The 44,684-nt window shown below is 69.5% G+C and carries 39 protein-coding genes and 1 pseudogene; 30 read left to right on the plus strand and 10 right to left on the minus strand.

Going from position 1 to position 44,684, the window contains the following annotated elements; genetic code table 11:
* The 3 genes from FPZ41_RS16960 to FPZ41_RS16970 all read left to right on the plus strand — a co-directional run.
* Nucleotides 1-1,204, plus strand: a 1,204-nt coding sequence (locus tag FPZ41_RS16960; RefSeq protein WP_152863495.1) for a site-2 protease family protein, incomplete at its 5' end; no start/stop codon positions are given.
* A 57-nt stretch (nucleotides 1,205-1,261) separates the two neighbouring features.
* On the plus strand, nucleotides 1,262-2,164 hold the full coding sequence (locus tag FPZ41_RS16965; protein ID WP_152863497.1) for a tRNA (adenine-N1)-methyltransferase: 903 nt from the start codon (nucleotides 1,262-1,264) through the stop codon (nucleotides 2,162-2,164).
* Between the two features lie 263 nt (nucleotides 2,165-2,427).
* Nucleotides 2,428-3,000: a hypothetical protein gene (locus FPZ41_RS16970; RefSeq protein ID WP_322620336.1), complete on the plus strand. Its 573-nt coding sequence runs from the start codon at nucleotides 2,428-2,430 to the stop codon at nucleotides 2,998-3,000.
* An 80-nt stretch (nucleotides 3,001-3,080) separates the two neighbouring features.
* Here the strand turns inward: FPZ41_RS16970 and FPZ41_RS16975 are convergent, their stop codons facing one another.
* On the minus strand, nucleotides 3,081-3,386 hold the full coding sequence (locus FPZ41_RS16975) for a ferredoxin (protein WP_152863501.1): 306 nt from the start codon (nucleotides 3,384-3,386) through the stop codon (nucleotides 3,081-3,083).
* Nucleotides 3,387-3,640: 254 nt separating this feature from the next.
* Between FPZ41_RS16975 and arc the strand changes: the two genes are divergently transcribed.
* The 6 genes from arc (at nucleotide 3,641) to prcA (ending at nucleotide 9,774) form a co-directional block, all read left to right on the plus strand.
* Entirely contained in the window at nucleotides 3,641-5,407 is a 1,767-nt protein-coding gene (arc, locus tag FPZ41_RS16985) for a proteasome ATPase (RefSeq protein WP_131560789.1), read from the plus strand.
* A gap of 234 nt (nucleotides 5,408-5,641) precedes the next feature.
* Complete coding sequence (gene dop, locus FPZ41_RS16990) at nucleotides 5,642-7,153, plus strand: depupylase/deamidase Dop (protein WP_407698786.1); 1,512 nt, start codon at nucleotides 5,642-5,644, stop codon at nucleotides 7,151-7,153.
* 181 nt (nucleotides 7,154-7,334) lie between these two features.
* Nucleotides 7,335-7,553 (plus strand): ubiquitin-like protein Pup, encoded by a 219-nt coding sequence (locus tag FPZ41_RS16995; protein ID WP_020128324.1) that lies wholly within the window; start codon nucleotides 7,335-7,337, stop codon nucleotides 7,551-7,553.
* 326 nt (nucleotides 7,554-7,879) lie between these two features.
* Nucleotides 7,880-8,173: an endonuclease VII domain-containing protein gene (locus FPZ41_RS50250; RefSeq protein ID WP_407698787.1), complete on the plus strand. Its 294-nt coding sequence runs from the start codon at nucleotides 7,880-7,882 to the stop codon at nucleotides 8,171-8,173.
* Nucleotides 8,125-8,970 (plus strand): proteasome subunit beta, encoded by an 846-nt coding sequence (gene prcB / locus FPZ41_RS17005; RefSeq protein WP_322620338.1) that lies wholly within the window; start codon nucleotides 8,125-8,127, stop codon nucleotides 8,968-8,970. The genes FPZ41_RS50250 and prcB overlap by 49 nt, the downstream gene beginning before the upstream one ends.
* Before the next feature lie 60 nt (nucleotides 8,971-9,030).
* Nucleotides 9,031-9,774 (plus strand): proteasome subunit alpha, encoded by a 744-nt coding sequence (prcA, locus tag FPZ41_RS17010; RefSeq protein WP_322620339.1) that lies wholly within the window; start codon nucleotides 9,031-9,033, stop codon nucleotides 9,772-9,774.
* A gap of 103 nt (nucleotides 9,775-9,877) precedes the next feature.
* Here prcA and FPZ41_RS17015 read toward each other — a convergent pair whose 3' ends face one another.
* The gene (locus FPZ41_RS17015) at nucleotides 9,878-10,891 is read right to left on the minus strand and encodes a LacI family DNA-binding transcriptional regulator (protein WP_322620340.1); all 1,014 of its coding nucleotides are present in this window, start codon (nucleotides 10,889-10,891) and stop codon (nucleotides 9,878-9,880) included.
* A 147-nt stretch (nucleotides 10,892-11,038) separates the two neighbouring features.
* On the opposite strand from FPZ41_RS17015, the gene FPZ41_RS17020 reads away from it, so the two are divergent.
* The 11 genes from FPZ41_RS17020 to FPZ41_RS17070 all read left to right on the plus strand — a co-directional run bounded on the left by FPZ41_RS17020 (nucleotide 11,039) and on the right by FPZ41_RS17070 (nucleotide 23,025).
* Nucleotides 11,039-12,298: an MFS transporter gene (locus tag FPZ41_RS17020; protein ID WP_152863506.1), complete on the plus strand. Its 1,260-nt coding sequence runs from the start codon at nucleotides 11,039-11,041 to the stop codon at nucleotides 12,296-12,298.
* A gap of 9 nt (nucleotides 12,299-12,307) precedes the next feature.
* Nucleotides 12,308-13,669, plus strand: coding sequence for a Pup--protein ligase (gene pafA, locus FPZ41_RS17025; protein WP_131560799.1), 1,362 nt, complete (start codon nucleotides 12,308-12,310; stop codon nucleotides 13,667-13,669).
* 320 nt (nucleotides 13,670-13,989) lie between these two features.
* On the plus strand, nucleotides 13,990-14,967 hold the full coding sequence (locus tag FPZ41_RS17030) for an FKBP-type peptidyl-prolyl cis-trans isomerase (RefSeq protein ID WP_152863508.1): 978 nt from the start codon (nucleotides 13,990-13,992) through the stop codon (nucleotides 14,965-14,967).
* A 56-nt stretch (nucleotides 14,968-15,023) separates the two neighbouring features.
* On the plus strand, nucleotides 15,024-15,398 hold the full coding sequence (locus FPZ41_RS17035; protein WP_131560803.1) for an FKBP-type peptidyl-prolyl cis-trans isomerase: 375 nt from the start codon (nucleotides 15,024-15,026) through the stop codon (nucleotides 15,396-15,398).
* Between the two features lie 258 nt (nucleotides 15,399-15,656).
* A complete protein-coding gene (locus FPZ41_RS17040) occupies nucleotides 15,657-16,634 on the plus strand; it encodes a helix-turn-helix transcriptional regulator (RefSeq protein WP_152863510.1) in 978 nt (325 codons plus the stop codon).
* Between the two features lie 14 nt (nucleotides 16,635-16,648).
* Nucleotides 16,649-17,707 carry a helix-turn-helix transcriptional regulator gene (locus FPZ41_RS17045; protein WP_322620341.1) on the plus strand — a complete coding sequence of 353 codons (1,059 nt, stop codon included), beginning with the start codon at nucleotides 16,649-16,651 and terminating at the stop codon, nucleotides 17,705-17,707.
* 120 nt (nucleotides 17,708-17,827) lie between these two features.
* Nucleotides 17,828-18,115, plus strand: coding sequence for a hypothetical protein (locus FPZ41_RS17050; RefSeq protein ID WP_131560859.1), 288 nt, complete (start codon nucleotides 17,828-17,830; stop codon nucleotides 18,113-18,115).
* Between the two features lie 135 nt (nucleotides 18,116-18,250).
* A complete protein-coding gene (locus FPZ41_RS17055; protein WP_152863512.1) occupies nucleotides 18,251-18,445 on the plus strand; it encodes a hypothetical protein in 195 nt (64 codons plus the stop codon).
* Between the two features lie 260 nt (nucleotides 18,446-18,705).
* On the plus strand, nucleotides 18,706-18,990 hold the full coding sequence (tatA, locus tag FPZ41_RS17060) for a Sec-independent protein translocase subunit TatA (protein ID WP_131560809.1): 285 nt from the start codon (nucleotides 18,706-18,708) through the stop codon (nucleotides 18,988-18,990).
* Nucleotides 18,991-19,037: 47 nt separating this feature from the next.
* The gene (gene tatC, locus FPZ41_RS17065; protein ID WP_152863514.1) at nucleotides 19,038-20,012 is read left to right on the plus strand and encodes a twin-arginine translocase subunit TatC; all 975 of its coding nucleotides are present in this window, start codon (nucleotides 19,038-19,040) and stop codon (nucleotides 20,010-20,012) included.
* Between the two features lie 157 nt (nucleotides 20,013-20,169).
* Entirely contained in the window at nucleotides 20,170-23,025 is a 2,856-nt protein-coding gene (locus FPZ41_RS17070; protein ID WP_152863516.1) for a DEAD/DEAH box helicase, read from the plus strand.
* Between the two features lie 173 nt (nucleotides 23,026-23,198).
* Here the strand turns inward: FPZ41_RS17070 and atzF are convergent, their stop codons facing one another.
* The 4 genes from atzF to FPZ41_RS17090 all read right to left on the minus strand — a co-directional run bounded on the left by atzF (nucleotide 23,199) and on the right by FPZ41_RS17090 (nucleotide 29,924).
* Nucleotides 23,199-24,860, minus strand: a complete 1,662-nt coding sequence (gene atzF, locus FPZ41_RS17075) for an allophanate hydrolase (RefSeq protein ID WP_152863518.1) — start codon at nucleotides 24,858-24,860, stop codon at nucleotides 23,199-23,201.
* Nucleotides 24,861-24,967: 107 nt separating this feature from the next.
* Complete coding sequence (locus FPZ41_RS17080; RefSeq protein ID WP_152863520.1) at nucleotides 24,968-28,501, minus strand: 5-oxoprolinase/urea amidolyase family protein; 3,534 nt, start codon at nucleotides 28,499-28,501, stop codon at nucleotides 24,968-24,970.
* A complete protein-coding gene (locus FPZ41_RS17085) occupies nucleotides 28,498-29,103 on the minus strand; it encodes an urea amidolyase associated protein UAAP2 (protein WP_152863522.1) in 606 nt (201 codons plus the stop codon). Before FPZ41_RS17085 ends, FPZ41_RS17080 begins: the two co-directional genes overlap by 4 nt.
* On the minus strand, nucleotides 29,100-29,924 hold the full coding sequence (locus FPZ41_RS17090) for an urea amidolyase associated protein UAAP1 (RefSeq protein WP_152863524.1): 825 nt from the start codon (nucleotides 29,922-29,924) through the stop codon (nucleotides 29,100-29,102). The genes FPZ41_RS17085 and FPZ41_RS17090 overlap by 4 nt, the downstream gene beginning before the upstream one ends.
* A 360-nt stretch (nucleotides 29,925-30,284) precedes the next feature.
* Between FPZ41_RS17090 and FPZ41_RS17095 the strand changes: the two genes are divergently transcribed.
* From FPZ41_RS17095 to FPZ41_RS17120, 6 genes are all read left to right on the plus strand, one after another.
* Nucleotides 30,285-30,911, plus strand: a complete 627-nt coding sequence (locus FPZ41_RS17095; protein WP_152863526.1) for a TetR/AcrR family transcriptional regulator — start codon at nucleotides 30,285-30,287, stop codon at nucleotides 30,909-30,911.
* Nucleotides 30,912-31,265: 354 nt separating this feature from the next.
* Nucleotides 31,266-32,882 carry an ATP-binding protein gene (locus FPZ41_RS17100; protein WP_152863528.1) on the plus strand — a complete coding sequence of 539 codons (1,617 nt, stop codon included), beginning with the start codon at nucleotides 31,266-31,268 and terminating at the stop codon, nucleotides 32,880-32,882.
* Nucleotides 32,879-33,283, plus strand: coding sequence for a roadblock/LC7 domain-containing protein (locus tag FPZ41_RS17105; protein WP_131560826.1), 405 nt, complete (start codon nucleotides 32,879-32,881; stop codon nucleotides 33,281-33,283). The genes FPZ41_RS17100 and FPZ41_RS17105 overlap by 4 nt, the downstream gene beginning before the upstream one ends.
* Nucleotides 33,280-33,711 carry a DUF742 domain-containing protein gene (locus FPZ41_RS17110; RefSeq protein ID WP_152863530.1) on the plus strand — a complete coding sequence of 144 codons (432 nt, stop codon included), beginning with the start codon at nucleotides 33,280-33,282 and terminating at the stop codon, nucleotides 33,709-33,711. The genes FPZ41_RS17105 and FPZ41_RS17110 overlap by 4 nt, the downstream gene beginning before the upstream one ends.
* Nucleotides 33,692-34,312 carry a GTP-binding protein gene (locus FPZ41_RS17115; RefSeq protein ID WP_152863532.1) on the plus strand — a complete coding sequence of 207 codons (621 nt, stop codon included), beginning with the start codon at nucleotides 33,692-33,694 and terminating at the stop codon, nucleotides 34,310-34,312. The genes FPZ41_RS17110 and FPZ41_RS17115 overlap by 20 nt, the downstream gene beginning before the upstream one ends.
* A 212-nt stretch (nucleotides 34,313-34,524) precedes the next feature.
* Complete coding sequence (locus tag FPZ41_RS17120; protein WP_322620342.1) at nucleotides 34,525-35,991, plus strand: cytochrome P450; 1,467 nt, start codon at nucleotides 34,525-34,527, stop codon at nucleotides 35,989-35,991.
* Nucleotides 35,992-36,009: 18 nt separating this feature from the next.
* Here FPZ41_RS17120 and FPZ41_RS17125 read toward each other — a convergent pair whose 3' ends face one another.
* Entirely contained in the window at nucleotides 36,010-36,951 is a 942-nt protein-coding gene (locus FPZ41_RS17125; protein ID WP_152863534.1) for an RluA family pseudouridine synthase, read from the minus strand.
* A gap of 128 nt (nucleotides 36,952-37,079) precedes the next feature.
* Between FPZ41_RS17125 and FPZ41_RS17130 the strand changes: the two are divergent.
* A pseudogene (locus tag FPZ41_RS17130) lies at nucleotides 37,080-37,661 on the plus strand (GNAT family N-acetyltransferase).
* Between the two features lie 81 nt (nucleotides 37,662-37,742).
* Here FPZ41_RS17130 and FPZ41_RS17135 read toward each other — a convergent pair.
* Complete coding sequence (locus FPZ41_RS17135; RefSeq protein ID WP_322620343.1) at nucleotides 37,743-38,753, minus strand: terpene synthase family protein; 1,011 nt, start codon at nucleotides 38,751-38,753, stop codon at nucleotides 37,743-37,745.
* Between the two features lie 350 nt (nucleotides 38,754-39,103).
* On the minus strand, nucleotides 39,104-40,660 hold the full coding sequence (locus FPZ41_RS17140; protein ID WP_152863536.1) for an amino acid permease: 1,557 nt from the start codon (nucleotides 40,658-40,660) through the stop codon (nucleotides 39,104-39,106).
* Between the two features lie 258 nt (nucleotides 40,661-40,918).
* Here FPZ41_RS17140 and FPZ41_RS17145 point away from each other — a divergent pair, with 258 nt between their 5' ends.
* The 3 genes from FPZ41_RS17145 to FPZ41_RS17155 all read left to right on the plus strand — a co-directional run bounded on the left by FPZ41_RS17145 (nucleotide 40,919) and on the right by FPZ41_RS17155 (nucleotide 43,616).
* Nucleotides 40,919-41,554 (plus strand): PadR family transcriptional regulator, encoded by a 636-nt coding sequence (locus FPZ41_RS17145; RefSeq protein ID WP_152863538.1) that lies wholly within the window; start codon nucleotides 40,919-40,921, stop codon nucleotides 41,552-41,554.
* 254 nt (nucleotides 41,555-41,808) lie between these two features.
* Nucleotides 41,809-42,840 (plus strand): ATP-binding cassette domain-containing protein, encoded by a 1,032-nt coding sequence (locus tag FPZ41_RS17150; protein WP_152863540.1) that lies wholly within the window; start codon nucleotides 41,809-41,811, stop codon nucleotides 42,838-42,840.
* Nucleotides 42,840-43,616 carry an ABC transporter permease gene (locus FPZ41_RS17155; protein WP_152863542.1) on the plus strand — a complete coding sequence of 259 codons (777 nt, stop codon included), beginning with the start codon at nucleotides 42,840-42,842 and terminating at the stop codon, nucleotides 43,614-43,616. The genes FPZ41_RS17150 and FPZ41_RS17155 overlap by 1 nt, the downstream gene beginning before the upstream one ends.
* A 102-nt stretch (nucleotides 43,617-43,718) precedes the next feature.
* On the opposite strand, the gene FPZ41_RS17160 is transcribed toward FPZ41_RS17155, so the two are convergent.
* On the minus strand, nucleotides 43,719-44,564 hold the full coding sequence (locus FPZ41_RS17160; RefSeq protein ID WP_152863544.1) for a siderophore-interacting protein: 846 nt from the start codon (nucleotides 44,562-44,564) through the stop codon (nucleotides 43,719-43,721).
* Nucleotides 44,565-44,684: the final 120 nt, after the last annotated feature.

Genomic DNA, 44,684 nt, shown 5'->3' on the forward strand with positions numbered 1-44,684 from the left:
GTCCCATGAGGATCCCGCCGCCGGTGACCGCAAACCGCCTCAGCGGCCCAAGGAGCCCGGCGGCGGGATCCTCATGGGACGCCCCTTCGGCGTGCCCGTGTACGTCGCGCCCAGCTGGTTCCTCGTGGCCGCGCTGATCACCTGGGTGTTCGGCGGCCAACTGGACCGTGTCCTGCCCGAACTCGGCAACGCCCGATACCTCGTGTCGCTGTTCTTCGCGGTGGCCTTCTACGCCTCCGTACTCGTCCACGAACTCGCCCACACCATCGCGGCACTGCGCTTCAAGCTGCCGGTGCGCCGCATCCAGCTGCAGTTCTTCGGCGGAGTCTCCGAGATCGAGAAGGAGTCCGAGACCCCGGGCCGCGAATTCGTGCTGGCCTTCGTCGGACCGCTGCTCTCGCTGGTCCTCGCCGGCGTCTTCTACGTCGCCCTCCAGACGGTCGAGCCCGGCACCGTCCCCGGCGTGCTGCTGGCCGGGCTGATGATCTCCAACCTGATCGTGGCCGCGTTCAACCTGCTGCCCGGACTGCCCCTCGACGGCGGCCGCATGCTCCGCGCCGTCGTCTGGAAGATCACCGGCAAACCGATGAGCGGCACCGTCGCCGCCGCCTGGGTCGGCCGCGCCCTCGCCGTCTCCGTACTGATCGGGCTCCCCCTGCTCACCCAGTCCGGCGCGCTCGGCACGGGCGCCGAGAACCTCGGCGGCATGGACACCGTCACCGACGCCCTGCTCGCCGCGATCCTCGCCGCCATCATCTGGACCGGCGCCGGCAACAGCCTCCGCATGGCCCGCCTGCGCGAACACCTGCCCGAGCTGCGTGCCCGCAACCTCACCCGCCGCGCGGTCCCCGTACAGACCGACACCCCGCTCTCCGAAGCGCTGCGCCGCGCCAACGACGCCGGCGCCCGCGCCCTGGTCGTCGTCGACGCCGAGGGCGAGCCCCTGTCACTGGTCCGCGAGGCCGCCATCGTCGGCGTACCCGAGCACCGCCGCCCCTGGGTCGCCGTCAGCGGCCTCGCCCAGGAACTCACCGACGGCATGCGCGTCTCCGCGGAACTCGCCGGCGAGGACCTCCTCGACGCCCTGCGCGCCGCCCCCGCCACCGAATACCTCGTGGTGGAGGATTCCGGCGAGATCTACGGCGTCCTCTCGGCGGCCGATGTGGAACGCGCCTTCGTCAAGGCGATGGCACGCCCCAGCTGAACACCGAGCACACACACCGTGGTCTTCACCCCCCTCCAGGACCGGTAGGCTGGTCACATGTCCGAACCGACCGGTGCCGCCCGCCGTCGCGGGCCCTTCAAGGTCGGGGACCAGGTACAGCTGACCGACCCCAAGGGACGCCACTACACGTTCACGCTCGAAGCGGGGAAGAACTTCCACACCCACAAGGGTTCCTTCCCACACGACGAGTTGATCGGCGCGCCCGAGGGCAGTGTTGTCCGCACCACGGGGAACGTCGCCTACCTGGCGCTGCGCCCCCTGCTCCCCGACTACGTCCTGTCCATGCCCCGCGGCGCCGCCGTGGTCTACCCCAAGGACGCGGGGCAGATCCTCGCCTTCGCCGACATCTTCCCCGGCGCCCGCGTCGTGGAAGCAGGCGTCGGCTCCGGCTCACTCAGCAGCTTCCTGCTGCGGGCCATCGGCGACCAGGGCATGCTGCACTCGTACGAGCGCCGCGCGGACTTCGCCGAGATCGCGCAGGCGAACGTGGAGCGCTACTTCGGCGGCGCGCACCCCGCCTGGCAGCTCACCGTCGGCGACCTCCAGGACAACCTGAGCGACACCGACGTCGACCGCGTCATCCTCGACATGCTCGCCCCCTGGGAATGCCTGGACGCCGTCTCCAAGGCACTCGTCCCCGGCGGCATCCTGTGCTGCTACGTGGCAACCACCACCCAACTCGCCCGGACCGTCGAGTCCATCCGCGAGATCGGCTGCTTCAACGAGCCGACCGCCTGGGAAACGATGATCCGCAACTGGCACATCGAGGGCCTCGCCGTCCGCCCCGACCACCGGATGATCGGCCACACCGGCTTCCTGCTCACCGCCCGCCGCCTCGCGGACGGCGTCGAACCGCCCATGCGCCGCCGCCGCCCCGCCAAGGGCGCCTACGGCGAGGACTACGCCGGCCCGAACGCCGACGGAGGCGCCGGACACTGAGGCGGCCCGGTGCCGCGTCCAACGCACGAGCGCCGTGGCCGAGTTCCCGGAACCGACCGGGAACTCGGCCACGGCGCTCTTCTGTTGACGAGACCAAATCCCTGTCGACAAGACGACACGGCCACGGCGCTGCGGCACTCCCGGAACCCCAACTCCATGAACACGCAACAGAAGACCGCACCCCGCCGTTCCCCCGCACTGTGACGTGTGGCACCATGCGGTCCACCCCCACCGGCACAGCCCTCACAGGAGACACATCTCTCGTGCAGCAATCCGCCGTCCCGGAACTCGCGCACACGCACACCCGCCCGATCCACTGGGTCGCCACGGCCACCGCGCTCTCCGCCGTCGTCGCCCTGTCCTCACTGCTGCAACCCGATCCGGCGACCGCGGTCCAGCCCGGCGCCGAGACACGGTCCGCCCCGGCCACCGCGAAGGCCCCGGACCCCACCGGCGTCGACTTCCCCATCGAGTGCGGGCCCACCAACGCCTTGGTGCGGAAGAAGGCCTCCGGAGACCTCGACGGCGACGGCATACCGGAGACCGTCGCCGTGGTCCGCTGCGACGCGGGCTCCGGAACCCCGCCCGACGGCGTCTACGTCCTCACCCAGGGCACCGCCACCCGGCCCCGCGTGGTCGCCACCCTGATCAACCCGAAGGACCGGTTCACCGTCCAGGACTTCGCCGTGCGTGACGCCTCGGTGACAGCCACACTGCTCGGCTACTCCTCGATCGACGTACCGAGTTGCTGCCCCGACGTGACGGACCGCGCCAAGTGGCAGTGGAAGAACGGCGCGTTCGTCCGCTCCAGGCTCCCCGAGGCCCGCAGCATGTGACGCATGCCTCCGCAGCCGCGACCGCGGCCGCCCCAGGGCTGTGAGGAAACAGACAAAGGTCACACAGGGTGCCTGTCAGGTCACTCCGCGTCGGGACCGTACACCTCGACCCTGTCCGAAACTCGACGCACATGGATGCACTCGCCGGGACACTCCTTCGCGGAGTCCACGACATCCGTGAGAAGCGTCAGCGGTACGGCTGTTGTCGCGCCCGGAGCCTGCAGCAACTCGTCGTCCGAGCCCTTCACATAGGCCAGGCCGTCGATGTCGAGCTCGAAGACCTCCGGGGCATACTGGGCGCAGATACCGTCGCCGGTGCACAGGTCCTGGTCGATCCAGACCTCCAGCGCCTCGCCGCCTGCTCCGGCCTCCTGCTGCACGGTCATCTCTCCTGCCTTTTCCTGCGCCAACCGAACCAGGACAAAGACAAGTCGGCCCAGCTCTGACGGGTGTTGAACTCTTCGACCCTACCTCCGCCCGCTTCCCAATCATGTTCGGTGGGTATTCCCCTGGCGTGAGGGAGAGCGCAAGGGTGAAGATCGGACACACCTTGACAGTCTTTGTGATCTAGGGGTTTCAATCGACACCCACCCAGGTAGGGTCTGGAAGCGTCCAGCTCCCCTTGGAGGAGGTGAGGACCGTGGCAGCCCACGACGACGACATGAACCGCGGCATCCGCCCGGGACGAGGGTCCGACGACCCGGCCGGGCAGATCGCCTACCTTGAGCAGGAGATCGCCGTCCTGCGACGCAAGCTCGCCGACTCTCCGCGACACACGAGGATTCTCGAAGAGCGGATCGTCGAGCTGCAGACCAACCTGGCCGGCGTGTCCGCCCAGAACGAGCGACTCGCGAACACGCTCCGTGAGGCCCGCGACCAGATCGTGGCCCTCAAGGAAGAGGTCGACCGGCTCGCACAGCCGCCGGCCGGCTTCGGAGTCTTCCTCACAGCGAACGAGGACGGCACCGCCGACATCTTCACCGGCGGCCGCAAACTCCGGGTGAACGTCAGCCCAAGCGTCGAGCTCGACGAGCTCCGGCGCGGCCAGGAAGTAATGCTCAACGAAGCGCTCAACGTGGTCGAGGCCATGGAGTACGAGCGGGTCGGGGACATCGTCACCCTCAAGGAGATCCTCGAGGACGGCGAGCGCGCCCTGGTGCTCGGGCACACCGACGAGGAGCGGGTGGTACGGCTCGCCGAGCCGCTGCTGGACGTCACCATCCGCCCCGGCGACGCCCTGCTGCTCGAACCGAGGTCCGGTTACGTCTACGAGGTCGTACCCAAGAGCGAGGTCGAGGAACTCGTCCTCGAAGAGGTGCCCGACATCGGCTACGAGCAGATCGGCGGCCTGGGCAACCAGATCGAAATGATCCGCGACGCCGTCGAGCTCCCCTACCTCTACCCCGACCTCTTCAAGGAGCACGAGCTGCGGCCGCCGAAGGGCGTCCTGCTGTACGGACCCCCCGGATGCGGCAAGACGCTGATCGCCAAGGCCGTGGCGAACTCGCTCGCCAAGAAGGTCGCCGAGGTGACCGGCGTGGCCGCCGGCAAGAGCTTCTTCCTCAACATCAAGGGCCCCGAGCTCCTGAACAAGTACGTCGGCGAGACCGAGCGGCAGATCCGCCTCGTCTTCCAGCGCGCACGGGAGAAGGCCAGCGAGGGCACCCCCGTCATCGTCTTCTTCGACGAGATGGAATCCCTCTTCCGCACCCGCGGCTCCGGAGTCAGCTCGGACGTCGAGAACACGATCGTCCCCCAGCTCCTCGCCGAGATCGACGGCGTGGAAGGCCTGCAGAACGTGGTCGTGATCGGCGCCTCCAACCGCGAGGACATGATCGACCCCGCCATCCTGCGCCCCGGCCGCCTCGACGTGAAGATCAAGATCGAGCGTCCGGACGCCGAAGCGGCCAAGGACATCTTCCAGAAGTACCTCACCGAGCGTCTCCCGCTGCACACCGACGACCTCGGCGAGCACGGCGGCGACAAGACGTCCACGGTCCAGAGCATGATCCAGACCGCCGTGGAACAGATGTACGCCGAATCGGAGGAAAACCGCTTCCTGGAGGTCACCTACGCCAACGGCGACAAGGAAGTCCTCTACTTCAAGGACTTCAACTCCGGCGCCATGATCGAGAACATCGTCGGCCGTGCCAAGAAGATGGCCATCAAGGACTTCCTGGAGAAAAACCAGAAAGGCCTCAGGGTCTCCCACCTCCTCCAGGCATGCGTGGACGAATTCAAGGAGAATGAAGACCTGCCCAACACGACCAACCCGGACGACTGGGCTCGGATCTCCGGAAAGAAGGGCGAACGGATCGTCTACATCCGTACGCTGATCACCGGAAAGCAGGGTGCGGACACCGGACGCTCCATCGACACGGTGGCGAACACCGGACAGTACCTGTAATAGCCAGGGCGGCTGCGGGTGCCCTTCTGGGGGTACCCGCAGCCGACTGTTTTCAGGGCACGGCTGGAGCAAGGCAATGACGCAAATGATCTCCCCACCAGCGCAGAGGCGTTCTAGGCTCTTTCGTACCGCCGAGTCGCGCAGTGCGGGGACGGGCACCGCACACGCACCGGAGCGCCAGCGGTACTTGAGCGCCGCCCCCGACCGAGGGCGCCGCCCGGCAAGGAGGGCCGCATGACCGTACGGCGAGTAATGGGCATCGAGACGGAGTACGGCATCTCCGTCCCCGGCCACCCCAATGCCAATGCCATGCTCACCTCGTCCCAGATCGTCAATGCCTACGCCGCGGCGATGCACCGGGCCCGCCGGGCCCGCTGGGACTTCGAGGAGGAGAACCCGCTACGGGACGCGCGAGGCTTCGACCTCGCCCGCGAGGCCGCCGACGCCAGCCAGCTCACCGACGAGGACATCGGCCTGGCCAACGTGATCCTCACAAACGGCGCACGACTGTACGTCGACCACGCCCACCCGGAGTACAGCGCGCCCGAGGTCACCAACCCCCGCGACGCCGTCCTGTGGGACAAGGCCGGCGAACGGATCATGGCGGAAGCCGCCGAACGCGCGGCCCAGCTCCCCGGCGCCCAGCCGATCCACCTCTACAAGAACAACACCGACAACAAGGGCGCCTCCTACGGCACGCACGAGAACTACCTGATGAAGCGGGAGACCCCCTTCTCGGACATCGTGCGCCACCTCACACCGTTCTTCGTCTCCCGCCAGGTCATCGCCGGAGCGGGCCGCGTCGGCATCGGCCAGGACGGGCACGAACACGGCTTCCAGCTCAGCCAGCGAGCGGACTACTTCGAGGTCGAGGTAGGCCTGGAGACGACGCTGAAGCGCCCCATCATCAACACACGGGACGAACCCCACGCGGACGCCGAGAAGTACCGCCGCCTCCACGTGATCATCGGCGACGCGAACCTGTCGGAGATCTCCACCTACCTCAAGCTGGGCACCACGGCCCTCGTGCTGTCCATGATCGAGGACGGCTTCATCGCCGTCGACCTCGCCGTCGACCAGCCCGTACGCACCCTCCACCAGGTCTCGCACGACCCCTCGCTCGAGCGCCTCGTCACACTCCGCAGCGGCCGCACCCTGACCGCCGTACAACTCCAGATGGAGTACTACGAGCTCTCGCGCAAATACGTCGAGGAGCGCTTCGGAGCCGACGCCGACGACCAGACCAAGGACGTCCTGACCCGCTGGGAGGACACCCTCAACCGGCTGGAGAACGACCCCATGAGCCTCTCCGGCGAACTCGACTGGGTCGCCAAGCGCGAGCTCATGGAGGGCTACCGGCGCCGCGACAGCCTCGACTGGGACGCGGCCCGGCTGCACCTCATCGACCTCCAGTACGCCGACGTACGCGCCGAGAAGGGCCTCTACAACCGCCTCGCGGCCCGCGGCAAGATCAAGCGGCTGCTCGACGAGACGGACGTGGAGCAAGCCCGTACGAAGCCCCCGGAGGACACACGCGCCTACTTCCGCGGCCGCTGCCTGGAGCAGTACGCCGACGACGTCGCGGCGGCCTCCTGGGACTCGGTGATCTTCGACCTGCCCGGCCGGGACTCCCTCCAGCGCGTTCCAACCCTGGAACCGCTTCGCGGAACGCGTAATCACGTCAAGGAGCTCCTGGACCGCTGCCGCACCGCAGAAGACCTGGTCAAGGTCCTGTCCGGCGGCTGAGCGGGTGCTTCGGCGGGGGCGGGCGTGCAGGGTGGAAAAGACGCCGTCCGGGAATCATCGAGGTGGTTCCCGGACGTTGTAGCAACTGCGGGGCCAATGTCAGACCCGGCTTGTAGGGTCTGATCAAGACCGATCGGCAGCAATGCCGACCATGTCGGGCGAACTGAGCGGGGTGAGGGTTATGGCGACCAAGGACACCGGCGGCGGACAGCAGAAGGCCACACGCTCTACCGAGGAGGTCGAGGAGCAGGCGCCTGAGGCACAGGCGAGCGAGGACCTCAAGGAGCGGCAGGAGAAGCTGAGCGACGACGTGGACTCGGTTCTGGACGAAATCGATGATGTGCTCGAGGAGAACGCAGAGGACTTCGTTCGAAGTTTCGTTCAGAAAGGTGGCGAGTAGCCTTCGAATCGAAGGTGTCGGGGGCGCTGGAGTTGACAAGCGGAGTAGGTGTGAAGCGCTGTGTGCGGTGCGGCGAGTACAAGCCGCGCACAGCCTTCGCTCGTAAGCGGTCGAACCTCGATGGCTTGCAGCGACATTGCCGGGACTGTGCGACCAACTATCACTGTCGAGCACAGGAGCCTCCAGTACTCGGTCCCGACGACAACGTGCTTGAGGGGCATAAGCGCTGTCGGGGGTGCGGGGAGGTAAAGCCGCACAGCGAGTGGCATCGAAAGAGCAGCGCTCCCGATGGTTTGGCCAGCCGCTGCAAGGCCTGCAAGGCGGCAGTGGCGCCCGCACAACATCTTCGACGCAAGTACGGTCTGACGGTGGCCGAACGTGACGAGATGATTGCCTCGCAGATGGGTCTTTGTGTGATCTGTCTGGAGGCTCCTGCTGTTCATGTGGATCACTGCCATGAGACGGGTAGGGTCCGTGGCGTACTGTGCTTCAACTGCAATTCCGGCCTCGGCCTGTTGAGGGATGACCCCGAAGCTGCGTACCGAGCTGCCGACTACCTGGAAGGAAACGCGTGGAAGCCAATCCTCGTAGCACCGGGCGTCTACCAGCTGCCTTCCTGACGCCTGGTTCGTCCTCGTTCATGGACTTCCTGGCCGAGCACCAGCCGGAGATTCTCCCGGGCAACCGGCAGCTGCCGCCCACCCAGGGCGTGATCGAGGCCCCGCACGGCACGACGATCGTTGCCGTCACCTTCCCGGGTGGTGTGGTGCTGGCCGGTGACCGTCGGGCCACCATGGGTAACGTCATTGCTCAGCGTGACATCGAGAAGGTGTTCCCGGCGGACGAGTACTCGGCCGTCGGTATCGCCGGTACGGCCGGCCTGGCCGTCGAGATGGTCAAGCTCTTCCAGCTGGAGCTGGAGCACTTCGAGAAGGTCGAGGGTGCCCAGCTGTCTCTGGAGGGCAAGGCCAACCGTCTGTCGACCATGATCCGTTCCAACCTGGGCATGGCCATGCAGGGTCTCGCCGTGGTCCCGTTGTTCGCCGGGTTCGACGTCGACCGTGAGAAGGGCCGGATCTTCTCGTACGACGTGACGGGCGGCCGTTCCGAGGAGACGGGCTTCGCGGCCACGGGCTCCGGTTCGATCTTCGCGCGCGGCGCCATGAAGAAGCTTTTCCGTGACGACCTGAGTGAGGAAGAGGCCACGACCCTGGTGGTCCAGGCCCTGTACGACGCGGCCGACGACGACTCGGCGACGGGCGGTCCCGATGTCGCCCGCCGGATCTATCCGATCGTCACCGTGATCACCGAGGACGGCTTCCGTCGGCTCACCGAGGAGGAGTCCTCCGAGATCGCCCGCTCGATCCTGGCGCGGCGCCTGGAGCAGCCCGACGGTCCGCGGGCCGCGCTGCTGTAGAGGGCTGCCGTTTCTTGTCAAGGTGATCCAGTGACTTCCACAGAAAGGGACGGATAACCGGTGTCGACGCCGTTCTATGTCTCACCCCAGCAGGCGATGGCCGACCGGGCGGAGTACGCCCGTAAGGGCATCGCGCGTGGTCGCAGCCTGGTTGTGCTGCAGTACGCCGACGGCATCGTTTTCGTCGGTGAGAACCCGTCCCGTGCGTTGCACAAGTTCAGTGAGATCTATGACCGGATCGGCTTCGCGGCGGCCGGCAAGTACAACGAGTACGAGAACCTCCGGATCGGTGGCGTCCGCTACGCCGACCTGCGGGGTTACACCTATGACCGCGACGATGTGACCGCCCGGGGTCTGGCCAACGTCTACGCGCAGACGCTGGGGACGATCTTCTCGTCCCAGGCCGAGAAGCCGTACGAGGTGGAGCTGGTGGTCGCCGAGGTGGGGGAGACCCCGGAGGGCGACCAGATCTACCGCCTGCCGCACGACGGCTCGATCGTGGACGAGCACGGCGCGGTCGCGGTCGGGGGTAATGCCGAGCAGATCAGCAGCTATCTCGACCAGCGGCACCAGGACGGTATGTCGCTCGCCGAGGCGCTGAAGCTGGCTGTTCAGGCCCTGTCGCGTGACACGAACGGCAGTGAGCGGGAGATTCCCGCCGAGCGTCTGGAGGTCGCCGTCCTCGACCGCACGCGCCCGCAGAAGCGGAAGTTCAAGCGCATCGGGGGCCGTCAGCTGTCCCGCCTGCTGGAGGCCAACGGCGCGGAGACGGCTGCGGAGGCCGAGGACTCCGACGAGGAGTAGTGGCCGCCCAGTACCCGCCGCTCGATAGTGCGCCCCGGCCGATGAGGCCGGGGCGCGCGGCGTTGGAGGGGGTGAGTGCGCTGCGCGCGAGGGTGAGCGTCATTCACGCCCTTGGGGGCGCTGTGGAGCCCCGGATCATCAGTTCCACGGGGATGTCCCCACCGTCCGGTGTACGGCCCTCCAGGACGGCGAGCAGGGCCTGCATGCCCCGTTCTCCGAAGAGCTCGGCGTCCAGGCGGACGGTGGTGAGCTCGGGGTCGAGGGCCTGGGCCAGGGCCAGGTCGTCGAGGCCCGTGACGGACACGTCCTCGGGGATGCGCAGCCCGAGGCGGCGGGCGGCCTTGTAGGCGCCGGCGGCCAGTTTGTCGTCGTCGCAGACGAGAGCTGTGGGACGTGGGCCCGGAGCTGAGAGGGCTGCTTCGGCGGCTGTCACGGAGTCCTCGATGGAGATCGGTGCGCGGGCAGTGCGGAGGAGTGTGCCCGGGACGTCGGACAGTCGTGTCGCGAGTTCGTGGGCCCGTACTTCGAAGGTCCAGGATGCGATGTCGGCTGCCAGGTGGAGGAAGTGGCGGTGGCCGAGGTTCAGCAGGTGGTCTGTGATCTGTCGTACGGCGTCGGCGATGTCGAGGTTGACCGTTGCCGCGCCGAGGCTGCCCTGTGGGTCGCTGTCGAGCATGACGAGGGGGAGTTGGTCGCCGCGGATGTCGGTGAGGGCGTCGGCGGCCATGGAGGAGGCGATCACGCCGTCGAGGGCTGCCTGTGCGGAGGCGAAGGGGTCCCGGGCGGGTCCGATGCCTGCGGGGGACGGGTACAGCACCACGCCGAAGCCGTGCTGGGCGGCGACTCGGGCGGCGCCTGTGTAGACGCCGCCGAAGAACTCCGTGGTGAGGGCGGGGACCACGAGCAGCACGGTCCGGGTGCGGCCGAGTCGGAGGTTGCGGGCGGCGAGGTTCGGCCGGTAGCCCAGTTCGCGTGCGGCCTGGCGGACGCGTTCGGCTGTGGTTTGTGACACCCGTCCGCGCCATTTGTCGCCGAGGACCAGGGAGACGGCGGCCTGGGACACTCCTGCGGCCTGGGCGACGTCACGGCTCGTCGGGCGGGTGCTGCCTCGTGCCACCGTGAGCTGCTCCTTCGTCTGGACTCGTGGACAGCGCACATGGTACGTATGGCGAAGGACGTTATACGTAACACGTAGCGCTTCCGGGCCTTGTTCCCGGTGTTGTTCCAGGTGTCGAGGTGTTGGACGAGGAGATAGGGCGGGGACATGGCTGTCGGATATCTGGAGATCCTCAGGACGCGGCACGCCGCGCGTCTGCTGGCCGGCACGCTCGTGGGCCGGCTGCCGAACATCACGGGCGCGATGGCCGTCATGCTCTTCGTGCGGGCGGAGGGCGGTTCGTACAGCCTCGCGGGGGCCCTGGTAGCGGTGTACGGCGTCGCCAACGCCGTGGGCCAACCGGTGCTGGGCCGTCTCGTGGACCTTCACGGGCAGCCGCGTGTCCAGATGGCGGCCGCGCTTGTCTCGGCCCTCGGGATGGTCGGCTTCGCTTTCACTGGCGTCGAGCAGCTGGCGGCGGCGTACGTGTTCGTGGCGGTCGCCGGGCTTTTCACGCCTCCTCTGGAGGGCGGTCTGCGGGCGCTGTGGCCCTCTGTCCTCCGTAAGGAGGAACAGGTGCACAGGGCGTACGCGATGGACGCCGTGGCCCAGGAGGTCATGTTCACCCTCGGACCCCTGCTCGTGACGCTGAGCGTGTCGCTGTGGTCCGCCCGGGCGGCACTCGTCCTGCTGAACGTCATAGGTGTTCTGGGTGCCCTCTCGGTGGTCGTGTCGGCGCCCTCGCGCGCGTGGCGGTCGGCGCCGCGCGAGGCCCACTGGCTCGGCGCGCTGCGTTCGCCGGGGTTGCTGGTGATGCTGTCGGCGTTCCTGTTCGTCGGTATCGCGCTGGGTTCCATCACGGTTGCTGCAGCCTCGTATGCGGACAGCCGCGGCGGCGACGCGGTGTACGGCTGGCTGATGGCGGGCCTGGGGCTGGGCGCGCTCGTCGGCGGAACGGTGTACGGGGCGCGGCAGTGGAGCGGAGCGCCGGAGCGCCGACTGCGTGTGCTGGTGGCTCTTCTGGCGGTCTGTTACCTGCCGCTGATGCTGATGCCCGGCCCGGTCGCCATGACGGCGCTCTCGGCGCTCGCAGGTGTCTTTCTCGCCCCCTGCATCGCCTGCGCCTTCGTCCTTGTCGACCGGCACGCGCCGAGGGGCACCGTCACCGAGGCTTTCTCCTGGCTTGTGACGACGTTCACGGTGGGCAGTTCGGTCGGTACGGGGCTCGCGGGGCCTGTCGTGGAGGCGGGCGGGGCCCTGTGGGGTTTCGTGGTGCCGGGCGCCGCGGGGGGTGTCTCTCTGCTGGTCCTGCTGGTCACCGGGCGGGTCCTCGCAGTTCCTCGTGAGGGTGCGGTGGTTGCGGTCGCGGCGGAAAATGATCCGAACCGTGCTGTCGAACCCCGTTTCAGCTCAGGGGATCGGGCGTAATGTTCAGTCATGGACCGCCGCATTTTCGGGCTGGAGAACGAGTACGGCGTCACGTGCACGTTCAGGGGACAGCGCCGCCTGTCTCCTGACGAGGTGGCGCGGTACCTCTTCCGCCGTGTCGTGTCATGGGGCCGCAGCAGCAATGTCTTTCTGCGGAACGGGGCCCGCCTCTATCTCGACGTGGGCTCACATCCGGAATACGCGACACCCGAATGTGACAACGTGATCGAACTGGTCACCCACGACAAGGCCGGCGAGCGCATTCTCGAGGGACTCCTGGTCGACGCCGAACGCCGCCTGCACGAGGAGGGAATCGCGGGCGACGTCTACCTCTTCAAGAACAACACCGACTCGGCGGGCAACTCCTACGGCTGCCACGAGAACTATCTGGTGGCCCGGCACGGGGAGTTCTCCCGGCTCGCGGACATCCTCATTCCGTTCCTCGTCACACGGCAGTTGCTGTGCGGCGCCGGCAAGGTGCTGCAGACTCCGCGCGGCGCCGTGTACTGCGTCAGTCAGCGTGCCGAGCACATCTGGGAGGGTGTCTCCTCGGCGACGACCCGTTCCCGGCCGATCATCAACACGCGCGACGAGCCGCATGCGGACGCCGAGCGTTACCGCCGCCTGCATGTGATCGTGGGCGACTCGAACATGTCCGAGACGACCATGCTGCTGAAGGTCGGCGCCACCGACCTGGTGCTCCGCATGATCGAGGCGGGCACGGTCATGCGTGACCTCACTCTGGAGAACCCCATCCGGGCGATCCGTGAGGTCAGTCATGACATCACCGGCCGCCGCAAGGTGCGCCTGGCCAGTGGCCGTGAGGCCTCCGCCCTGGAGGTGCAGCGCGAGTACTACGAGAAGGCCCTGGACTTCTGCGAGCGCCGGGGCATCCGTACCGGCACGGTCGAGCAGGTCCTGGAGCTGTGGGGCCGCACGCTGGACGCCATCGAGTCGGAGGACCTCGACCGGATCGGTACCGAGATCGACTGGGTGATGAAGTACAAGCTCATCGAGCGGTACCGCGCCAAGCACAACATGACCATGTCGCACCCGCGGGTCGCCCAGATAGACCTCGCCTACCACGACATCCACCGTCGTCGAGGGCTGTACTACCTCCTGGAGAAGAAGGGGCAGGCCACCCGGATCTGCAATGACCTGAAGATCTTCGAGGGCAAGTCCGTTCCACCGCAGACCACTCGGGCCCGGCTGCGCGGTGACTTCATCCGGCGTGCGCAGGAGCAGCGTCGTGACTTCACTGTCGACTGGGTGCATCTCAAGCTCAATGACCAGGCCCAGCGGACCGTGTTGTGCAAGGACCCGTTCCGTTCCGTGGATGACCGGGTGGAGAAGTTGATCGCCGGAATGTGAGCCGATGTCGGCCGGCCTGGGGCCGGCCGACGCGGGACGCCCGGTGCCGGGAGGTACTCGTACCTCCCGGCACCGGGCGTTTCTGAGTCATTCCCTCCTGCCGCGTTTCGGGTCCGTGCATGGTTTTGGTTCGTGCATGCCGGTAAATGTTCGTAAAACAGTCGCATGGCGGACGGCGGGCGGTGGGTCGCATACGCGGTGAACGTCGCCGGGGCCGGAATCCAGCCGGGCGACGGCGTGTCTTGCGTTGATCCGTCCCGGGAGCGCGTACGTCGTAGAGTGGCGGCCATTGCCCCCCACCTCCGAGCCCAGTTGGACTGATGAACTACAACATGAAACGACGCGTGGCCGCGCTGCTGGCCGTTCCCGCCCTGTTGTTCACCGCCGCGTGCGGATCGGACGGCGGGGGCAGCGGTGAGTCGGCGGGAGGCGTCGCCCAGGTCAAGGGGAAGGTCGGGGCGAAGCCCGAGATCTCCGTACCCAAGGACGCCGAGCCGTCCAAGAAGACCGTGGTCGAGACGGTCTCGGAGGGCAGCGGAACCGCGATCAAGGCCTCCGACTTCGTCCGGCTGGACTGGACCGTCGAGAAGTGGGAGGGCGCCCAGGAACTCGGCGGCACCTGGGCTGCGGCGACCGGTGAGAAGACGCCCCGGCGGCAGTCCGTCGAACAGATCGGCAAGGCGAGCCAGCAAATGCCCGGCAAGGTCCTCGACGCTCTGAAGGGGAAGAAGCCGGGCAGCCGGATCCTCGTTCAGGGCACCGCGGGCGATCTGCTCGGCAAGAGCCTGAACCCTTCTTCCGGTATCTCCGCGAACGACGTGCTGATCTGGGTGGTCGACCCGGTCGGTGCCGCTTCCGTGGATGCCAAGGCCGAGGTCAAGGGTGAGCAGGCGGCTCCCGAGGCGGGGATGCCCGAGGTGTCGGCCCCGTCGCAGAAGGCGGCGACCATCACCATCCCCAAGGGCGCCAAGGCTCCCAAGGAGCTCAAGGAGCAGGTGCTGATCAAGGGCGACGGCAAGAAGGTCGAGGCGGGCCAGGCGCTCATCGCCCAGTACACCGGGGTCAAGTGGGAGGACGGCAAGAAGTTCGACTCCTCCTGGGACCACGGTGGCGCCACCGCCTTCCAGATCGGTACCGGCTCCGTGGTGGCGGGCTGGGACAAGGGCCTCGTCGGCAAGAACGTGGGCGACCGTGTGCTGCTGGTGATTCCGCCCTCCCTCGGCTACGGCGCGAACCCCAGCAGTGAGCTGGCCAAGAACACGCTGGTCTTCGTGGTGGACATCCTCGGCACCGCGTGACCTCAGTGGTCTGTGAGACTGTTCCCGACGCAGGTCACGCAACAAGGAGTGATGAAGTGAACATCGACAAGCCCGAGATCGACTTCCCGGGCGGCGAGCCCCCGAAGGACCTTGAGATCAAGGACATCTGGGAGGGTGACGGGCCGGTCGCCAAGGCGGGCGACACCGTCTCCGTCCACTACGTGGGCGTGGCCTTCTCCACGGGCGAGGAGTTCGACGCGTCCTGGAACCGCGGCACACCGCTGCAGTTCCAGCTCGGTGTCGGCCAGGTCATCCCGGGCTGGGACCAGGGCGTGCAGGGCATGAAGGTCGGTGGGCGCCGTCAGCTGACGATCCCCGCCCACCTCGCCTACGGCGACCGCGGTGCCGGTGGCGGCCGCATCGCCCCCGGTGAGACGCTGATCTTCGTCTGCGACCTGGTCGCGGTCTGAGCCGGTCTCCGGAGCCGAGCCGACGACGGATGTCCACGGGGTGCGGCCGGTGAGCACCGGCGCGCCGGAGCGTGATCGTCCGGCGCGATGCGTGGGCCGTACGGGCCCGTCGTCGTACGCCGTGTGATCGGCGCCCGAACGATTCCGATCATCTGGGGCCCATGCCTGCGCGGGCATGGGCCCTCGGCTTTTGCCGGGGTACTCCGGAGCGGTACGGTCATCAGGCAGAAGGGCCTACCGAGAGGACGTAGGGCGTCGATGGCCATTGCCAAGGCCGAGCGGCTGATGAATCTGGCGTTGTGTCTGCTCGGGACGCGGCGGCCGCTCAGCAAGCGCGAACTGCGCCAGTCGATCGAGGCCTACGTCGAGGCCTTCGGGCCGGACAGGAGCGCGGCCGGGTCCGACGACTCCTTCAACCGCATGTTCGAGCGCGACAAGGACGATCTGCGCGAACTCGGGCTGGTCATCGAGACGGTGGAGAACCTCGACGGCGACGTCGGCTATCTGGCCCGCCGTGACAGCAACCGTCTCCCGCCCATCACCCTCGACGCCGAGGAAGCGGCCGCCCTCGGCCTCGCCGCCAAGGTGTGGCAGCAGGCCCGTCTCGCGGGCGCGGCCAGCGGCGCCCTGCAGAAACTGCGCGCTGCCGGCCTCCCCGAGGACGTCGACCCGTACGAGGCCCATGGCGCCCTGGAGCCCCGTATCCCCGTGCACGAGGCCGCCTTCGAGCCGCTGATGCTCGCGTGCCGCGACCGCCGGGCGGTTGCCTTCGAGTACCGCAAGGCCAATGCCGCCCACCCCGAGCCCCGCACTGTCGAGCCGTGGGCGCTGGAGTGCTGGCGCGGTCACTGGTATCTGGCCGGCTGGGACCGTGGCCGCGGTGCCGAGCGGGTCTTCCGGCTCTCCCGCATCACCGGGAGGGTGCGCACCCGGAGCGGCACCTTCACCGCCGAGGTCCCGGACGTCGTCACCGTGCGCGAGACCGTCGCGAGCTGGGCCGGCGAGACCGCGGACCGCTCCGCGCTGATCCGGCTGCGCACGGGGTCCGGTTACCCCTTGCGGGCGAAAGCGACCGCGGTACGGGAACTCGGAGACGGCTGGGACGAGTTGGAGATTCCGTACGGGCACGGTCTGGATGCCTGGCTGGTGGAGTTCGGGCCCGATGTGGTGGTGCTGGATCCGGCCGAGCTGCGGGCCGACGTGGTGGACCGGCTGCGCGCGGTCGCCAAGGGCTGAGGGGGCGTAAGAAAGTGGTGGGAAAACCGGCCAGGCCGGCGAACGCCATCGACCAGACCCGGCGGATGCTCTCCCTGGTCACCTATCTGAGGGAGCGCCCCGGCGCCCGCGTCGAGGACGTCGCCCGCGCATTCGGGATCACCGAGGACGAGCTGATCTCCGACCTGGACGTGCTGCCCCTGTGCGGTACGAGCTTCCGTGGCGGCGACCTGCTCGACATCGACACCGACGGTGACCGGATCTGGTGGCACAACCCCGATGACGTCGCCGAGCCGCTCCGGCTCGCGGCCGACGAGGCCACCGCGCTGCTCGTGGCCGCCCGGGCCGTGTCCACGCTGCCCGGTCTGCGCGAGGGCGACCGGCAGGCGCTGCTGCGAGCCACCGCCAAGGTGGAGGCGGCGGCGGGGGAGGCGGCCGGAGCCAGCTCCCGGCTCTCGGTGACCTTCGAGTCGGAGGGCGGCGTCTTCGCCGACGTCGACCGTGCGATCTCCGAGCGCCGCCGTCTGTGGATCCGCTACTACTCACCGGCCCGTGACGAGGTGACCGAGCGCGAGATCGACCCGATCCGCCTGGTCAGCGTCGGTCACACCTATGTCGAGGCCTGGTGCCGCCGCTCCGAGGCGCGCCGCACCTTCCGGCTCGACCGGGTCGCCGAGATCAAGATCCTCGACGAGCCGTCCGCGCCGCCCGAGATCGAGCTGCGCGACCTCTCCGAGGCGCTCGTCCAGCCCGCGGCGGAGGATCCCGAGGTGGTCGTCGAGGTCGGGCCCGGTGGCCGCTGGGTCGCCGAGTACTACCCGCACGACAGCGCCGACGAGCTGCCGGACGGCGGTCTGTGTATCACGCTGCGGACCCCCGATCCCACGTCGCTGCGCCGGCTCGCCCTGAGGCTCGGGCGCGATGGCCGGATCGTCTCGCCCCAGGACCTCGCGGACAGCGCCCGGCAGGCGGCGCGGGAGGCACTGGCGGCGTACGACGGGCCGCAGACCGCGTACGACGAGCCCCACCTTCGGCGCGGCGAGTCGGCAGGACCCTCGGGTGCGCCCCACGGAGTTGACGGCAGGCGCGTGTGAGCCGGAGGGGTGCGCCGGTCTCGGCCCCGGCGACGCCCCGGTAGGGGCATATCGGTGCAGTGTGTCCCGGGGGCGAACGAACCATCAAAAAGGGGAGCAAGGGCTGTGAGCGGGTCGGCGATGTCCGGTGTGCAGGATGTGCGGGAGATGTCCGTGGCGGTCGCGTTCGACGGTATGAAGAGCGTGGCCGACGTGGTGTTCAGAGCCGGCTGCCCCGAGTGCAGGTCCAGCTTCGAGCTGAGCGCCGGTGCCCTGCGGCTGGCCATCGGCGCGACCAGCAAGACGACGTTCTACTCCTTCACCTGCCCCGAGTGCGGTCTGGCCGTGCGCAAGCCCGCCGGTGAGCGCATCGTCGAACTGCTCACCGGCGGCGGGGTGCGTACCCTGCGGCTGCACTCGACGGTCTGACGAGTTCGCCGGGCCCGTCCGGCAATTCCCGCCAGGCGTCGCGGGCCCGGCGGGAATTGCCGGACAGGCCCTGGCGGTGCCGGGGCGGCGTGGGCGCGTGGTTGAACCTTCCCGGTGTCGCTTAGGCTCGGCGTCATGTTCTGGCCGATGCTCGCGATCGCTGTGGGGTTTCTGGGTCTCGCCGTTCTCGGTGTGCTCGCAGTCAGGGTCTTCCTGGAGGCACAGCGCCTCGGTAGACAGGTGAGCGATTCCGCGAGCCGTATCAACCGTGCCGCCGAGGAGCTGGAACGGGCGTCCGCGAGCGCGGCCCGTTCTGCGGGCGGAGTGTGAGTCGGGATGATACGCCCTGTGAGTCAAGGGGGTTGGGTGCTTTGGGGGACTTCGCCCTGTCACCTTCTCGGCTTGGGCGGGTACGCTCATGGGCGCGGCCCGGAAAACGAGGCGCGGGTCGCGGATTGGGAGTACGCACAGGGATTGCCTGACGTTCACCCTTGAGCGTTACGATCGCTGCCAGCACGACCAGTCGGACATTTGTCCGACTGGCCGGACAGTACCCCACACCCGCCGCCTCGGTGAGAAGGTAAAGACATATGTTCGGAAGGCTCGGCGCTCCCGAGATCATTCTCATCCTCGTCGTCATCATCCTGCTGTTCGGCGCGAAGAAGCTTCCGGACATGGCCCGCTCGCTCGGCAAGTCCGCGCGCATCCTCAAGAGCGAGGCCAAGGCGATGAAGTCGGAGGGCCAGGACAACAGCACCGCCGCGTCCGCCCCGCCGCACGAGGAGACTTCGGCTCAGCGCACCATCAAGGCCGCGCCCGGTGACGTGACCGGCTCCCGCCCGGTCACCGAGCCGACGGACACGACCAAGCGCTGACGCAGGGCCGGTGACATCCGGCCCGCCGCACGAGATGGGAACGTGGGTTGCTGAAGTCTGCCCGCAATACGGAGAAGGATCCCGAGGGGCGGATGCCCCTCGCGGAGCACCTTCGTGAGCTCCGCAACCGGCTCGCGAAGGCGATGCTGGCGATCGTGGCCATCACGGTCGTCGCCGCCTTCTTCTACAACGACATCATCAACTTCCTCACCAAGCCGATCCTCGACTCGGTGGGCTGTGGGAAGACGTTCGAGGAGCTGGCGAGCGCCGCCAACTCCAACGACACCCAGAGTTGCGCACGGATCACGATCAACGGTCTGCTGGCGCCCTTCACGCTCGCCCTGCAGGTGTCGCTGATGGCCGGTGTCGTGTTCGCCTCGCCGGTCTGGCTGTACCAGCTGTGGGCGTTCGTCGCCCCGGGCCTGCACAGGAGCGAGAAGAAGTACGCCTACGGGTTCGTCTTCACGGGTGCCCCGCTGTTCCTGGGAGGCGGCTACTTCGCTTACCGGGTGCTGCCCACCACGGCCACGGTGCTCATCGAGTTCACCCCGAGCGGGGTGGACAACCTGCTGCCGCTGGACGATCTGCTCCAGCTGGTCACGCGCATGGTGGTCGTCTTCGGGCTCTCCTTCGAGCTGCCCCTGCTGTTGATCATGCTCAATCTCACCGGCGTGCTCACCGGCCAGCGCATGCTCGGCTGGTGGCGCGGCATGATCATGGGCATCACGGTGTTCGCGGCCGTCGCGACGCCCAGCACCGACCCGATCTCCATGCTGGCGCTCGCCGGACCGATCTGGATCCTGTACTTCGGTGCCGTCGCCTTCTCGCTCCTCAACGACCGCCGCAAGTCGCGCCGCGAGGCCTCAGGCCCAGGTGACGACGAGGCCTCCGACCTGGACCTCACGCCCGGGGACATCGGGGAGATCGAGTCCGTGTCGGCGAACCGGGCCCTGCCCGAGGGCACAGGCACAGGCACAGGCACGGGCACGGACCGGGTCAACGGATACGACGACGTGACCTGACGCACCAGGGACACCGTCAACCCCACCGCGGGCAGCGGCCGGGGCGCCCAGGCGGCGCCGCCGGCCGCTTCCGCGTTGGACCGTAGGCGGGGTGCCGGGCCGGCCGTGGGTCCCTGAGCTGCGGGGATCCCGTGTTCACGGATGGCCGATCCGGATAATGATCGTCCTGTTGTCAGTGGGGGCCGGTAGTCTCGAAAGCACGATGACAGAGGACCTCTCACCGGCCGAGCGGTATGCGGCAGCCCGTAGGCGTGCTGTCGAGCAGGCCACCGCGCTCGCCTCCTTCCGCGAGATGTACGACTTCGGTCTCGACCCCTTCCAGATCGAGGCCTGCCAGGCACTCGAAGCCGGAAAGGGCGTGCTGGTGGCCGCCCCCACCGGCTCCGGCAAGACGATCGTCGGCGAGTTCGCCGTCCACCTCGCTCTGAACCAGGGCAAGAAGTGCTTCTACACGACGCCCATCAAGGCGTTGTCGAACCAGAAGTACGCCGACCTGTGCCGCCGCTACGGCACGGCGAAGGTCGGCCTGCTCACCGGCGACAACAGCATCAACTCCGATGCGCCGGTGGTCGTCATGACCACCGAGGTGCTGCGGAACATGCTGTACGCGGGCTCACAGACCCTCCTCGGCCTCGGCTACGTGGTCATGGACGAGGTGCACTACCTCTCCGACCGCTTCCGCGGCGCTGTCTGGGAGGAAGTGATCATCCACCTCCCCGAATCCGTGACACTGGTGTCACTGTCGGCGACCGTGTCGAACGCGGAGGAGTTCGGCGACTGGCTGGACACCGTGCGCGGCGACACCGAGGTGATCGTCGCCGAGCACCGGCCCGTGCCCCTGTTCCAGCACGTGCTGGCCGGGCGCCGTATGTACGACCTCTTCGAGGAGGGCGAGGGCAGCAAGAAGGCGGTCAACCCCGATCTCACGCGCATGGCACGCATGGAGGCCAGCCGGCCCTCGTACCAGGACCGCAGGCGCGGCCGGGCCATGCGTGAGGCGGACCGCGAGCGCGAGCGCAGACAGCGGTCGCGCGTGTGGATCCCGAGCCGGCCGGAGGTCATCGAACGGCTCGACTCCGAGGGCCTGTTGCCCGCCATCACGTTCATCTTCAGCCGCGCGGCCTGCGAGGCCGCCGTCCAGCAGTGCCTGCACGCGGGCCTGAGGCTGAACGACGACGAGGCACGCCTGAAGGTGCGCGCCCTCGTCGAGGAGCGCACGGCGACAATCCCCGCCGAGGACCTTCACGTCCTCGGCTACTACGAGTGGCTGGAGGGCCTGGAGCGCGGCATCGCGGCCCACCACGCGGGCATGCTGCCGACGTTCAAGGAGGTCGTCGAGGAGCTCTTCGTACGCGGCCTGGTCAAGGCCGTGTTCGCGACCGAGACCCTCGCCCTCGGCATCAACATGCCCGCACGCTCGGTGGTGTTGGAGAAGCTCGTCAAGTGGAACGGCGAGCAGCACGCCGACATCACACCCGGCGAGTACACCCAGCTGACGGGGCGCGCCGGCCGCCGTGGCATCGACGTCGAGGGCCACGCGGTCGTGGTCTGGCAGCGCGGCATGAACCCCGATCACCTGGCCGGGCTCGCCGGCACGCGCACGTACCCGCTCCGGTCCAGCTTCAAGCCGTCGTACAACATGGCGGTGAACCTCGTCGAGCAGTTCGGCCGGCACCGCTCCCGGGAGCTGCTGGAGACGTCGTTCGCCCAGTTCCAGGCCGACAGATCGGTCGTCGGGATCTCCCGCCAGGTGCAGCGCAACGAGGAGGGCTTGGAGGGTTACAAGGCCTCCATGACCTGCCACCTCGGCGACTTCGAGGAGTACGGGCGGCTGCGCCGCGACCTCAAGGACCGTGAGACCGAGCTGGCCAAGCAGGGCGCGGCCCAGCGGCGCGCCGAGGCGGCCGTGGCGCTGGAGAAGCTGAAGCCGGGCGACGTCATCCACGTCCCCACCGGCAAGTTCGCGGGCCTCGCGCTGGTGCTGGACCCCGGCCTGCCCGCAGGCCGTTCCAACGGCCACCGAGGTTTCGAGTACCACGACGGTCCGCGCCCCCTCGTCCTCACCGCCGAGCGGCAGGTCAAGCGGCTGGCGTCCATGGACTTCCCGGTGCCCGTCGAGGCCCTGGAGCGGATGCGGATCCCCAAGTCCTTCAACCCGCGCTCACCGCAGTCGCGCCGGGACCTGGCCTCCGCGCTGCGCACCAAGGCCGGGCACCTCGTCCCCGACCGGCACCGCAACAAGCGGTCCGTGGCCGCCGACGACCGTGAGATCGCCCGGCTGCGCGCCGAACTGCGCGCCCACCCCTGCCACGGGTGCAACGACCGCGAGGACCACGCCCGCTGGGCCGAGCGCTACCACCGTCTCAAGCGCGACACGACCCAGCTGGAGCGCCGTATCGAGGGCCGCACGAACACGATCGCGCGGACCTTCGACCGGATCGTCGCACTGCTGACCGAGCTCGACTACCTGCGCGGCGACGAGGTCACCGAGCACGGCAAGCGGCTGGCACGGCTGTACGGCGAGCTCGACCTGCTCGCCAGCGAGTGTCTGCGCGCCGGGGTCTGGGAGGGGCTCGGGCCCGCCGAACTCGCCGCGTGTGTCTCGGCCCTGGTGTACGAGGCCCGGGTCGGCGACGACGCGCTCGCACCGAAGCTGCCGTCCGGCAACGCCAAGGCGGTGCTCGGCGAGATGGTCCGCATCTGGGGGCGCCTCGACGCGCTGGAGGAGGAGTTCCGCATCACCCAGACCGAGGGTGTCGGCCAGCGCGAGCCGGACCTCGGCTTCGCCTGGGCCGCGTACATGTGGGCCTCCGGCACGGCGGGGCTGGACGAGGTGCTGCGCGAGGTGGAGATGCCGGCCGGTGACTTCGTGCGGTGGTGCAAGCAGGTCATCGACGTGCTCGGGCAGATCTCGGCGGCGGCTCCCGCGGAGGGTTCGACGGTCGCCAAGAGTGCGCGCAAGGCGGTTGACGGGCTGTTGCGGGGGGTTGTGGCGTACTCGTCCGTGGGTTAGGTATGGGCGGGGTTTGTCGGGGGTCTGCGGCCGGGTGCGGGTTGGGTGTGGCTGGTCGCTCCCCCAAGTTCTCGGCTTCTCCCCCACTCTCGGCTTCGTTTGAGCGGGGGGACCCCCATGAACAGGGGGATCCCCATCGCGGCGGAGCCGCACGATGTCACAGCCCCGCGCCCCTATCGGGTCGCGTTCACGTACGCCCTCCAGCCCCCGTACTCCGTGATGTCGGCTGCGCCCTCCAGCGCGGCCGGCTCGCACAGGAAGCCGGGTACGTGCGTGCCGTCGGCCAGTTCCACACGGCCGAGTGTCATCGGGCGGGGGAGCGCGGTCAGCAGACGGCCCAGGCCCTCCGTCGGCAGGCGCCACACCTCGGCCTCGATCGCGGCCCCGCCCTGGCCGACGTGGACGAGACCCGGCTTCGGCGGGTCGGTCGCCAGTGCGTGCAGGCGGTAGACGGAGGCCGTCGTGGTCGTACGGTCGAGGCGGGCGCCCAGAGCGAGGAGTTGAGGGTTGAGGGGCTGGCCGGACAAGTGGGCGCCGACCACCGCGACCCACGTCTCCGGCTGGAGCAGTGCGGCGATCCGGGCCAGGCGCTCGTCCGTGAACGCGGGACCGATCAGCATCACGCCGAAGGGAAGCCCGTTCACCTCGCCCGCCGGGACGGCGACCGCGGCCTGGTCGAAGAGGTTCGTGGAGTTGGTGAAGCGGCCCAGGCGGGCGTTGGCGCCCAGTTGGTCGGCGGCGACCCGGGCGAGGGTGGGATGGCCCGGAGTGGTGGGCAGCAGCAGGGCGTCCGCGTCGGTGAGTTCGGCCAGGGCATGGGTGCGCAGGGCGGTCAGGCGGTCCTGGTCGGCGAAGAGCTGGTGGGCCGGGATGTCGCGGGCGCGAGTGATGATGCCGGTGACGGTGGGGTCGAGTCCGTCGCCGCCCTCGGCGGTCAGCTTGTCGATGAAGTGCCCCACCGCCGTGTAGCGCTCGGCCACGAACGCTCCCTGGTACAGCATCGCGGCGGCCTCGGTGAACGGGGTCAGGTCGATCGTGCGGACCTCGGCGCCGGCCGTGACGAGCTGTGCCACTGCCGCTTCGTACGCCTCTCCCCAGCCCTCGTCGAGTTCGCCGAGCTGCGACGGTGACGCGACCGCGACGCGCCACGGGCCGGGGGCCCGCTGCGGAAGTGAAGGGAGCGCGCGGGCGGGCGGCGACGTCATGTGGGCGAGAGCCTGCTCGGCCTCCGGGAGGGTGCGGGCGAACACCGTCACACAGTCGAGTGAGGCGCAGGCCGGGACGACGCCGGTCGTGGGGACGATTCCGCGGGTGGGTTTCAGGCCGACGATGCCGTTGAAGGCGGCGGGGACGCGGCCCGAGCCGGCGGTGTCCGTGCCGAGGGCGAAGTCGACGATGCCGAGCGCCACCGCCACGGCGGAACCCGAACTGGAGCCGCCACTGATCCTCGCCGGGTCATGGGCGCCGCGTACGGCACCGTAGGGGGAGCGGGTGCCGACCAGGCCCGTGGCGAACTGATCCAGGTTCGTGGTGCCCAGGACGATCGCGCCGGCCGCGCGGAGGCGGGCGACGACGGGGGCGTCGGCCTCCGGCCAGTACGCGTACGCCGGACACCCCGCCGTCGTGGGGAGGCCTTGGACGTCGATGTTGCCCTTGGCGGCGAAGAGGCGTCCCGCGAGGGGGAGGCGTTCTCCGGCGGCCAGGCGTTCGTCGAGCGCCCGGGCTTCGGCTTCCACCTCTGCCCGGGGACGCAGGTCGATCCAGATCTCGGTGCGGTCGGCCTCCTCGTTGCGGGCGTAGGCCGTCCGGACTCTGGTGAGGGTCGGGGTCGACATCCGTTCTCCTTGGCTGGGGTGGTTCTTATCGGCTGCGGGCCGGTGTGTGGTCTGTGCCCACCCGTTCCGACCCAGCGAAACGACTGCCCACAGACCAGCCGACGCTGTCAGGTGGTCCCTGGCCTGGCGGGTGCCAGGACCACCAGCGCCGTGCCCGCCTCCACCTGGGCGCCCGGTCCGGTGAGGATCTCGTGGACCACGCCGTCGATCGGGGAGTGGACCCTGGACTCCATCTTCATGGCCTCCAGGGCCAGCAGGGGCTGGCCCGTGGTCACCGTGTCGCCCTTGTGCACGTTCAACTGCCAGACGGACGCGGCGAACTGGGCCTCCACCAGGCGACCGCCCTCCGGGACGGTCACCGTGGCCGGGAGAGCCGCAGGTGTGCCGACTGCCTCCGCGCGGGCGAACTCGCCGGCCGCCTCCCAGGCGTCCCGTTCCGCCGCGAACGCGGCGCCCTGCCGCGCGCGGAACTCGGCCATGGAATCGGCGTGTTCGGCGAGGAACGCCTCGTACTCGGTGAGCGAGAAGGTGCCCTCCTCGATACGGGGCACGAAGCGACCCGAGACGATGTCCGCGCGGAGATCGAGGAGTTCGTCGGCGTCGACCGGATACCACTTGATGCGGTCGAAGAAGCGGAGCAGCCACGGTGAACCGGCCTCGAAGGCGCCGCGCTGCTGCCAGCCGGACCAGACCTGGGTCGTACGGCCGACGAACTGGTAGCCGCCCGGCCCTTCCATGCCGTAGACGCACAGGTACGCACCGCCGATGCCGACCGAGTTCTCGGCGGTCCACGTTCGTGCCGGGTTGTACTTGGTCGTCACGAGGCGGTGGCGCGGGTCGAGGGGTGTGGCCACCGGGGCGCCGAGGTAGACGTCGCCCAGGCCGAGTACGAGGTACTCCGCCTCGAAGACCGTGCGGTACACGTCCGCCACCGACGCAAGGCCGTTGACGCGGCGGATGAACTCGATGTTCCACGGGCACCAGGGTGCGTCGTCGCGTACACCCGCCATGTAGCGGGCGATCGCCTCGCGGGTGGCCGGGTCGTCCCAGGAGAGAGGGAGGTGCACCGTGCGGGACGGGACCACGAGTTCGTCGGCCGGGGGCAGGGACGCGGTGATCTCCCGTACCGTCGCGAGGAGTTCGGACTGGGGGAGGACCGAGGGGTTCGTCTGGATCTGGAGCGAGCGGATGCCCGGGGTCAGGTCCGTGACGCCGTCGAGCGCGGCCTCGGCCACCGCCTCCATCAGTGCGTGGACCCTCATCCGCAGCGCCAGGTCCAGTTGCATCGGCCCGAACTCGACGAGCAGGTTGTCGTCGCCGCTGCGGCGGTAGGTGATGTCGCCGTCCCGGGCCAGTACGCCGCCGTCGACGATCGGGGGCCGGGGCGAGCCGTCCTCGGTCACCGGGACGAAGCGCACCGTGTCGCCCGGCCGGAGCTGGCCCAGCTTCCAGCGTTCCGTCGTCGCCACCGTCGCCGGGCAGACGAAGCCGCCGAGCGAGGGGCCGTCGGGTCCCAGCAGCACCGGCATGTCGCCGGTGTAGTCGACGGCACCCACCGAGTAGGGCGTGTCGTGGATGTTGGAGGGGTGCAGGCCGGCCTCGCCGCCGTCCGTACGGGCCCAGCGGGGCTTGGGGCCGACGAGGCGGACTCCCGTGCGCGCCGAGTTGAAGTGCACCTTCCAGTCGGCCGCGTAGAAGTCGTGGATGTCCTCCTCGGTGAAGAACTCCGGTGCGGCATGGGGGCCTTCGAGGACGCCCAGCTGCCAGGAGGAGCCGAACTCCGGGCGCTCCCCGGGAGGCACCGGCGTGCCCTCGGTGACGGCACCTCCGTGCAGCACGTCCCCCGGGCGCAGCGCCCGCCCGCCGTGCCCGCCGAAACGGCCCAGCGTGAACGTGGCCGCGCTGCCGAGGAACGACGGTACGTCCAGGCCGCCGCCCGCGAACAGCACGTATGTCCGCAGACCGTGCTCGGTCGGCGCACCCACCTCCAGTACGGCGCCGGCGGGTACCGTGATCGGCTCCCATGGGGTGACTGGTGAATCGTTCACGGTCACCTGCGCGGGCGCTCCCGTCACGCACACCCTGGTGGGGTGTGTGAACCTCAACGACGGTCCTTGCAGGGTGCATTCGAGTCCGGGTGCGCCCTCGGGGTTGCCGAGCGACCGGTTGCCGAGGCGGAAGGACAGCGCGTCCATCGGGCCGCACGGGGGCACGCCCACCTGCCAGTGGCCGGTGCGGCCGGGCCAGTCCTGCACGGTGGTCAGCGTGCCGCCGGAGACCACCTCGATACGCGGGGTCGGATCGGTGACCGAGGAGAGGGTCGCCGTCGAGTGGGCGGCGGCGGCGAAGGCGGGGTCCGCGAGCGCCGCCCGCACCAGCCCCAGGTTCGTCTCGATGCCGTCGACGCGTGTCCGTGCCAGCGCCTCGTCCAGTCTCCGCAGGGCATGGGCGCGGTCGTGCCCGTGCGCGACGACTTTCGCGAGCATCGGGTCGTACGACGTCGTCACCTCGGTGCCGGTCTCCACCCAGTTGTCCACGCGCACGCCCGGCGGGAACTCGACGCGTGTCAGCAGGCCCGCGCTGGGCCGGTGGTCGCGAGCGGGGTCCTCGGCGTACAGGCGGGCCTCGACGGCGTGGCCGCGGGGTGCGCCCGGAGCCCGCACGACGGCGCGGTCGCCCTGCGCGAGGCGCAGCATCCAGGCCACGAGGTCGACGTCGTAGATCTCCTCGGTGACCGGGTGCTCCACCTGGAGCCGGGTGTTGACCTCCAGGAAGTACGCCTCCTCGCGCGCCGCGTCGTACACGAACTCCACGGTTCCGGCGGAGCGGTAGGCGACGCTCGCGCACAGGTCGCGGGCGCAGGCGGCGAGGTGCTCGCGCACGTGGTCGGGGAGGCCGGGGGCCGGTGCCTCCTCCAGGACCTTCTGGTTGCGGCGCTGGAGGGAGCAGTCGCGGTCGCCGAAGGAGACGACCAAGCCCTCGCCGTCGCCGAAGACCTGCACCTCCACATGGCGGGCGTGCTCGACAAGGCGTTCCAGGAAGAGACCCGACGCCGACGCCGCGGAGAAGGAGGCGGCGGCCACGCGCCGCACCCGCTCCCAGGCCTCGGTCAGTTCGTCGGCGGAGCGACATGCCGACATACCGATACCGCCTCCGCCGCCGGTGGCCTTGAGCATCACCGGGTAGCCGATGCGGTCGGCGGCGGACAGGGCCTCGTCGAGGTCCGCCAGCAGGTCCGTGCCCGGCGCGAGCGGCACCCCGGCCGCCTCGGCCGCCGCCCGGGCCGTGTGTTTGGCGCCGAACAGTTCCAGTTGCTCCGGTGTCGGGCCCACGAACACGATGCCGGCGTCCTCGCAGCGCCGCGCGAAGGCCGCGTCCTCGGAGAGGAAGCCGTACCCCGGGTGGATCGCGCCCGCGCCGGTGTCCTTGGCGGCCTTCAGGACGAGGTCGACATCGAGGTACGACTCCTTCGCCGGCGCGGGGCCGAGCCGTACGGCCTGGTCGGCGAGGCGCACATGGGGCGCGGAACGGTCGGCGTCGGAGTACACGGCGACCGTGCGCAGGCCCAGCTCGCGTGCCGTGCGGATGATCCGTACCGCGATCTCGCCCCGGTTCGCGACGAGTAGCGTGTCGAAGCTCATGATGCCGTCCCCGCCCGGGTGATGGTCATCTCCACCGCCGTCGGCTCGAAGCCGTTGCAGGGGTTGTTGATCTGGGGGCAGTTGGAGACCAGGACGAGCACGTCGCGCTCGGCGCGCAGGGTCAGGGCGAGGCCGGGGGCGGAGATGCCGTCGACGATGCCGAGGGTGCCGTCCTTCTCGACGGGCACGTTCATGTACCAGTTGATGTTCGAGACGAGATCGCGCTTGCCCAGGCCGTGCCCCGCACCCTCCGCGAGGAAGTTGTCGACACAGGCGTGCTGGGACCAGGTGTGGTGGCCGTACCGGAGGGTGTTCGACTCCTTGGAGCAGGCGCCGCCGACCGTGTCGTGCCGGCCGACGTCGTCGGCGACCACGGTCATCAGCGGGGTGTGCTCGTTGGACAGCAGCACACTGCCCGTCGTCAGGAAGATCGTGCCCTGCGCGTGGATCGTGTCGGGGGCGCTGTAGCGGACGGACGTGTCGTGGGCGTCGTACACGAGGAAGTCGACTGCCTGGTTGCCGTGCAGGTCGGTGATGGTGAGGGTTTCGCCGGTGCGGATCACGGACGACCAGGCGGCCCTGGCCGGAACGACGGTCTTCATGCGAGCCCCCTCGCGGTGAGGAATTCGGCGGTGTTGAGGAAGGCGCGGAGGCCCTCGGGGGTGGCGTCCCACAGTGGGTCGCCCGGCCGGGTGGGGGCCGAGCGCCAGGCGAGCACCTCCAGAGGGGTGCTCACGTAGTCCGGGCGCGGGTCGGCGGGGTGGGGCGCGTTCGCGATCAGGACGGTCACGTCCTGCTCGGTGCGCAGCGTCACTCCGGCGCCGGGCCCGGCGGAACCGGTGAAGTCGAGGGTGCCGTCGTCGCGGACCTCCACGCCCTGGAAGAACGAGAGCGAGGGCGGCAGATCGCGGGGGGCGAGCCCGTTCTTGGCGGCGGCCAGCTTGAACAGCTCGCGACCGGCGGGGGAGGGGGACTGCGGTGTGCCGTCCCCGTACCGCTCGGTGTTCCGTACGAGGGTGGAGGTGCCGCACAGCGCGTCGTGCCGTCCGGAGGTGTCGACGGTCACGGAGGCGAGGACGCGGCCCTGGTCGGACAGGAGCAGCCGCCCCTCGCCGAGGTAGGCGTTCCACTGCACCTTGACGGTGTCGGCCACGTTCAGCCGCTCCCAGGGGCGGTCGGCGGCGTAGAGGAGCAGATGTGCGCAGGCGTCGCCGCGCAGGTCGGTCAGACGCAGCTCTGTACCGCGGGCCAGCACCTTGTGCGTGTAGTTGCCGCCCGCCACGGTCTCGGCCCACACCAGGTGCCCCGCCTCACAGGGCGGCGCCGGCCATTCACTCGCCGGCACAAGGGGCATCGCCTCGGCCCGTGTGCCCTCCTGCGCCCGGGCATGGGCCCGTGCTCCATACGTGGTCTCTGTCGCCATCGCGCCACCTCCGGCTGCTCCGGTGATTTCTGTCGCCCGACAGAAATTAGGGGCGGGTCGGGTCGGGGCCGTGTCCCGGGCGTTGCTGCGCGGTTACCTGAAGCTCACGGTCGGTTTCGGGCGCGGAAGGGGGCTGCGGAGGGGGCGGGCCTGCCGCTGGATGGCGCGCGGTGGAGGCGGAGCTTCGTGATGCCGGGTGCGCCCGTGCTGTTCAGGGGCGCGGGGCTGGGTTGAACATGCGGCTTCCGCCGCGTGGGCGTGACCAGCCACAACCAACCCGCAGTCGATCACCGGCAGCACGCCGGCAGACGAGACCGCCCCACCTGAACCCCCGGAGGGAAGCGTGCGAGGATCGAACGCATGGGAAGCAGTGGTGGGCGCCGCGTCGGGAGGCCGCGGGCCGAACAGCGGCCGGATCGTGGGATGTCGCCACGTGACGAACTGCTGGCGGCGGCCGCGGAGTTGTTCACGACGCGCGGGTACGCGGCCACGACCACCCGGGCAGTCGCCGAGCGGGCCGGCATGCGGCAGGCGTCCATGTACCACTACGTCTCCGGCAAGGAGGAACTGCTCGCCGAGCTCCTGGAGTCCACGGTCACGCCCTCGCTGACCCTGGCCCGAGAGCTGCTCTCCCGGGACGCGGCCCCGGCCGAGGAGCGGCTGTGGGAGCTGTGCCGTACCGACGTGGAGCTCCTCTGTGGCGGTCCCCACAACCTCGGCGGGCTCTACCTGTTGCCCGAGGTGCGTGCGGAACGCTTCGCCGGCTTCCATGCCGTGCGTGCCGAACTCAAAGATGCCTACCGGCAGTTGATCGCCGCAACCCGTACGGGTGGAGGGCTCGCCAAGAGTGAGCTGGACCTCCGGGCGGACCTGGTGTTCGGGCTGATCGAAGGTGTCATCCTCGTCCACCGCTCGGACCCGGACCGTCGCGTCGCGGTGTTCGCCGAGGCCACGGCGGACGCGGCCCTGCGGATCGTCGGGGTCTGAAGCCGGGGCGCTGCGAGCGCCGGGCCGTTGTGCGGAGTGCGGACTCCACCGCTGTCGTCGGCCTGCCAACAGGCCGATCCGCTGTCGGCCGCCTGCTCGCCCATGATTACCTGACGTGTTCGATTAATGGCTGAGCGTATAAATGGGGTCGAGGGTACTCCTGCATCCGTCCCCGTTTCAGGTGCTTGCTGAATATGACACAGCGATGATCCGGTCGGACTAAGCTCGCCCGCGGCGCACCGAGTTGAGGTGTAATCGTGCGCTTGTTCCCAAAGATGTCGAAGATCCAGTTTGAGTTCCCCCACACCACAGCAACACCCCCGACTCCCAGCCGATTCGTCTCAGAGGGCAACCATGGTGAGTGTCCAATCGCCTCCCAGTGGCCGTGAACTTCCCTACACACGCGTGCTGTTGCCGCCCGCCATACTGTTGGCCGCGGCAACCGGGACTGCCGCTGCCCTGGTGACGGGGCCGGCCCGGATCGCCGTCGGCGTGTGCGGAGCCATCACGACCGTCCTGGTCGTCGCGGTCGCGTCCCAGGTCGTGCGCCGCGGCCGGCAGCTTCTGGCCCTGCGCGCCGACTTCGCACAGCGGACCTCCTACCTGGAAGACCGCGTGGCATCCCACGACCAGGAGTACCTGCGCCTCGGCAGGGAGATCATGCCCGCGATGCTGGAGCGGCTGCAGGGCGGTGATTCCCCCTCCGAGGTGGTTCGCCTGGGCATCGCGGAGAACCCGGTCTACAACTACCTGCCCGAGTCGCAGCGTTCGCTGATCCGCATGCTCCTCGACGTCATCGACCGCGTGGACGCCCGGCGCGACTCCTCGCAGCGCTCCTTCGTCAACATCGCACGACGCGTACAGGCGATCGTGCACCAGCAGAACGTCGAACTCCGCGAGATGGAGGAGGACCACGGGCGCAACCCCGACGTCTTCGACGACCTGCTGCGCATCGACCACGCCACCTCGCTGATCGGCCGCCTCGCCGACTCCATCGCCATCCTCGGCGGTGGCGGCCCCGGCCGCCAGTGGCCCGAGCCCGTGCCGCTGTACAGCGTGCTGCGCGGCGCCATGTCCCGCATTCTGGAGTACCGCCGCATCGAGCTGCACTCCATCGCCAAGGTCAACGTCGCCGGCATTTCCGTCGAACCGCTCATCCACGCCGCGGCCGAACTCCTCGACAACGCCACCCGCTACTCACCGCCCCAGACCAAGGTGCACGTGACCGCCGTCGAGGTGCAGACCGGCATCGCCATCGAGATCGAGGACGCCGGCGTCAGCCTCAGCGAGGAGTCCCGCGCCAAGGCCGAGAACATGCTCATCAAGGCCCAGCAGGGCGCGGACTTCCAGGAACTGGGCGACACCCCGCGCCTCGGCCTGGCCGTCGTCGGCCGCCTCTCGACGATGTTCAACATGCAGGTCTCACTGCGGCAGTCCGCGTACGGCGGCGTCCGTGCCGTCCTCGTCGTACCACGCAACATGCTCACCGACGAGCCCGCCACCAGCTTCGCCCACGGCATCGGCGCCGCCGCCCTGCCCACCCTGAACAACGACGGCGTCAAGGGCCCCGACCGCGCGCAGAAGAAGCGCCGTCCGACCACCGGCCCGCGCGTCCCGTCCTCGGCAGAGGCACTGTCCCTCATCGACGACGACGTCCCCGTCGTCACCGAGTGGACCGCCAACGGCCTGCCGCAGCGCCGCAGCCGGGTGACGACCCCGCTCAGCCAGCGGATGGCCGAGGCCGCTGCCGCGGAGGCCGCCGCCGAGGAGGCGAGGGCCGCCACACCCGTGTGGGAGCCGGAGCCGGAGAAGATCGAACCGCCCGGGGCGTGGATCGAGGAGTTCTGGGCCGGCCTCAAGGGCGACCCGGACCCGAACGCCTTCACCAGGAACCCGGACGACCCGACGACGTTCACCGCTGACAACGAGCCGGCCCCCGTGGAGGCCGGCGACGAGGGGGACCTCAAGTGACCAAGCGAGCCAACTTCGACTGGCTGCTCAAGGACCTCGCCGACGGAGTGCCGGGCGTCCAGCAGGTCGTGGTGCTCTCCGCCGACGGGCTGCGCATCGCCCGGTACGGCGGCGACCCGGACGCCGCCGACCGGGTCGCCGCGGCCTGCGCGGGCCTGCAGAGCCTGGCCGGTGCCGTAGCCGCCGAGATCGCCACCGGCGACAGCCGTATGCGTGTGGTCATCATCGAGATCCAGGGCGGCTACTTCTACATGATGGAGGCGGGCCCCAACGCCTACCTCGCGGTCCTCGCCAACGCGGTCGCGGAGCCCGGCATGATGAGCAACCGTATGCGCGACCTCGTCGCCCGCATCGGCTCCCATCTGACGAGTCCGCCCCGGCGGAACGGGCAAACCGTATGACGCCTCCACGGCGCCGGCGGCGCTATCCCAAGGAGAATCCCCCGCCTCCGCCCCAGCCGGCCGGCGAGGACGCCGAAGCCCAGGACGGCCCGCCGCCGAAGAACCCCGAGCGGCTGTACATCATCACGGGCGCGGCGGTCGAGGACGGCGAGCGGGCCCCGATCGACCTCGTGACGTTAATCGTGGCGAGCGCCGAACTGCCGCCTTCCGCCACGCCGGAGCAGTCGGCGCTGCTCCGGATCTGCCAGGCACCCCTGTCCGTGGCCGAGATCTCGGCCTACCTCAACCTGCCGTTCAGCGTGGTGACCGTCCTGCTCACCGAGCTGCTGGCGGCCGAACTGGTACAGGCGCGCGCACCGGTCGTCCGGCAGGCGCGGGCCGACCGTTCCCTCCTCGAAGCGGTGATGCATGGACTTCAAAAACTCTGACCCCGTCACGGGTCCTCGGACCGAGGACCATCTGCCGCACACGGCAGAGGCCGGGGTGAAGATCGTGATCGTGGGCGGTTTCGGGGTCGGCAAGACGACAATGGTCGGCTCCGTCAGCGAGATCAGGCCGCTGACGACCGAGGAGACCATGACGCAGGCCGGCATCGGAGTCGACGACAACTACGGCTCCGATTCCAAGACGGCCACCACCGTGGCCATGGACTTCGGCCGCATCAGCATCACGGACCAGCTCGTGCTCTACCTCTTCGGCACCCCGGGGCAGGAGCGCTTCTGGTTCCTGTGGAACGGCCTGTTCGAGGGCGCTCTCGGTGCGGTCGTCCTGCTGGACACCCGCCGCCTCGAGGTCAGCTTCGACGTCATCGGACGCCTGGAGGAGCGGGGCGTGCCGTTCGTGGTCGCCGTCAACACCTTCCCGGACGCGCCCCGCTATCCCGTCGAGGAACTCCGCTCGGCGCTCGACCTGCCCCGGGAGATCCCCATCGTGGAGTGCGACGTGCGGCGCCGGGCCTCCAGCCGCGACGTCCTGATGACGCTGCTGCGCTTCCTGCACTCCCTGGCGAGGGCCAAGGCCCCCGCTTGAGCCCCGTACGTGTTGCCTGAGCCGCACGGCCGTACGTGTCCCCCGAGTCGCGTACGACCGTGCCGGCGCGCCGTCGATGTCCCACGTACACGTCCCGTGACGGCGCCCGCCTCGCCCCCCGCACGACCTCCCCCACCTTTCTCGGCTGTGAACCGGGGGAGGACCCATCACCTCCTGTACACCGGATCCACTTCAGCTTCGGAGCGATCATCGTGACGCCTGAACCCCTCTCCCCGACCGGTACGGACGACCCCGTGGCCGTACCCCCACCCGGCTGCCCCGCTCACGGCGCGGGACCCGGCGGCCTGCGCCGGCTGTACGGCCCCGATGCGGAGGACCTGGGAGCCGTGTACGAGAAGCTCCGCGCCGAGCACGGCGCCGTGGCTCCCGCGCTGCTTCACGAGGACGTGCCGATCTGGGTGGTGCTCGGCCACAGCGAGAACATGCACATGCTGCGCACCCCCTCGCAGTACTCCCGCGACACCCGGTTGTGGACCCCCCTGCAGGACGGCACGGTCAAGCCCGACCACCCGCTCATGCCCCACATCGCGTGGCAGCCCATCTGCTGTCACGCCGAGGGCGACGAGCACCTGCGGCTGCGCGGTGCGGTGACCGGCGCCATGTCGACCATCGACCACCGGGGCGTCCGTCGGCACATCAACCGCGCGACCCAGCACCTCGTCAACAGGTTCTGCGGGGAGGGCAGGGCCGACCTGGTCGGTCAGTTCGCCGAACACCTGCCGATGGCGGTGATGTGCGAGATCCTCGGCATGCCCGAGGAGTACAACGACCGGATCGTGCAGGCCGCCCGCGACATGCTCAAGGGCAGCGAGACGGCCATCGCCAGCAACGCGTACATCATGAACGCCCTGACGCGGCTCGCCACCCGCCGCCGGGCCGAACCCAAGGACGACTTCACCAGCCACCTCCTCAACCACCCGGCGGGGCTCAACGACGAGGAGATCAGCCAGCACCTGCGCGTCGTGCTGATCGCCGCGTACGAGGCCACGGTCAACCTCCTCGCCAACGTACTGCGGGTGGTGCTCACCGACCCGCGGTTCCGCGCCCAGCTCAACGGTGGCCAGATGACGGTGCCCCAGGCGGTCGAGCAGTCCCTGTGGGACGAGCCGCCGTTCAGCACCATCCTGGGCTACTTCGCCAAGCAGGACACCGAGCTGGCGGGCCAGCGCATCCACAAGGGCGACGGCCTCCTCCTCGGCATCGCGCCGGGCAACGTCGACCCGCGCGTCCGCCCCGACCTCAAGGCCAACATGCAGGGCAACCGCTCCCACCTCGCCTTCAGCGGCGGCCCGCACGAGTGTCCGGGCCAGGACATCGGCCGTGCCATCGCCGACGTCGGCGTCGACGCGCTGCTGATCCGCCTCCCGGACGTCCAACTCGCCTGCGAGGAGCACGAGCTGCGCTGGCAGGCGTCCATCTCGAACCGCCACCTGGTGGAACTGCCGGTGAAGTTCGCTCCGAAGCCTCAGCAGGATGTCATGCAGCGGCCCTCCATCAACCCGATGCCGCCACAGCGCTCGAACAACTGGCAGGTCAGCGCACCACAGTCACAGCCCCCAGCTTGGGAGCCCGCCGCTGAGACGCCGGTGGCGGCGGCCGAACCGGCCCGCCGACCGGGCGTGTTCCGGCGCGTCCTGCGCTGGTGGCGCGGCAACTGAGCGGACCGGGCACCGGGGCTACCCCGCCCACTCCTCGTACGACGAGAAGGCCCGCAGCTCCCGCGGGCTCACAAACCGGTGCTCGCGCCCCGTGACCGGATCGGTGAACTCCAGGGACCGCGCCAGCAGTTGGAGCGGATGCCGGAAGTCACCGGCCGCCACGGGTCCGGTGACCACCGGATAGAGGGGATCGCCGAGGATCGGCACCCCCAACGCGCTCATGTGCACCCTCAGCTGGTGCGTCTGCCCGGTACTCGGTATCAGCCGGTACCGGGCACGCCCGTACCTGTGCTCCAGCAACTCGATCCGGCTGACGGCGTTGGGCTCGCCCTCGACCTCGCGGGCCGCGACGACCCCGCGCTCCTTCACGATCCGGCTGCGCACGGTGCGCGGCAGCACCAGCACGGGGTCGTACGGCGCCACCGCCTCGTACTCCTTCGCCACCCGCTTGTCCCGGAACAGTGACTGGTACACACCGCGTTCCTCGGGCCGCACGGTGAACAGCACCACCCCGGCCGTGAGCCGGTCCAGCCGGTGCGCCGCGCCCAGGGTGGGGACGCCCAGCTGCCGCCGCAGCCGCGCCAGGGCCGTCTCGGCGACATGGCTGCCACGCGGGGTGGTGGCCAGGAAGTGCGGTTTGTCGGCCACCACGATGTGCTCGTCCCGGTACACGACGTCGACCGCGAACGGTACCCGCTCCTCCTCGGGCAGCTCCCGGTGGAACCACACGAACATCCCCGGCACGTACACCATGTCCCGCGACACCGGACGCCCGGTGACGTCCACGATCAGCCCCGCGTCGAGCATTGTGTCGATCACCCCGGCCCCGGCCGCGAGCCGCGCCACGAGATGGTCCCGCACCGTCGCCCACTGCTCCCCGGCCGGCAGTCGCACGCGCACCGGATCCACCCCGTCGCGCTGCGGCAGGGGAGAGGGCGGGGGCGGAGTACGGCGTCTCATCACGATCAAGGGTACGAGGGGGCACCGACAGCCGGGCGAGGTGATCAGCCGGGCGAGACGATCCGCCGGTCGAGGCGACACTGAAAAGCGTTGTGCCCTGCCCGGGGCCCGTTGGCAGGATGCTGGGTATGCCCTACCTCAACAGCGCGGTCCTCTCCGCCGGCGCCCTCGCCCGGCACTCCCAGCCGACGATCCCCACCGCCGACGGTCTGCTCCTGCGCCCCTGGACGGCCAAGGACGCCCCGGCCGTCTACGAGGCATTCCAGGATCCGGTCATACACCAGTGGCACGTCCGCGCGGCCGACTCACTGGACGAGGTCGGCGGGTGGATCGACGAGTGGCGGCAGGAGTGGGAGAGGGAGGAGAAGGCGTAGTGGGCCGTCGCCGACGCGGACACCGACCGGCTGCTGGGTCGCGTGGCCCTGCGGAGCATCCTGCTGGAGGACGGCTCGGCCGAGGTCGCGTACTGGACCGTCGCGGCGGCCCGAGGGCAGGGCGTCGCCGCACGCGCGACGACGGCCCTCAGCCGCTGGGCCCTGGACGAGATCGGCTTCCACCGCCTCGAACTCATGCACGCCGTCCGTAACCTGGCGTCCTGTCGTGTCGCCGCCAAGACCGGGTTCGCCCTGGAGGGCACCAAACGCAGTGCCCTCCTCCACCAGGACGGCTGGCACGACATGCACCTGCACGCGCGCGTGCGGGGCGACTGACCCTCCACGCGTGTGCGTGCACGGCGGCTCGGTCCCGTGCTCGGGTGCGATGGAGCTGAAGCAGCCCGACGACCGTCCGGGTCAGGCGGCCGACCGGTAGCGGTCGGTGGCCTTGTGCCAGTGGTAGGAGCCTGCTGCCCAGCCCTGTATGGCCCGGGCGTGCCGCAGCACGGCACGCTGGGTGTGCTGATCCGTGTGCAGATCGTGCAGCGTCTGCGGGAGATCGGTCCTGACGGTTTCGTCCAGTGTCCTGACACGGCCTGTCAGGATGCGGTCGACCAGGGATACTCCCTCGTGCAGGGGTATGCCGTGCAGTTCACACGCCACCTGCACGATGTTGTTCCTGGCGACGCCCTCGCGGACTTCCTTGGGGTAGGACACGATGTCGTTGTGCAGATCGACGGTGTCCCGGAACGCGTTGATCAGTACCGTGAACGGGCGGGTTTCCCGTATGTCCTTGGTGATCTCCCAGCCGAGTGAGTGCTCCATCAGCAGTGCGCTGCACCCGGCTGCCCCGTAGTCGCGGCGCATCTCCGTCTGCTCTATGAGGTCAGGGGACCGCCGGCGCGTGAGGTTGTCCGTCTCCCACAGCGATGCTTCCAGGAACTGTCGTACGGACCTGGTGTACAGGACCCGCCACGAGGTTGAGGCCGAGGGTGCTGTGCGGCGCCACAGGTCTGCCAGAGCGCGTTCCAGCGGCTGCTCCGGGGCCGGGCCCGAGCCGTGTGCCGCCACTGGCAGGAAGGCCATCAGCCGCTCGATGCGCCGCAGGATCTGCTCCCGGTCGTCGAGAGCCTCACACCAGGGGAGGAAGACGTCGTCAAGGCACCAGATGACGCTGTGCCAGCCCGACAGCAACTCCAGTTCCTCGGCGGAGGCGTGGGGATAGGTCAGGGCGGTGAAGTGAGTGAAGTCCGCCCGGTCGAACATCTCGGCACTCCACCCGCCATGGGGTGAGTCGCTGTGCTGAGGCTTCAGCAGACCCAGTGAGCGGGCCCAGGTGCGAACGCGCGGACGGACGTCCTCCAGGTGCGGGTTCACCCTTGCCCGGAACGGCATGTAGAACGAAGGTAACTGGAAGATGTCCGTCACCGCTGCCTCCTGTGTCGTAGCGGCGTGCTTCGGCGCCGCCGTCCGTCCTGTACCGACGGCGTCCAGGCCGCGCCCAGGTCCACGGACTGCGCACTGTGCCCCCTGTGCTGCGACTGCGCCGCCGCCGACTCGTGTACGAACTGGGCGGTCGCGTCGAGAATCCTCGGTGAGCATCCCGATGACCTCGGTGACGGTAAACAGACGGTCCTTTCCAGCCGAATTTGTGCCCCCATGCGACCGCATCGGGCCGATACTACGACCGGATGGGGTCTGGCTCCAGAGCTGTGTTCCCGGGACGCCCCAGGGAGTTGCGCATCGCCGGCCGGCCAGGCAGTCCGGCCCGGAGCCCGCTAGTGAGTCGTTTCCGGGAGCGGCAGGGCAGTTTCCGCGGCGGAGCGCAGGCCTTGTGTGCGCGTCAGTCGGTACAGGACTCCGACCCCTACCGTGACCAGCAAGAACAACACCGTGAACCACTGGAAGTACCAGTGCCCGCCCGCCGGGTCGTACACCTCCGCGCGCGGCCAGGCCAGGTTGACGGTCATGAAGAGGCCGTAGACGAGGGCGAGGGCGTTGACCGGGACGCCCCAGCGGCCGAGGGAGAAGAGGGGCCTGCCCGTCTCGTCCGCGCCCTCGACGGTGAAGGTGCCCCGCAGACGGCGGACCAGCAGCGGTCCGGTCACCATCGCGTACGCCAGGTAGAGCATCACGATGCAGGTGGTGCCGATGGCGAGGAAGGCCTCCGGCGAGGCGAAGTTGAGAAGCAGGAGGGCCGCAGCGAGGACGCCGACGACCACGGCGGGGGCACTGGGCATGCCGGTGCGCGGGTTCACCTTGGCGAGTCGCCCCGCGAAGGGAAGCTGGCCGTCGCGGGCCATGGAGAAGAGCATGCGGCAGGCCGCCGTCTGGATCGCGAGGGTGGCCACCGCGATCGCGACCACGACGTCCGCGAGCAGGAGCCGGCCCACACCGTCGCCGAGGCTGCTGGTCAGGACGTAACTGAGGCCGTCCACGCCCAGCTTCCCGTCCGTGAGACTGGGTGCGGCGAGCAGCCCGCCGAGCACGATCAGGCCACCCAGCAGTCCGGCCGCGCCGAGTGCGGTGAGGATCGTGCGGGGCGCGGTGCGGCGTGGGTTGCGGGTCTCCTCGCTCATCTCGCCCGCGCTGTCGAAGCCGATCATCACGTACGCCGCCGTGAACGAGCCCACCAGCAGGGCGCCGAAGAGTCCGGTGTCGCCCCCCGCGGTGTGGAACGTGATGCCGGGGGAGCGCTCGGAGTGGGTCAGCAGGAGGACGATGATCAGGACGGCGCCGATGATCTCGGCGGTCACGCCGACGCGGTTGATCACCGACATCACACGGTTGTCGACGACGTTCACCAGTGTGGTGAGCGCCAGAAGGATCACGCCCAGGACGGCAGCGTTGGCCGCTCCGGTGGCGGACGTGGGGGCCGGGTCGCCCCCGACGATCTGGAAGCCCGACCAGATCGGAGGCATCACCATCTGCAGGGCGAGTGCCGCCGCCGCGACCACCACGATCTGCCCGATCACCATGATCCAGCCGGCGAACCAGCCGAAGGTGAGGTTCGACAGGCGTGAGGACCACTGGTAGATCGCGCCCGAGATCGGATAGCGGGCGGCCAGCTCCGCGAAGCACGCGGCCACCAGCAACTGGCCGATCAGCACCACGGGCCAGGTCCAGAAGAAGACGGGACCGCCGAACGCGTATCCGAAGGCGAAGAACTGGAAGACGGTCGTCAGGACCGAGATGAAGGAGAACCCGGCGGCGAACGAGGCGTACCTGCCCAGGCTGCGGTGCAGTTCCTGGCGGTAGCCGAACTCCCGCAGGGAGCGGTCGCCGGGTGACTCCGGCGGATCGGGGCGGACATCGGCCGGGGCGGTGCTTGTCATGGCGGCAACCTGCTTTCGCACAGCGCGCGAGAGTTCCTGTCGGGTGACAGAAATTAGGGAGGGGCCGTTTCGCCGGTGTCACGCGGTGATGTCCGGGCCGGGCCCAATTCCTCACGCCCTTGCGGGCCACCTCATACGCGATACATCGTGTCTATTGACCGGCTCCTGTGGGACGCGATATGTTCGTGCACGGATATTCGGTCACGACGTGATCGAGGCGGTCGAGATGGCCGAGGTGATGGGGAGGGGGTGTGTCCGATGGCGGTCAGGCGTCGCAAGCTGAGTAATCCGCTGGCCCTGGCGGTGATGGTGCTGCTCATGGAGAAGTCGATGCATCCGTACGAGATCGCACAGACGCTCCGTCGTCGCGGCAAGGACAGCAGCACGAAGATCAACTACGGCTCCCTGTACACCGTGGTTCAGAACCTCGAAAAGCACGGCCTCGTGGAGGTCGCCGAGGTCCAGCGGCAGGGCAACCGCCCCGAGCGCACCCTCTACGGGATAACGGAGGCAGGCCGGGAGGAGGCCACCGAGTGGCTGTCCGACCTGCTGGCGGTCCCCGCCCGTGAGTACCCGATCTTCGAGACCGCGCTCTCGCTCGTGGGTGTCCTCCACCCCGACGACGTGGCGCGGCTGCTCGAAGAGCGGCTCTCACGCCTGGAGGTGCAGGTGGCGAGCGCACGCGGTGCGCTGGAGACGCTGCCGCGCCTCTTCCTCGTCGAGACCGAGTACCAGGCGCACATGGTCGAGGCGCAGGCGGAGTGGGTCCGCGGGTTCCTGCGGGAGCTCAACGACGGCTCACTGCCCGGCGTCGAGGCGTGGCGGACGTTCCACGAGACCGGGGAGACACCCCCGGAGTTCCAGGACTTGGAGGACCGCCACGTCGAGCAGTAGCGAAGGAGCCGAGCAGTAGCGGCAGAAGGAGCCGAGCAGTAGCGGCAGAAGAAGCGGACCCCGGCAGGGCTGTTGCAGCAGCCCCGCCAGGGTCTCGAACCCCGAGCTGACTCCGCCGTGCGGCGGGCCGGGCGATCGAGGTGCGGCACACCCAGAATACCCGGCTCTCCTCACGTGGATCAGTTCGACGATCCGTCGTCCAGCAGGGACGCGTCGTCATCCGCGTCCTGCGTTGTCACAGGAGAGCAGTCGTCATGAGTACCCGTGCGCCCGCAGTCGTGGCGCGTCAGCTGACCAAGACCTATCCAGGCGATGTCACCGCCCTGTGCGGCATGGACGTCACCGTCGAACCGGGCACCGTCTTCGGGCTCCTCGGGCCGAACGGCGCCGGGAAGTCCACCACCGTCAAGATCCTCACCACCCTGGCCCGCCCCGACTCGGGCACCGCCGTGGTCGCGGGCCATGACGTGCTGCGCCACCCGGACCGGGTGCGCCGCGCGATCGGTGTAGTCGCCCAGAGTTCGGGCGCCGACCCGGTGGCCACGGGCCGGGAGAACCTCCAACTCCAGGGCAGGATCTACGGCTTGAAGGGCGCCGAGCTGAACGGCCGCATCGACGAATTGCTGGCGCGCTTCACGCTCACCGACTCCGCGCGGCGCCCCGTCAAGACGTACTCGGGCGGTATGCGGCGCCGTCTCGACGTGGCGCTCGGACTGGTCCACCGCCCCCAGGTGCTGTTCCTCGACGAGCCCACCACCGGCCTCGACCCCGAGGCCCGCACCGCGATGTGGGACGAGATCGCCCGCCTCGCGGGCGACGAGGGCCTCACCATCGTGCTCACCACGCACTACCTGGAGGAGGCCGACCGCCTCGCCGAGCGCATCGCCATCGTCGACCGGGGCCGGGTCGTGGTCGAGGGCACCCCGGATGAGCTGAAGGGTGAACTCCGCGGCGACGCCGTCCACATGGAACTCCGCGAACCGATCGGCGAAGCCGGCCGTACGCTGCTCCGGGGCGCCCTGGCCGGACTCCCGGGCGTGCACGAGGTGCTCTTCGACACCGTGGGCTCCCGCGGGATCAGCGTCCGTGCCGACGACGGGGCGGCCGCGATGCCCACCCTGCTCGGGGCGCTGGAGCGGGTCGGGGTGGCCGTGGCGGCCGCGACGGTCGCCCGGCCCTCGCTCGACGACGTGTACCTGCGCTACGCGGGCCGCCGTTACGCAGAGGCCGAGGCCGAGGCCGAAGGCGCCGGGGAGCGGGTCCTGGCCGGGGCGGGAGGTGCGTGATGAGCACCGCCGTCACCCAGACCTGGTACATGACCGAGCGTCAGCTCATGGTGTTCCTGCGCCAGCCCGCGTATCTGCTGATCACGCTGATCCAGCCGGTGGTGTGGCTGTTCCTGTTCGGCAGCCTCTTCAAGGAGGTCGTCGAGCTCGGCGGCTTCGGCACCACCTCGTATCTGGACTACCTCGTCCCGGGCGTCGTGGTGATGAGCGCGCTCAGCTCCAACATGTGGGCAGGCATGACCACACTGGACGAGATCCAGCGAGGGACGCTCAACCGCTTCCTGACCACCCCGGTCAGCCGGGCAGCGCTGATGAACGGCAACGTCGTGAGCAACGGGCTGGTCACCGCGCTCCAGTCGCTCGTCATCGTGCTGCTCGGGCTGCTGGGCGGGGCCGACTACCCGGGCGGGCCAGGCGGTGTCCTGGTGCTGGTCGTCGCCTCCGTGCTGCTGGGCACGGTCTTCGCGGCGCTGTCCAACGCGCTGGGCATGCTCGTCCAGGAGCGGGAGTCCATCATCGGCATCAACACGTTCCTGCTGCTGCCGCTGACGTTCCTGTCCACGGCCTTCATGGCCGAGGACAGGATGCCCTCGTGGATGCGTCACATCGCCGACTTCAACCCGCTCAACTGGGCGATGGTGGCGGGCCGTTCGGCACTGTCCGAGCAGCCCGACTGGGGTGAGGTGGCCGGCCGTGGCGGAGCACTGCTCGCGCTCGCGGTGGTAGCGGTGTGGTTGTCCATACGGACGTTCCGGTCGTACCAGCGTTCGGTGTAACGCCCGTCGCTGCGGTCGCTGCGGTCGGTGCCGTTGCTGTCGTCGCTGGGGGAGAACCGCTGTTCAGGAGGCGGCTTCCGCCTCCGCGGCCGCCTCCCGGGATCAGGCGGCCGCCGAGGCGCCCTCCTGTTCCTCCTCCACCTTTGCGTTCCACTCCCGCTTGGTCGCCTGCCAGTTGTCCTCGTTGTGCCCGAGCCGCCAGTAGCCGGAGAGCGACAGGTCCTCGCGCGGGACCTGGTGCTCGACGCGCAGCAACCGGCGCAGTTCCTTCACGAACCCCGCCTCGCCGTGGACGAAGGCGTGCAGGCGGCCCTCGGGGAACTCCAGCGCGCGGACGGCCTCGACGAGCGCCTCACCGACGGGACGGTCCCCGCGGTGCAGCCAGACGACCTCCACGTCGGAGGCGATCTTCTGCTCCTCGTCGGGGTCGGACACCTCCACGAAGGCGTGAACCCTGGCCCCGTCAGGCATCGCCTCCAGCGAGGCGGCGATCGCGGGCAATGCGCTCTCGTCCCCGGCGAGCAGATGCCAGTCGGCGTCCGGGTTCGGCGCGTAGGCACCGCCGGGGCCCAACAGCCGGACGAGCTCGCCCGGCTGGACCCGCGCGGCCCAGGGGCCCGCGAGGCCCGCGTCGCCGTGCACCACGAAGTCCAGGGTGATCTCGTGCAGTTGGGGGTCCCAGGCGCGCACGGTGTACGTCCGGGTCACGGGCCACTGCTCGCGCGGGAACTCCGCACGGACCCGCTCCATGTCGAAGGGCTCCGGGTAGGTCACTCCGTCCGGGCCGAAGAGCAGCTTCACATAGTGGTCGGTGCTGCCCCTCGTGGCGAACTCGGCGAGACCCTCGCCGCCGAGGACGACGCGCTGCATGTGCGGGGTCAGCCGCTCGGTGCGGACGACTCGCGCGGAGTGGGGCTTCGGGGTCCTGCGTACCGGACGCTCTGCCATGGCAGCCTCCCAAATGTGTAGCTTAGGCTTGCCTAAGTTAGCATCTTCCCTCTGGAGACACCCCACGCTTGAAGTGTCTTTGCCAACGAGAGGTTGGATCCGCCCGCCCCCGAAGAGCTC

Origin of the sequence: Streptomyces acidicola, from assembly GCF_009377235.1 — a bacterium.
GTDB classification, from domain to species: domain Bacteria; phylum Actinomycetota; class Actinomycetes; order Streptomycetales; family Streptomycetaceae; genus Streptomyces; species Streptomyces acidicola.

Bases quoted from the DNA above. Each gene is read 5' to 3' on its own strand.
- FPZ41_RS16965 (WP_152863497.1), top strand. From the start codon at position 1,262: ATGTCCGAACCGACCGGTGCCGCCCGCCGTCGCGGGCCCTTCAAGGTC.
- FPZ41_RS16975 (WP_152863501.1), bottom strand. From the start codon at position 3,386: ATGACCGTGCAGCAGGAGGCCGGAGCAGGCGGCGAGGCGCTGGAGGTC.
- dop (WP_407698786.1), top strand. From the start codon at position 5,642: ATGACCGTACGGCGAGTAATGGGCATCGAGACGGAGTACGGCATCTCC.
- FPZ41_RS16995 (WP_020128324.1), top strand. From the start codon at position 7,335: ATGGCGACCAAGGACACCGGCGGCGGACAGCAGAAGGCCACACGCTCT.
- FPZ41_RS17020 (WP_152863506.1), top strand. From the start codon at position 11,039: ATGGCTGTCGGATATCTGGAGATCCTCAGGACGCGGCACGCCGCGCGT.
- pafA (WP_131560799.1), top strand. From the start codon at position 12,308: ATGGACCGCCGCATTTTCGGGCTGGAGAACGAGTACGGCGTCACGTGC.
- FPZ41_RS17030 (WP_152863508.1), top strand. From the start codon at position 13,990: ATGAACTACAACATGAAACGACGCGTGGCCGCGCTGCTGGCCGTTCCC.
- FPZ41_RS17040 (WP_152863510.1), top strand. From the start codon at position 15,657: ATGGCCATTGCCAAGGCCGAGCGGCTGATGAATCTGGCGTTGTGTCTG.
- FPZ41_RS17050 (WP_131560859.1), top strand. From the start codon at position 17,828: ATGTCCGGTGTGCAGGATGTGCGGGAGATGTCCGTGGCGGTCGCGTTC.
- FPZ41_RS17055 (WP_152863512.1), top strand. From the start codon at position 18,251: ATGTTCTGGCCGATGCTCGCGATCGCTGTGGGGTTTCTGGGTCTCGCC.
- tatA (WP_131560809.1), top strand. From the start codon at position 18,706: ATGTTCGGAAGGCTCGGCGCTCCCGAGATCATTCTCATCCTCGTCGTC.
- FPZ41_RS17070 (WP_152863516.1), top strand. From the start codon at position 20,170: ATGATCGTCCTGTTGTCAGTGGGGGCCGGTAGTCTCGAAAGCACGATG.
- atzF (WP_152863518.1), bottom strand. From the start codon at position 24,860: ATGTCGACCCCGACCCTCACCAGAGTCCGGACGGCCTACGCCCGCAAC.
- FPZ41_RS17080 (WP_152863520.1), bottom strand. From the start codon at position 28,501: ATGAGCTTCGACACGCTACTCGTCGCGAACCGGGGCGAGATCGCGGTA.
- FPZ41_RS17085 (WP_152863522.1), bottom strand. From the start codon at position 29,103: ATGAAGACCGTCGTTCCGGCCAGGGCCGCCTGGTCGTCCGTGATCCGC.
- FPZ41_RS17090 (WP_152863524.1), bottom strand. From the start codon at position 29,924: ATGGCGACAGAGACCACGTATGGAGCACGGGCCCATGCCCGGGCGCAG.
- FPZ41_RS17095 (WP_152863526.1), top strand. From the start codon at position 30,285: ATGGGAAGCAGTGGTGGGCGCCGCGTCGGGAGGCCGCGGGCCGAACAG.
- FPZ41_RS17100 (WP_152863528.1), top strand. From the start codon at position 31,266: ATGGTGAGTGTCCAATCGCCTCCCAGTGGCCGTGAACTTCCCTACACA.
- FPZ41_RS17110 (WP_152863530.1), top strand. From the start codon at position 33,280: ATGACGCCTCCACGGCGCCGGCGGCGCTATCCCAAGGAGAATCCCCCG.
- FPZ41_RS17115 (WP_152863532.1), top strand. From the start codon at position 33,692: ATGGACTTCAAAAACTCTGACCCCGTCACGGGTCCTCGGACCGAGGAC.
- FPZ41_RS17125 (WP_152863534.1), bottom strand. From the start codon at position 36,951: ATGAGACGCCGTACTCCGCCCCCGCCCTCTCCCCTGCCGCAGCGCGAC.
- FPZ41_RS17140 (WP_152863536.1), bottom strand. From the start codon at position 40,660: ATGACAAGCACCGCCCCGGCCGATGTCCGCCCCGATCCGCCGGAGTCA.
- FPZ41_RS17145 (WP_152863538.1), top strand. From the start codon at position 40,919: ATGGCGGTCAGGCGTCGCAAGCTGAGTAATCCGCTGGCCCTGGCGGTG.
- FPZ41_RS17150 (WP_152863540.1), top strand. From the start codon at position 41,809: ATGAGTACCCGTGCGCCCGCAGTCGTGGCGCGTCAGCTGACCAAGACC.
- FPZ41_RS17155 (WP_152863542.1), top strand. From the start codon at position 42,840: ATGAGCACCGCCGTCACCCAGACCTGGTACATGACCGAGCGTCAGCTC.
- FPZ41_RS17160 (WP_152863544.1), bottom strand. From the start codon at position 44,564: ATGGCAGAGCGTCCGGTACGCAGGACCCCGAAGCCCCACTCCGCGCGA.